At 71.5% G+C, this 56,830-nt stretch carries 54 protein-coding genes and 1 riboswitch (2 of these 55 cut by a window edge); of the genes, 18 read left to right on the top strand and 36 right to left on the bottom strand.

The genetic code is table 11. From position 1 onward, the window contains the following. From PHA84_RS04830 to PHA84_RS04845, 4 genes are all read right to left on the bottom strand, one after another. A protein-coding gene (locus PHA84_RS04830) for an ABC transporter ATP-binding protein (protein WP_270886962.1) crosses the window boundary here: on the bottom strand, positions 1-71 show its 5' portion. Its footprint begins 814 nt before the window's first position; the window shows 71 of its 885 coding nt (coding positions 1-71); the start codon lies at positions 69-71; the stop codon falls past the left edge of the window. An 8-nt stretch (positions 72-79) separates the two neighbouring features. Then, positions 80-652 carry a LemA family protein gene (locus PHA84_RS04835; RefSeq protein ID WP_270886963.1) on the bottom strand — a complete coding sequence of 191 codons (573 nt, stop codon included), beginning with the start codon at positions 650-652 and terminating at the stop codon, positions 80-82. 123 nt (positions 653-775) lie between these two features. Continuing rightward, positions 776-1,330: an orotate phosphoribosyltransferase gene (gene pyrE, locus PHA84_RS04840; RefSeq protein ID WP_270886964.1), complete on the bottom strand. Its 555-nt coding sequence runs from the start codon at positions 1,328-1,330 to the stop codon at positions 776-778. A gap of 109 nt (positions 1,331-1,439) precedes the next feature. Further along, positions 1,440-2,207, bottom strand: coding sequence for an SDR family NAD(P)-dependent oxidoreductase (locus PHA84_RS04845; RefSeq protein ID WP_270886965.1), 768 nt, complete (start codon positions 2,205-2,207; stop codon positions 1,440-1,442). A gap of 37 nt (positions 2,208-2,244) precedes the next feature. Between PHA84_RS04845 and PHA84_RS04850 the strand changes: the two genes are divergently transcribed. Continuing rightward, the gene (locus PHA84_RS04850) at positions 2,245-3,030 is read left to right on the top strand and encodes an exodeoxyribonuclease III (protein ID WP_270886966.1); all 786 of its coding nucleotides are present in this window, start codon (positions 2,245-2,247) and stop codon (positions 3,028-3,030) included. Positions 3,031-3,033: 3 nt separating this feature from the next. Here PHA84_RS04850 and PHA84_RS04855 read toward each other — a convergent pair whose 3' ends face one another. The 3 genes from PHA84_RS04855 to clpB form a co-directional block, all read right to left on the bottom strand. Then, a complete protein-coding gene (locus PHA84_RS04855; RefSeq protein WP_270886967.1) occupies positions 3,034-4,716 on the bottom strand; it encodes an alpha-amylase family protein in 1,683 nt (560 codons plus the stop codon). Between the two features lie 82 nt (positions 4,717-4,798). After that, positions 4,799-5,236, bottom strand: a complete 438-nt coding sequence (locus tag PHA84_RS04860; RefSeq protein WP_270886968.1) for a hypothetical protein — start codon at positions 5,234-5,236, stop codon at positions 4,799-4,801. A 95-nt stretch (positions 5,237-5,331) separates the two neighbouring features. Then, the gene (gene clpB, locus PHA84_RS04865; protein ID WP_270886969.1) at positions 5,332-7,914 is read right to left on the bottom strand and encodes an ATP-dependent chaperone ClpB; all 2,583 of its coding nucleotides are present in this window, start codon (positions 7,912-7,914) and stop codon (positions 5,332-5,334) included. A 128-nt stretch (positions 7,915-8,042) separates the two neighbouring features. Between clpB and PHA84_RS04870 the strand changes: the two genes are divergently transcribed. Next, the gene (locus tag PHA84_RS04870; RefSeq protein WP_270886970.1) at positions 8,043-8,420 is read left to right on the top strand and encodes a nitroreductase family deazaflavin-dependent oxidoreductase; all 378 of its coding nucleotides are present in this window, start codon (positions 8,043-8,045) and stop codon (positions 8,418-8,420) included. A gap of 38 nt (positions 8,421-8,458) precedes the next feature. Here PHA84_RS04870 and PHA84_RS04875 read toward each other — a convergent pair whose 3' ends face one another. Genes PHA84_RS04875 through dnaK form a run of 5 tightly spaced genes read right to left on the bottom strand, consistent with a single transcriptional unit; the run spans position 8,459 to position 12,883 of the window. Further along, positions 8,459-8,734: a ribonuclease E inhibitor RraB gene (locus PHA84_RS04875; RefSeq protein ID WP_270886971.1), complete on the bottom strand. Its 276-nt coding sequence runs from the start codon at positions 8,732-8,734 to the stop codon at positions 8,459-8,461. 23 nt (positions 8,735-8,757) lie between these two features. After that, on the bottom strand, positions 8,758-9,207 hold the full coding sequence (locus tag PHA84_RS04880; protein ID WP_270886972.1) for a heat shock protein transcriptional repressor HspR: 450 nt from the start codon (positions 9,205-9,207) through the stop codon (positions 8,758-8,760). Between the two features lie 6 nt (positions 9,208-9,213). Then, positions 9,214-10,233 (bottom strand): DnaJ C-terminal domain-containing protein, encoded by a 1,020-nt coding sequence (locus PHA84_RS04885; protein WP_270886973.1) that lies wholly within the window; start codon positions 10,231-10,233, stop codon positions 9,214-9,216. Between the two features lie 47 nt (positions 10,234-10,280). Further along, positions 10,281-10,979, bottom strand: coding sequence for a nucleotide exchange factor GrpE (gene grpE / locus PHA84_RS04890; RefSeq protein WP_270886974.1), 699 nt, complete (start codon positions 10,977-10,979; stop codon positions 10,281-10,283). Continuing rightward, complete coding sequence (gene dnaK, locus PHA84_RS04895) at positions 10,976-12,883, bottom strand: molecular chaperone DnaK (RefSeq protein ID WP_270886975.1); 1,908 nt, start codon at positions 12,881-12,883, stop codon at positions 10,976-10,978. The genes grpE and dnaK overlap by 4 nt, the downstream gene beginning before the upstream one ends. 163 nt (positions 12,884-13,046) lie before the next feature. Here dnaK and PHA84_RS04900 point away from each other — a divergent pair, with 163 nt between their 5' ends. Next, a complete protein-coding gene (locus PHA84_RS04900; protein ID WP_270886976.1) occupies positions 13,047-13,688 on the top strand; it encodes a DNA-3-methyladenine glycosylase family protein in 642 nt (213 codons plus the stop codon). Positions 13,689-13,749: 61 nt separating this feature from the next. On the opposite strand, the gene PHA84_RS04905 is transcribed toward PHA84_RS04900, so the two are convergent. From PHA84_RS04905 to PHA84_RS04915, 3 genes are all read right to left on the bottom strand, one after another. After that, on the bottom strand, positions 13,750-15,849 hold the full coding sequence (locus PHA84_RS04905) for an elongation factor G-like protein EF-G2 (protein WP_270886977.1): 2,100 nt from the start codon (positions 15,847-15,849) through the stop codon (positions 13,750-13,752). 65 nt (positions 15,850-15,914) lie between these two features. Further along, entirely contained in the window at positions 15,915-18,119 is a 2,205-nt protein-coding gene (locus PHA84_RS04910) for an ATP-binding cassette domain-containing protein (RefSeq protein WP_270886978.1), read from the bottom strand. A 61-nt stretch (positions 18,120-18,180) separates the two neighbouring features. Beyond that, positions 18,181-18,906, bottom strand: a complete 726-nt coding sequence (locus PHA84_RS04915) for an ECF transporter S component (protein WP_270886979.1) — start codon at positions 18,904-18,906, stop codon at positions 18,181-18,183. A 78-nt stretch (positions 18,907-18,984) separates the two neighbouring features. Next, positions 18,985-19,087, bottom strand: a riboswitch (TPP riboswitch). Between the two features lie 39 nt (positions 19,088-19,126). Here PHA84_RS04915 and PHA84_RS04920 point away from each other — a divergent pair. Beyond that, the gene (locus tag PHA84_RS04920) at positions 19,127-19,435 is read left to right on the top strand and encodes a DUF4235 domain-containing protein (protein ID WP_270886980.1); all 309 of its coding nucleotides are present in this window, start codon (positions 19,127-19,129) and stop codon (positions 19,433-19,435) included. On the opposite strand, the gene hutI is transcribed toward PHA84_RS04920, so the two are convergent. The 3 genes from hutI to PHA84_RS04935 are packed head-to-tail and all read right to left on the bottom strand — an operon-like array spanning position 19,432 to position 23,110. Beyond that, positions 19,432-20,598: an imidazolonepropionase gene (gene hutI / locus PHA84_RS04925; RefSeq protein ID WP_270886981.1), complete on the bottom strand. Its 1,167-nt coding sequence runs from the start codon at positions 20,596-20,598 to the stop codon at positions 19,432-19,434. The genes PHA84_RS04920 and hutI overlap by 4 nt on opposite strands. Further along, positions 20,595-21,920: a formimidoylglutamate deiminase gene (locus PHA84_RS04930; protein WP_270886982.1), complete on the bottom strand. Its 1,326-nt coding sequence runs from the start codon at positions 21,918-21,920 to the stop codon at positions 20,595-20,597. The genes hutI and PHA84_RS04930 overlap by 4 nt, the downstream gene beginning before the upstream one ends. Beyond that, entirely contained in the window at positions 21,917-23,110 is a 1,194-nt protein-coding gene (locus PHA84_RS04935) for an allantoate amidohydrolase (RefSeq protein WP_270887117.1), read from the bottom strand. The genes PHA84_RS04930 and PHA84_RS04935 overlap by 4 nt, the downstream gene beginning before the upstream one ends. Positions 23,111-23,273: 163 nt before the next feature. Here PHA84_RS04935 and PHA84_RS04940 point away from each other — a divergent pair, with 163 nt between their 5' ends. Next, positions 23,274-23,756 (top strand): aminoacyl-tRNA deacylase, encoded by a 483-nt coding sequence (locus PHA84_RS04940; protein WP_270886983.1) that lies wholly within the window; start codon positions 23,274-23,276, stop codon positions 23,754-23,756. 13 nt (positions 23,757-23,769) lie between these two features. Here PHA84_RS04940 and PHA84_RS04945 read toward each other — a convergent pair whose 3' ends face one another. From PHA84_RS04945 to PHA84_RS04975, 7 genes are all read right to left on the bottom strand, one after another. After that, a complete protein-coding gene (locus PHA84_RS04945) occupies positions 23,770-24,213 on the bottom strand; it encodes a pyrimidine dimer DNA glycosylase/endonuclease V (protein WP_270886984.1) in 444 nt (147 codons plus the stop codon). Between the two features lie 115 nt (positions 24,214-24,328). Next, entirely contained in the window at positions 24,329-25,984 is a 1,656-nt protein-coding gene (gene hutU, locus PHA84_RS04950) for a urocanate hydratase (RefSeq protein ID WP_270886985.1), read from the bottom strand. 77 nt (positions 25,985-26,061) lie between these two features. Next, on the bottom strand, positions 26,062-27,627 hold the full coding sequence (gene hutH, locus PHA84_RS04955) for a histidine ammonia-lyase (RefSeq protein ID WP_270886986.1): 1,566 nt from the start codon (positions 27,625-27,627) through the stop codon (positions 26,062-26,064). A 124-nt stretch (positions 27,628-27,751) separates the two neighbouring features. Beyond that, positions 27,752-28,144, bottom strand: coding sequence for a universal stress protein (locus PHA84_RS04960; protein ID WP_270886987.1), 393 nt, complete (start codon positions 28,142-28,144; stop codon positions 27,752-27,754). After that, complete coding sequence (locus PHA84_RS04965) at positions 28,141-29,643, bottom strand: tripartite tricarboxylate transporter permease (protein ID WP_270886988.1); 1,503 nt, start codon at positions 29,641-29,643, stop codon at positions 28,141-28,143. Before PHA84_RS04965 ends, PHA84_RS04960 begins: the two co-directional genes overlap by 4 nt. Further along, a complete protein-coding gene (locus tag PHA84_RS04970) occupies positions 29,643-30,158 on the bottom strand; it encodes a tripartite tricarboxylate transporter TctB family protein (protein WP_270886989.1) in 516 nt (171 codons plus the stop codon). Before PHA84_RS04970 ends, PHA84_RS04965 begins: the two co-directional genes overlap by 1 nt. After that, positions 30,155-31,165 carry a Bug family tripartite tricarboxylate transporter substrate binding protein gene (locus PHA84_RS04975; RefSeq protein WP_270886990.1) on the bottom strand — a complete coding sequence of 337 codons (1,011 nt, stop codon included), beginning with the start codon at positions 31,163-31,165 and terminating at the stop codon, positions 30,155-30,157. Before PHA84_RS04975 ends, PHA84_RS04970 begins: the two co-directional genes overlap by 4 nt. A gap of 117 nt (positions 31,166-31,282) precedes the next feature. On the opposite strand from PHA84_RS04975, the gene PHA84_RS04980 reads away from it, so the two are divergent. The 12 genes from PHA84_RS04980 (at position 31,283) to PHA84_RS05035 (ending at position 43,845) form a co-directional block, all read left to right on the top strand. Beyond that, entirely contained in the window at positions 31,283-32,947 is a 1,665-nt protein-coding gene (locus tag PHA84_RS04980; protein WP_333742212.1) for a sensor histidine kinase, read from the top strand. Further along, complete coding sequence (locus PHA84_RS04985; protein WP_270886991.1) at positions 32,944-33,612, top strand: response regulator; 669 nt, start codon at positions 32,944-32,946, stop codon at positions 33,610-33,612. Before PHA84_RS04980 ends, PHA84_RS04985 begins: the two co-directional genes overlap by 4 nt. A gap of 58 nt (positions 33,613-33,670) precedes the next feature. Then, positions 33,671-34,432, top strand: a complete 762-nt coding sequence (locus PHA84_RS04990) for an IclR family transcriptional regulator (protein ID WP_270886992.1) — start codon at positions 33,671-33,673, stop codon at positions 34,430-34,432. Between the two features lie 29 nt (positions 34,433-34,461). Continuing rightward, a complete protein-coding gene (gene mobA / locus PHA84_RS04995; protein ID WP_270886993.1) occupies positions 34,462-35,055 on the top strand; it encodes a molybdenum cofactor guanylyltransferase in 594 nt (197 codons plus the stop codon). Further along, positions 35,052-36,029, top strand: coding sequence for an NAD(P)H-quinone oxidoreductase (locus PHA84_RS05000; RefSeq protein WP_270886994.1), 978 nt, complete (start codon positions 35,052-35,054; stop codon positions 36,027-36,029). The genes mobA and PHA84_RS05000 overlap by 4 nt, the downstream gene beginning before the upstream one ends. 39 nt (positions 36,030-36,068) lie before the next feature. Next, complete coding sequence (locus PHA84_RS05005; RefSeq protein WP_270886995.1) at positions 36,069-36,431, top strand: DUF1304 domain-containing protein; 363 nt, start codon at positions 36,069-36,071, stop codon at positions 36,429-36,431. A 139-nt stretch (positions 36,432-36,570) separates the two neighbouring features. Beyond that, positions 36,571-37,209, top strand: a complete 639-nt coding sequence (locus PHA84_RS05010; protein ID WP_270886996.1) for a PadR family transcriptional regulator — start codon at positions 36,571-36,573, stop codon at positions 37,207-37,209. Continuing rightward, the gene (locus tag PHA84_RS05015; RefSeq protein WP_442952825.1) at positions 37,206-37,964 is read left to right on the top strand and encodes an ABC transporter ATP-binding protein; all 759 of its coding nucleotides are present in this window, start codon (positions 37,206-37,208) and stop codon (positions 37,962-37,964) included. Before PHA84_RS05010 ends, PHA84_RS05015 begins: the two co-directional genes overlap by 4 nt. A gap of 3 nt (positions 37,965-37,967) precedes the next feature. Beyond that, positions 37,968-40,808 (top strand): FtsX-like permease family protein, encoded by a 2,841-nt coding sequence (locus PHA84_RS05020; protein ID WP_270886997.1) that lies wholly within the window; start codon positions 37,968-37,970, stop codon positions 40,806-40,808. A gap of 59 nt (positions 40,809-40,867) precedes the next feature. Further along, positions 40,868-41,509, top strand: a complete 642-nt coding sequence (locus PHA84_RS05025) for a bacterial proteasome activator family protein (RefSeq protein WP_270886998.1) — start codon at positions 40,868-40,870, stop codon at positions 41,507-41,509. Positions 41,510-41,606: 97 nt separating this feature from the next. Beyond that, positions 41,607-42,119 carry a DUF2306 domain-containing protein gene (locus PHA84_RS05030; protein WP_270886999.1) on the top strand — a complete coding sequence of 171 codons (513 nt, stop codon included), beginning with the start codon at positions 41,607-41,609 and terminating at the stop codon, positions 42,117-42,119. 70 nt (positions 42,120-42,189) lie between these two features. Continuing rightward, the gene (locus PHA84_RS05035; RefSeq protein WP_270887000.1) at positions 42,190-43,845 is read left to right on the top strand and encodes a DUF885 domain-containing protein; all 1,656 of its coding nucleotides are present in this window, start codon (positions 42,190-42,192) and stop codon (positions 43,843-43,845) included. Here PHA84_RS05035 and PHA84_RS05040 read toward each other — a convergent pair. Both PHA84_RS05040 and PHA84_RS05045 read right to left on the bottom strand, forming a co-directional pair. After that, entirely contained in the window at positions 43,842-45,497 is a 1,656-nt protein-coding gene (locus PHA84_RS05040; protein ID WP_270887001.1) for an FAD-binding dehydrogenase, read from the bottom strand. The genes PHA84_RS05035 and PHA84_RS05040 overlap by 4 nt on opposite strands. Positions 45,498-45,506: 9 nt before the next feature. Further along, on the bottom strand, positions 45,507-46,199 hold the full coding sequence (locus PHA84_RS05045; protein ID WP_270887002.1) for an HAD-IA family hydrolase: 693 nt from the start codon (positions 46,197-46,199) through the stop codon (positions 45,507-45,509). Positions 46,200-46,242: 43 nt separating this feature from the next. Between PHA84_RS05045 and PHA84_RS05050 the strand changes: the two genes are divergently transcribed. Next, the gene (locus tag PHA84_RS05050; RefSeq protein WP_270887003.1) at positions 46,243-47,874 is read left to right on the top strand and encodes a metallophosphoesterase family protein; all 1,632 of its coding nucleotides are present in this window, start codon (positions 46,243-46,245) and stop codon (positions 47,872-47,874) included. A gap of 34 nt (positions 47,875-47,908) precedes the next feature. On the opposite strand, the gene PHA84_RS05055 is transcribed toward PHA84_RS05050, so the two are convergent. From PHA84_RS05055 to PHA84_RS05095, 9 genes are all read right to left on the bottom strand, one after another. Further along, entirely contained in the window at positions 47,909-48,805 is an 897-nt protein-coding gene (locus PHA84_RS05055; RefSeq protein ID WP_270887004.1) for a sucrase ferredoxin, read from the bottom strand. Then, a complete protein-coding gene (locus PHA84_RS05060) occupies positions 48,802-50,040 on the bottom strand; it encodes a JmjC domain-containing protein (protein WP_270887005.1) in 1,239 nt (412 codons plus the stop codon). Before PHA84_RS05060 ends, PHA84_RS05055 begins: the two co-directional genes overlap by 4 nt. Continuing rightward, positions 50,041-50,481, bottom strand: coding sequence for a hypothetical protein (locus tag PHA84_RS05065; RefSeq protein ID WP_270887006.1), 441 nt, complete (start codon positions 50,479-50,481; stop codon positions 50,041-50,043). Positions 50,482-50,601: 120 nt separating this feature from the next. Continuing rightward, positions 50,602-51,009, bottom strand: a complete 408-nt coding sequence (locus PHA84_RS05070; protein ID WP_270887007.1) for a YkvA family protein — start codon at positions 51,007-51,009, stop codon at positions 50,602-50,604. 343 nt (positions 51,010-51,352) lie between these two features. Continuing rightward, positions 51,353-52,630, bottom strand: coding sequence for a sugar ABC transporter permease (locus tag PHA84_RS05075; protein WP_270887008.1), 1,278 nt, complete (start codon positions 52,628-52,630; stop codon positions 51,353-51,355). Next, positions 52,627-53,430 (bottom strand): ATP-binding cassette domain-containing protein, encoded by an 804-nt coding sequence (locus tag PHA84_RS05080; protein WP_270887009.1) that lies wholly within the window; start codon positions 53,428-53,430, stop codon positions 52,627-52,629. Before PHA84_RS05080 ends, PHA84_RS05075 begins: the two co-directional genes overlap by 4 nt. A gap of 168 nt (positions 53,431-53,598) precedes the next feature. Further along, positions 53,599-54,705: an ABC transporter substrate-binding protein gene (locus PHA84_RS05085; protein ID WP_270887010.1), complete on the bottom strand. Its 1,107-nt coding sequence runs from the start codon at positions 54,703-54,705 to the stop codon at positions 53,599-53,601. 92 nt (positions 54,706-54,797) lie between these two features. Next, on the bottom strand, positions 54,798-55,994 hold the full coding sequence (locus tag PHA84_RS05090; RefSeq protein ID WP_270887011.1) for an ROK family transcriptional regulator: 1,197 nt from the start codon (positions 55,992-55,994) through the stop codon (positions 54,798-54,800). Positions 55,995-56,019: 25 nt separating this feature from the next. Further along, a protein-coding gene (locus PHA84_RS05095) for a glycoside hydrolase family 3 protein (RefSeq protein WP_270887012.1) crosses the window boundary here: on the bottom strand, positions 56,020-56,830 show its 3' portion. It continues 1,091 nt past the right edge of the window; the window shows 811 of its 1,902 coding nt (coding positions 1,092-1,902); its start codon lies beyond the right edge, outside the window — the gene reads right to left on this strand; its stop codon occupies positions 56,020-56,022.

A 56,830-nucleotide genomic window follows, 5' to 3' on the forward strand; every position in this document is an offset into this window, starting at 1 on the left:
TCGATGCCGTCCAGCGCGGCACGGTCCCCGTACCTCTTGCGCAGCCCGGTCGCCATTATGGGTGCGTCCATGAGCGACGTCAGGGCTCTCGGAAGTCGACCTTGACCGGCTCCCGCTCCCGGCCCTCAGCCTCGAAGTACTCGGCCTGACGGATGCCGAAGAGGTTCGCCACGACGTTGGACGGCACGGTCTCGACCTTGGTGTTGAGCTCACGGACTGTGGCGTTGTAGTACCGCCGTGCCGAGGCGATGCGGTCCTCGGTGGAGGTGAGCTCCTGCTGGAGAGCCATGAAGTTCTGGTTGGCCTTGAGGTCGGGATAGGCCTCGGCCACAGCGATGAGGCGCCCGAGTGCCTGGGACAGCAGACCCTCGCTCTGGGCCTGCTGGGCCGGTGACTGGCCACCAGCCATCGCGGCCGACCGAGCACGCATGACGTCCTCGAGGGTGCCCCGCTCGTGCGCGGCGTAGCCCTTGACCGTCTGCACCAGGTTCCCGATGAGGTCGTGTCTGCGCTTCAGCTCGACGTCGATCTGGCGCCAGGCCTCCTGGACGAGGTTCCGCAGCCTGACCAGACCGTTGTAGACCGCGACCGCCCAGAGCAGGAAGAGCACGACGAGCGCGACGACAGCGCCGATGACGATCCACGTGGTCATGCGCGGGCTCCTGTGCTCTGGTGTGTCCTGGCGGTGCCGGTCCGGCCTTGGTGGTGCACGCGATCCTAGTGGAGCCGACGCGCCGCTCCCCGCTCTCTGTGGCAGCTCGTCGGTGCCACCCCGTCACGCCAGCCCGAGCTCGTCCAGCCCGTAGACGTAGCGGTACTCCAGCCCTGCCTCGGCGAACTTCTCGGCGGCGCCCGTCGCCCGGTCCGCGATGGTTGCCACGGCCACCACCTCGGCCCCCGCCTCGCGCGCTGCCGTGGCCGCTTCCAGCGGAGACGTCCCGGTCGTGGAGGTGTCCTCGACGATGACCACCCGGCGTCCCGAGATCGACGGCCCTTCGATGCGCTGCTGGAGCCCGTGCGCCTTGCCGGCCTTCCGGACGACGAAGGCGTCCTTGCGGTCCCCGGCCGCTGCGCTGGCATGGAGGACGGCGGCGGCGACCGGGTCCGCACCCAGGGTCAGGCCGCCGACGGCGTCGAAGTCGAGGTCCGCCACGAGGTCCCGCATGACCTGGCCCACCAGTGGTGCTGCCTCGCCGTCGAGGGTGATGCGACGGAGGTCGACGTAGTAGTCGGCCTCCCGTCCGGACGAGAGGGTCACCCTGCCGTGGACGATGGCCTTGTCCTTGACGATCTCCAGGAGGCGGGCGCGGGCGGAGGCGGTGTCGGTCACGGTCGGCCAGCCTAGCGAGGGCCGCGGGGTCGCTAGCGGCCCAGGGGGCTCGCCCTGGCCGTCCGGACCACGGAGCGGGCGCCACCTCTGTGCGGTCCGATGCCGGACCTCAGCCCTTGGGTCGGTGAACCGTCCGCGCCCGAGCCCGGACCACCTGGCGGGGGATGAGGCGCAGGGCGGCGACGACGAGCTTGTACTGCCACCCGGGCACGGACACGACCTTGCCGCGCGCCACGTCGTCGAGGCATTCCCGGACGAGGCGGCCACTGTCCAGCCACAGGAACTTCGGCAGGCTCGACATGTTGAGGCCGGCGCGCTGGTGGAACTCCGTTCGGGTGAACCCGGGGCACAGGGCTGTCGCCGTGACCCCGGACCCGGCCAGCTCCGTGGACAGGGCTTCGGTGAGGACCGTGACGAAAGCCTTCTCCGCGGAGTACGGACCCGAGGCGATGAACGAGGCCACCGACGAGACGTTCACGATCGCGCCGTGGCCGCGCCTGCGCATCGCGTTGGCCGCGGCATGCGACAGCACCAGGACGGCACGGGCCAGGACGTCGAAGACCGCCTCCTCCTCGCTGATGTCGTTGTCGAGGAACCGCCTCTTCAACGAGTACCCCGCGTTGTTGACGAGCAGGTCCACGGGGCGCGCCTGGTCGGCGAGCCGCTCCGCCACCTTCCCCGTGTCGGCGCGGTCGGAGAGGTCGGCCACCAGGATCTCGGTGCCCACGCCATACGTCGCGCGGAGCTCGTCGGAGACGTTCTCGAGGCGCGCACGGTCCCGGGCGACCAGCACGACGTCGTGCCCTCGCTCGGCGAGCTGGTGGACGAAGGACAGGCCGATGCCGGCCGTGGCCCCGGTGACGAGGGCGGTGCTCATGCCGTCACTCTAGGCGCGTCCGCATAGGGTTACCCCCGTGCGTATCGCCACCTGGAACGTCAACTCGATCCGCTCGCGCATCGACCGCGTCGAGGCCTGGCTCCAGCGCAGCGACGTGGACGTCCTGGCGATCCAGGAGACGAAGGCGACGGACGCGCAGTTCCCCTTCGAGCGGTTGCAGGCCCTGGGGTACGAGGTGGCGCACCACGGCTTCAACCACTGGAACGGGGTCGCCATCCTCTCTCGCGTGGGGCTGGGCGCGGTGACCCCGGCCTTCGCTGGGGCGCCGGCCTGGGGAGAGCCACCCGTGGTGGAGGCACGGGCGCTGTCGGCGACGTGCGGCGGCATCCACGTGACGTCGGTCTACGTGCCCAACGGCCGCAACATCCGCGACCCGCACATGGAGTACAAGCTCTCCTGGCTGGAGGCCCTGGGGGCGCAGGCCCGGCGATGGGCCGCGGACGGGCAGCAGGCCGTGATCATGGGCGACTGGAACATCGCGCCCCAGGACGACGACGTCTGGTCCATGTCGTACTACCTCGACAAGAGCCATGTCTCGCCAGGAGAGCGTGCGGCCTTCCAGGGCATCCTCGACGCCGGCTACGTCGACGTGGTCCGCCCGCACACCCCGGGACCGGGGACGTACACCTACTGGGACTACACCATGCTCGCCTTCCAGAAGCGGCGCGGCATGCGGATCGACTTCGTCCTCGGGTCGCCGGCCTTCGCCGAGCGGGTGAGCGGAGCAGCCATCGACCGCGAGGAGCGCAAGGGCAAGGGCGCCTCCGACCACGCTCCGGTCGTCGTGCAGCTGGAGGCCTGACCGTCAGGGGAGCCTCGCCGACCCCCGGGGGTGGACCCGGAGCCACCGGTAGCCGTACCCCTGCAGAGCCAGCGACACCCGACCTCCCTCGTCGGTCTGCTCCTGCCCGTCAGCGAGCAGGTCCACCAGCCGGACGTCGGCGTCGGGCAGCACCAGGTCCACGGACACCGGCTCGGCCCCCAGGTTGTGGACGGTCAGGACAGCGGCGTCGTCCCAACGGCTCACGTGGGCAAGCACCTGACGGTACGGCTGCTCCAGGAGCTCCATCTCGCCCCAGCCGAGCTCCGGACACTGGCGGTAGGCCCTGATGAGGGCGTGCATGAAGGTCCACAGCGAGTCCGGGTCGCGCCGCTGCTGTGCCGCGTTGACGTGCTGGGGGCCGTAGCCACCGGGCGTCGGCCGGCTGACGAGACGGCCTGGCCGCGCCGTCGAGAAGCCGCCGTTGAGGCCGTCCGTCCACTGCATCGGGGTCCGTACCGCCATCCGTCCCTCGGCTTCGAGGTCCTCCCCCATCCCGATCTCCTCCCCGTAGAAGATCGTCGGCGTCCCGGGCAGCGAGAACAGGAGGCTGTAGGCCATCCGGACCCGGCGCGGGTCGCCGCCCAGCATCGGCGGCAGCCGGCGCTTGAGGCCCCGACCGTAGATCTGCATCTCGGGCTCCGGTCCGAAGGCGTCGAAGACCTCCTGTCGCTCCTCCTGCGAGAGCTTGTCGAGGGTCAGCTCGTCGTGGTTGCGCACGAAGGTCGCCCACTGGCACAGGGGGTGGATCCGGGGGCGGCTGCGAAGAGCCCGGACCAGCGGACTGACGTCCTCGCGCGCCATCGACAGGTAGAAGGTCTGCATCGCCAGGAAGTCGAACATCATGTGCAGCTCGTTGCCCTCGTCCCCCCCGAAGTACTTCCTCTGGTCCTCGGGCGGGATGTTCACCTCACCGAGCAGGATCGCGTCTCCCTTGCGGCGGTTGAGGAACGCCCGCAGGTCGCGCAGATGCTGATGGGGGTCGGCCGGCACCTCGGGGTGGTCCGCGCTGCCGCCCTTGCTCTCCACGTCGTCGACGAAGAAGGGCACGGCGTCGACGCGGAAGCCGTCGAGGCCGAGCTGGGTCCAGAAACCCATCACCCGCGCGAGCTCGTCCCGCACCTCGCGGTGCGCCGTGTTGAGGTCGGGCTGGTACGAGTAGAAGTGGTGCAGGTACCACTCTCCCGTCCGGTCGTCCTTGGCCCAGATGCTGTCCTCCTTGTCGGGGAACACGACCTGGCCCGAGGTGTCGGGGGGCGGGTCGGAGCGCCAGACGTAGAAGTCACGGTGGTCGTTGGTCGTACTGCGTCGGGCCGCTTTGAACCACGGGTGCTGGTCCGAGGTGTGGTTGATGACCAGGTCGGCGATCACGCGCAGCCCCCGGTCCTTGGCCGTCCGGATGACCTCGACGAGCTGGCCGTGGTCACCGAGGCGCCGGTCGACGCCGTAGAAGTCGACGACGTCGTAGCCGTCGTCGCGGCTGGGGGTCGGGTAGAACGGCATGAGCCACAGGCAGGTGACCCCCAGCTCCGCCAGGTAGTCGATGCGGTCCGCGAGGCCCCTCAGGTCACCGACGCCGTCCCCGTCGGAGTCGTAGAAGGTCTCCACATCGACGCAGTAGATGACGGCCGTCTTCCACCACAGGTCGCTGGTGTCCGTGACGCGCATGGACCTCACCCGACCACAACGACCGCTCCTCGGCCACCGCTGGGGATCCTAGGCCGAGGAGAGCGAGCGGGGTCCTACGCCCTTACCGCACGTCCTCCGGCGTGGCCTCGTGACCGGGGAGACCCTCGGTACGGCGGTCCTGCTTCAGCCCCGACTCGTAGACATGGCGTCGGCCCTGCACCAGCTCGTCCCGGACGGCCTTCTCGAGCCTGCGGAAGTCGGCGTAGTAGCCGTCGTCGAACTCCTCCACGATCTGGAAGGTCCAGTGGCCGGGGATGAGGTTGCGTCCGACGACCTCCTGCTCCAGCTGGTCCGCGAGCTCGCGATGACCAGCGTCGCGGAGCAGCGCGCACGCCTCCCCCAGGGCAAAGTCCGCGATGCCCACGAGGCGATGCACGCCGTACAGCCTGCCCCGCAGCTCCTCCACGGCTTCGAACGCCTCGCTCACCTTGGCCACCGCGCGCACGGTCGCGTCGGTCACGCCCTCGGGACGCCGGTCCAGCTCTGCTTGTCCACCCATGGGCCTTATGCCATCACGAGGCGCGTCCCGCCGCGACGCGAAAGTGCGCCGTCCCGGGACGGGACGGCGCACTTTCGGGTGGCTTTCTCGTCGCCTCAGGCAACCCGCTCCGCGCTGCGCACCACCAGATGGTCCGCGAGCTCGTCCCGGTCGATGAGGACCGTGTCGCCGTCGCGCACCTCTCCGGAGAGGACGGCAGTGGCGAGTCGGTCGCCTATCTCCTTCTGCACCAAGCGGCGCAGCGGGCGGGCGCCGTACGCGGGGTCGTAGCCGGTGATGGCGAGCCACTCCCGCGCCGCCTCCGTCACCTCCAGAGTGATCCGGCGGTCGAGCAGCCGGCCGGCGAGCTCACGCACCTGCAGCTCCACGATGCTGGCCAGCTCCTCCGAAGTGAGGGCGTCGAAGATGACGACCTCGTCCAGCCGGTTGAGGAACTCCGGCTTGAAGCTCGCCCTGACGACTCCCATCACCGCCTCACGCTTCGCCGACTCCTCCATCGTCGGGTCGACGAGAAACTGGCTGCCGAGGTTGCTCGTCATCACGAGCATGACGTTGCGGAAGTCGACGGTCCGACCCTGGCCGTCGGTGAGCCGCCCGTCGTCGAGCACCTGGAGCAGGATGTCGAACGTCTCGGGGTGGGCCTTCTCGACCTCGTCCAGAAGCACCACCGAGTACGGCCGGCGTCGGACGGCCTCTGTCAGCTGGCCGCCCTCCTCGTAGCCGACGTAGCCGGGCGGCGCTCCGATGAGGCGCGCGACGGCGTGGCGCTCGGAGTACTCGCTCATGTCGATCCGGACCATGGCCCGCTCGTCGTCGAAGAGGAAGTCGGCGAGCGCCTTGGCGAGCTCCGTCTTCCCGACGCCGGTGGGGCCGAGGAAGAGGAAGGAGCCGGTCGGCCGGTTCGGGTCCGACAGCCCGGCGCGGGAGCGCCGTACGGCGTCGGACACCGCCCGGACCGCGGCGGTCTGCCCGATGAGCCGGGAGCCGATGATGGACTCCATTGACAGCAGCTTCTCGGTCTCCCCCTGGAGCAGCCGGCCGGCCGGGATGCCGGTCCACGCCGAGATCACCTCCGCGATGTCGTCCGCGCCGACGCGCTCCTTGACCATGAGGTCGGCCTCGTGACGGGTCACCTCGGCCTCCGTCGCCTCCGCGAGCTGCGCCTCCAGGTCGCGGATCTCGCCGTACTCGATCCGGCTCGCGGTCTCGAAGTCGTACTCGCGGCGCGCCTTCTCCAGCCGCGTGCGCGCCTCGTCGATGCGGGTCTTGAGGTCGCCGACCCGGTTGAGCCCCGACTTCTCGGCCTCCCAGCGGGCGTTGAGGGCGGCCAGCTCCTCCGACTTGTTGGCCAGGTCCTCGCGGAGCCGGGACAGACGCTCCACGGACGCCTCGTCTGTCTCGCGCTCCAGGTGCAGCTCCTCCATCTTGAGCCGGTCGACGGCACGGCGGAGCTCGTCGATCTCGACCGGGCTGGAGTCGATCTCCATGCGCAGCCGCGACGCCGCCTCGTCGACAAGGTCGATCGCCTTGTCGGGGAGCTGGCGGCCGCTGATGTAGCGGTCGGACAGGGACGCCGCCGCGACCAGCGCGGCATCCTCGATCTCCACCTTGTGGTGAGCCTCGTAGCGCTCCTTGAGGCCTCGCAGGATCGCGATGGTGTCCTCGACCGACGGCTCGCCGACGAACACCTGCTGGAACCGCCGCTCGAGTGCGGGGTCCTTCTCGATGTGCTGGCGGTACTCGTCGAGCGTGGTGGCACCGACCATACGGAGCTCGCCGCGTGCCAGGAGGGGCTTGAGCATGTTGCCGGCGTCCATGGCGCCCTCGCCGGTGGCGCCGGCACCGACGACGGTGTGCAGCTCGTCGATGAAGGTGACGATCTGGCCGTTGCTCTCCTTGATCTCCTCGAGGACCGCCTTGAGGCGCTCCTCGAACTCACCGCGGTACTTGGCACCGGCGACCATGGCACTGAGGTCGAGGCTGACCAGCCGCTTGTCGCGCAAGGACTCCGGGACGTCACCGTCGACGATGCGCTGGGCCAGACCCTCCACCACGGCGGTCTTGCCGACGCCGGGCTCGCCGATGAGGACGGGGTTGTTCTTGGTACGCCGTGACAGCACCTGTACGACCCGCCGGATCTCCGCGTCACGGCCGATGACGGGGTCGAGCTTGCCGTCGCGAGCCGCCTGGGTGAGGTCGGTGCCGTACTTGGCGAGCGCCTCCGAGGTCGCCTCGGGGTTCTCGGTGGTGACCTTGTGACCACCACGGAGCACGGGGATCTGCGCCTCGACGGCTTTGGCGTCGACCTTCACCTTGACGGCGTTCTTCTCCAGCAGCGCCAGGAGCAGCACGTCCGTTGACAGGAAGGTGTCACCCATGGCCTGCATGAGCGTGGTGGCGTGCTGTAGCACAGCCAGCGCCTGCTGGCCGAGGCCTGGCGTGGCGACTGACGTGCCGGCGGTGCGGGGGAGGGTGGACAGGGCCTGCCGAGCGGCCGTCGCGAAGGCGGCCGTCGTGGTACCCCCAGCGGTGAGCAGAGCATCCGTCGTGGTGTCCGGCTGCTCGGTCAGGGCAAGGGCGAGGTGGGCGGGCGTGATCTCGGGGTGGCCGTTGCTCTGCGCCTCACGTTGGGCCAGGGCCAGGGCCTCTCCCACCTTGGCAGTGGGCTTGAGCTCCATGGGGTGTGATCTCCTGCGGTCGAGGGGATGGGGTTCACTGGGGACAACCGCGACAAAGTTGAGCGTATTCCGCTCAACCTTGTGCTGCAAGCTCGTCGGCCGGCGGCAGGACGGCATACGGTGGGGCCATGCCGATCCCTCGAGCGGTCGGCCGGCTCAACAAGGTGGCGCTGAACCACCTCACCCGGCCGCTGCTGCGCCACCTCCCGGGCTTCGCGGTGATCCACCACCGTGGACGTCGCTCGGGCCGCGAGTTCCAGACGCCCGTGAACCTCTTCCCCAAGCCCGGCGGGTACGTCGTCGCCCTGACGTACGGTCCAGAGACCGACTGGGTGAGGAACGTGCTCGCCGCCGGGGAGTGCGTCGTCGAGACTCGCGGGACGCTCGTGCGGTGTGGGCAGCCACGGGTCTACCGCGACCCCGAGCGGCACCACATCCGGGCGTTCGAGCGCGCGGTGCTCGGGGCGATCCAGGTGGAGTACTTCCTGGAGCTGCGCCGGGTCTGACAGCGCGGGGGGAAACCCCCGCCGACCGACAGCCCCAGTCAGAGGACCGGGGGCGCGGGCTCGGGGTCGTACCAGCCACCTCGCTCCCGCGCCAGCGCGCTGAACCGCTCGCGAAGACCCCCTTCGACAGGGCCGGACTCGTCGGCGACCATCGGCTCGACCACGTGCACCCCCCACTCGTGGGCCTCGGAGTCGTCCTCTCCCGCGAGAGCCTCCCGGATGACGCGGACCTCGGTGAAACCCTCCTCGGCCAGCTCCGCCGCGACGTCCTCCGCAGTCGCACGGTCGGGGAAGACCAACAGGTGCTCACTCATGACGCGAGTATGCAGCCAACACCTCAGGAGGTGGGCCGCCAGACCACGAGGGCCTGGTTGCGCGTCGAGCGAGGACGTTCCCCTGCGCGCAGCGCGATGACATCCCCCGTGGGCCCGACGGCGAACACGCGCGGAACCGCCCCGCCGCCCGCCGAGGCCCGAGCCCGCTCGAGCTCTCGGTGCAGCTCCTGGACTCGCCCCTGCAGCGCCGAGACCTGGTTCTCCAGCTCGAGGATCCGCTGGATGCCCGCGAGGCTGACCCCCTGCTGGGAGAGGCGCTGCACCTCACGGAGCAGCGCGACGTCCCGTCCTGAGTAGCGACGGCCCCCACCGCGGGTGCGGGAGGGCGTCACCAGGCCCAGGCGGTCGTACTGCCGCAGGGTCTGGGCGTGCATGCCGGCGAGCGTCGCCGCCACGGAGATCACGTACGTCGGCGCGTCGTCCTCGGCAGCGCCTCCGAGCGCTTCTGACACCGGTCGTCACCTCCTGGAGTTGGCGAACAGCTCGGCTCGCGGGTCGTGTCCCCGGTCCTCGTCCCGCAAGGTCTCGACCGCTGCCTTCGCCTCGTCCGAGAGTCTCTGCGGCACCACCACGCTCACCCGGACGAGCAGGTCGCCCGGCTTGTCCTTCTTCGGTACGCCGCGGCCCTTGAGCCGCAGCACCCTCCCGCTGGGAGTCCCGGCCGGGATGCGGACCTTGACGGGCTCACCGTCGAGCGTGGGGACCGAGACCGTGGCGCCGAGCGCCGCCTCAGCGAAGGTCACGGGCAGGTCGACGGTGAGGTTGTCGCCGTCACGACCGAACACCGGGTGCTGCTCGACGCTGACCGTCAGGATGAGGTCGCCCGCCGGCGCGCCTGCCTCTCCGGGCTGGCCCTTCCCACGGAGCCGGATCTTCTGGCCGTCCTTGACGCCCGCCGGGATGCGCGTGGTGATCTGCCCGCCACCGTTGGTGCCCAGAGTCACCGTGGCACCTTCCACCGCGTCGCGGAACGACAGGGTGGTCCGGGCGCTGAGGTCGGCCCCGCGACGGGGCCCGGTCGGGGCGCGGAACCCCGTGCCGCCGTAGCCCGAACCGCCCCCGCCGAACATGCCTCCGAGGAGGTCCTCGAGGTCCGGCTGGGCGGAGCCGCCCGTGGAGTACCGGACCCGTGGGCCTCCTGCACTCCCGCCGCCCCCGCCGCCGCCGAACATCGTGGAGAAGATGTCCTCGAAGCCGCCCGCGGCACCACCGGGCCCGCCTGCCGTGAAGCGGGCTCCGCCGCGTGCCATCTGGCGCACGGCGTCGTACTCCCGCCTCTGCTCGGGGTCGGAGAGGACGGAGTGCGCCTCGCCGATCTCCTTGAACCGTTGCTCCGCTGAGCTGTCCCCGGCGTTCTGGTCAGGGTGGTACTTGCGAGCCAGCTTGCGGTAGGCCTTCTTGATCGCCGCGTCGTCGGCGTCCTGGGGGACGCCGAGGATCGCGTAGAAGTCCTTCTCGAACCAGTCCTGGCTAGCCATGTCGACGTCCTCCCTTCAGCTGTCCTCTGGCCGCGATGATGGTGGGGTCACTCGGGATCCGCCACGGCGACCCGCGCCGCGCGCAGGATCCGCTCACCAGCCCGGTACCCCGGCTGGAGCACCTGTACGACGGTGGTGGAGCCGGTCGAGGCCACCGACTCGTCCTGTGGCCACGCCGTGTGCATCAACGCCTCGTGCAACGAGGGGTCGAACTCCTCCCCGACGGCGCCGTACCTCTCGAGGCCGAACTTGCCCAGGGTGGTCTCCAGCTTGTCGGCGATCGCCGCGAACGGGCCGCCCTCGAGGTCGCCATGCTCGCGAGCCGCGTGGATGTCGTCCAGGACCGGGAGCAGCGCCTCCACGACGGACTGCGCAGCACGCTCCTGCACCACGGCGCGGTCGCGGTCCACCCGCCGCTTGTAGTTGACGTACTCGGCCTGCAGCCGCTGCAGGTCGGCGAGCCGCTCGGCGGCCAGTGCCGTGTCGTCCGCGACGGGGGAGGCCTCAGCGAGGGGCGAAGCGTCGTCGGCAGGCGCCGCTGCACCCGCGGCAGCGGGCGGCGCGCCCGCGGCCGAACCGTCTCCGCTGGGCTCCTGCGCGGCCACGGCCTCCTGCTCGGCCTGGACCTGGTCGGCTCCGGTGTCGGGGTCCTGCGAAGGTGTCTGCGCCTCGGCAGTGGTGGGCACGGTGCTGTCCGCGCCCACCACCTCCTCGGCATCCTGCGAAGCGACGTTGCGCTCGGTCACTTCTTCTCCTCGTCGTCCTCGACGACCTCGGCGTCGACGACGTCGTCCGGGGCCGAGCCGGAGGCCGATCCGGAGGCTCCGGGGCCACCGGCCGTGCCGGAGCCGTCAGCCGAGGCACCGCCCTGCTCCGCCTCGCTGGCCGCGGCATACATCGCCGTGCCCAGCTTCTGCGACTCCTGCGACAGCGTGGCGCTCTTGGTCGAGATGTCCTCTGCGGTGGCACCGGACTCGGGCTTGAGGGCCCCCTTCAGGTCGGCCAGCGCGGCATCGACCTCACCGCGGCCGTCGGCCGGCAGCTTGTCCGCGTTGTCGGCAAGGAACTTCTCGGTCGAGTAGACGAGCTGCTCGGCCGTGTTGCGCGCCTCGGTCTCCTCGCGCCGCTTGCGGTCCTCCTCGGCGTGCTCCTCGGCCTCCCGAACCATGCGCTCGATGTCCTCCTTGGGGAGCGCGGACCCGCCCGAGATGGTGATCTTCTGCTCCTGGCCGGTGCCCCGGTCCTTGGCGGACACGTTCACGATGCCGTTGGCGTCGATGTCGAAGGTGACCTCGATCTGCGGCACGCCCCGCGGGGCGGGCGCGATCCCGGTGAGCTCGAACGTACCGAGCTGCTTGTTGTGCTGAGCGATCTCGCGCTCACCCTGGAACACCTGGATCAGCACGCTGGGCTGGTTGTCCTCCGCCGTCGAGAAGACCTCGGAACGCTTGGTCGGGATCGCCGTGTTGCGCTCGATGAGCTTGGTGAACAGACCACCCTTGGTCTCGATGCCCAGGCTCAGCGGCGTGACGTCGATGAGCAGCACGTCCTTGCGCTCGCCCTTGAGGACACCGGCCTGGAGCGAGGCCCCCACAGCGACGACCTCGTCGGGGTTGACGCCCTTGTTGGGCTCCTTGCCGCCGGTGAGCTCCTTGACCAGGGCCGAGACGGCGGGCATGCGGGTCGAGCCACCGACGAGGACCACGTGGTCGATGTCGGACAGCGAGATGCCGGCGTCCTTGATGACGTTCTGGAACGGCTGGCGGGTCCGGTCGAGCAGGTCCTTGGTCATCTGCTCGAACTGCGCCCGGCTGATCGTCTCCTCGAGGTGGATCGGGCCGTTCTCCGACATGGAGAGGTACTGCAGGCTCACGTTGGTCGACGTGGAGCTGGAGAGCTCCTTCTTGGCCTGCTCGGCGGCGTCACGCAGCCGCTGCATCGCGATCTTGTCCTTGGCGAGGTCCACCCCTGAGGTGTTCCGGACGGTGCTCAGCAGGTGGTTGACGATGCGCTCGTCCCAGTCGTCCCCACCGAGCTGGTTGTCACCGGAGGTGGCCTTCACCTGGATCGTGGAGAAGCCGTCCTCGGGGTCCTTTCCCACCTCGAGCAGCGAGACGTCGAAGGTGCCGCCACCGAGGTCGAAGACGAGGATCAGCTCGTCCTCCTTGCCCTTGTCGAGGCCGTACGCCAGCGCCGCGGCGGTGGGCTCGTTGATGATGCGCAGGACGTTCAGGCCCGCGATCTCGCCGGCCTCCTTGGTGGCCTGGCGCTCGTGGTCGTCGAAGTACGCCGGCACGGTGATGACCGCGTCGGTGACGTTCTCGCCGAGGTAGGACTCCGCGTCGCGCTTGAGCTTCTGCAGGATGCGCGCGCTGATCTCCTGGGCGGTGTAGCGCTTGCCGTCGATCTCCGGGGACTTCCAGTCGGTCCCGATGTGGCGCTTCACGGAGCGGATGGTGCGTTCGACGTTGGTGACGGCCTGGCGCTTCGCGATCTCGCCGACCAGCACCTCGCCCCCCTTGGAGAAGGCGACGACGGACGGGGTGGTGCGACCCCCCTCCGCGTTGGCGATGATGGTGGGCTCGCCGCCCTCGAGGACGGCGACAGCCGAGTTGGTGGTACCGAGGTCGATGCCGACCGCACGTGCCATGGTGATCTCTCCTGTGCTGCTGGGGTTGAGTTGTCTCGACTCAAGTTAGGACGCCGTACGCCGCGTGGCAAATCCGGCACGTCGAACTTGAGTTCATCAGGCTCAACTTTCGGCGCCCGCGGATTGTTCCCAGCACCAGGCACGAGAGCGGCGAGGAGGTCGGGTGGACGAAGCCACGTTCGCGGCTACCGCCGACGAGCTGGTGAGGCGCGACGCGGACCTGGCCCGCGTGGTCGAGGAGCACGGCATGCCGGAGCTCTGGCTGCGCCCGGCCGGCTTCCCGACCCTCGTCCTGTTCATCCTCGAGCAGCAGGTCTCTCTCGCCTCCGCGGCGGCGGCCTACCGGAGGGTCGTGAGGCGAACGGGCCACCTGACGCCCGCGACGCTGCTGGCCACGTCCGCGGCGGAGCTGCGCAGCGACGGCGTCTCGCGTCAGAAGGACCGGTACCTGCGGGCTCTGGCCACTGCCGTCCAGTCTGGGGCCGTGGACCTGCCCGGGCTCGCAGAGCTCGACGACCCGACGGTTCGGGCGACCCTGACGACCCTGCCCGGCATCGGTCGGTGGACCGCCGACGTCTACCTGCTGGCGTGCCTGGGGCGTCCTGACGTGTGGCCGGTCGGCGACCGGGCGCTGCAGGTGGCCGTCGCGGAGACGCTGGGAATGGCGGCCGCGCCGACCCGGCATGAGCTGCTCGACCTTGGCGAGCGCTGGCGTCCCTACCGCTCGACCGCTGCACGCCTGCTCTGGCATGGGTACCTGGCCCGGCGCGGTCGGACCGAGCACCCCATGGCGACACCCGACTGACCCAGCCTCGTCGAGACAGCTCTGTGCTTCTGCGCTCGCCCTAGGCCGGCACTGGCGCAGGTCAGGCAGGGCCGGCCGCGAGCTCGCGCGCGAGCGCGGGCGGCATGTAGTCGTACCGGACGAACGAGCGGCTGAAGGTGCCCGTGCCATGCGAGACCGAGCGCAGCTCGACGGGGTACCTGGACAGCTCGTGGGCCGGCACCTCCGCCTGGATCACGGTCCGGCCCGGCACCTCGGCCGGCTCGGTCCCGTGCACCTGCCCGCGCCGACCGCGCAGGTCGGCCAGCACGCTGCCCACCGCCTCGTCCGGCACCTCGATGCGGACCGAGTCCACCGGCTCCAGCATCGCCACGGTGGCGTCGTTGGCCGCCTCGCGCAGGGCGATTCCGGCAGCGGTCTGGAAGGCCATGTCCGAGGAGTCCACTGAGTGCGCCTTGCCGTCGACGAGCGTGACCCGCACGTCGACGACCGGGTACCCGGCCAGCACGCCCTTCTCGAGCTGGGTGCGCACCCCCTTCTCCACGGACGGGATGAACTGCCGGGGCACGGCACCGCCCACGACCTTGTCGACGAACTCGACCCCAGCGCCGCGGTTGAGCGGCTCGATCTCCAGGTGGCACACGGCGTACTGGCCGTGGCCACCGGACTGCTTCACCAGCCTGCCCTGGACCTTCGTCGGCCGGACGAACGTCTCACGGAGCGAGGTGCGCACGGGCTCGACCTCCACGGCCACGTGGTACCGCGACGACAGCGCCTCGATCAGCTGGTCCACGTGGGCGGGGCCCATCGCCCAGAGCACGAGCTGGTGTGTCTCGGCGTTGTGCTCCAGGCGCATCGTGACGTCCTCGGCCACGAGACGCTGGAGGGCATGCGCGAGCTTGTCCTCGTCCCCCTTGGACTTCGCATGGACGGCGACGGGCAGCAACGGGTTCGGCAGCGCCCAGGGCTCCACGAGGGCGGGGCGGTCCTTGTGGGAGAGCGTGTCGGACGTCTCGGCCGCAGACAGCTTGCTCACCAGGACGATGTCCCCGGCGATGGCGGCCGTGGTCGGCCTGGTGTCGTCTCCGACGGGTACGGCAAGGGGCCCCACCCGCTCGTCGTCGGAGTCGTGGTCGGCGTGCTCCTCCACCAGGTGGCTCGCGAAGTGCTGGAGGTGCCCGGACACGTGCACCGGCTCGTCCGGACGCAGGGTCCCGGAGAACACCCGGACCAGGGACAGCCGCCCCACGAAGGGGTCGGTCGTCGTCCGGACGACCTCGGCCACCAACGGGCCGTCCGGGTCACAGGTCACCGGCCCGAAGCCGGCGCCGGCAGGGGTGTAGACGGTGGGGATCGCGGCGGAGGCCGGCGACGGGAAGCCGTGTTCGCACAGCTCGAGCAGGGCCTCGACGCCCACGCCCGACGGCGCGTGCGTGGGGAGGATGGGGAAGAACCTGGCCGTCGCGATGGCCGTACGCAGGTCCTCGGAGACCGTGTCCGTGTCCACCTCCTCGCCGCCGAGGTAGCGCTCGAGGAGCGACTCGTCCTCCGACTCCTCGATGACCGACTCGATGAGGTCACCCCGCTGGGCGTCGATCAGCTCGGCCTCGTCCGGGGTGGCCTCCCGGTCTGCCGCACCGTCCCCCTCGCGGTGGTCGGTGACGCTCCGGCGGAGCAGGTTGAGGAGCCCGACCACGGCGCCGTCCACGACGAGCGGCAGGGCAAGCGGCTCGGCGTCACCGAAGGCGCGCTGGCACGCGGTCACGGTCGCCTCGAAGTCGGCCCGGGCCTGCTCGAGGTGGGTGACGGCCACGGCTCGCGGCATACCAACCGCGTCGCACTCGCGCCACAGCAGCCGGGTCCGCTCGTCGACGCCGTCAGCGGCCGACACGACGAAGAGGGCCGCGTCGGCGGCACGTAGACCTGCCCGGACATCTCCGACGAAGTCCGGCTGCCCAGGGGTGTCGACGAGGTTCACCGTGACGGCTCCCGTGGGCAGCGCCGCGGCAGCCAGGACCACCGTCGGCGGCGGGGCTCCCTCACGCGAACGACGGCCCGGAACCCGGGCCGCCGTGAGCGCTTCGAAGAGCGCGGTCTTGCCTGCGCCGCTCGCTCCGACCATCACCACGTTGCGGATCTCCTCCGGCGAGGAGGGCCGGCCCGCGTCACTGACCCGGTTCATGGGGTCACCTTCCTCCGGGGTCGCGCCCGGCACAAGGGGAAGGGCGCAACGCCTGTTCATCCCTCCTACCGCCAGGGTCTCCATGGCCACGCGCTCCACTGCCAGGCGAGCACCAGGGGGCACAGGGCGGCGAGCAGGAGGACCGTGTCGGCGGCTCGCCAACGGGCGGGGGCGGCCCACGTCCGGCGCTGGGCAGTGGCGAACCCCCGGGCGTCCATCGCGACGGCGAGGGCCGCCGCGGCCTGGAGCGACCGGACCAGCATCCCTACCGTCAGCGCCGAGAGCTGCGCCAGGACCGACCTCGGCGAGCGCGCCGTGGCACCCACCCCTCGAACCCTCCTTGCCCGACCGATCTCGGCCCAGACGTCGCCGAACGTGTGGACGCGCTGAAGGGCCGCCGCGAGGGCGACCACTGGCCGAGCGGGCAGGTGGACGAGCTGGGCGAGGTGGTCCCCGAGAGCGTCGGCGTCGACGTACTGGACGAGCACCGCGGACGGGAAGACGATGACCAGCACCCGAAGGCAACCGGTGGCTGCCAGCGAGACCTGGTGACCACCGAGCAGCCACGTGGACCACGCCACGGAGCCGCCGCCCAGCAGTCCGGGCACCATCCGCGCGGCCACTGCCCTGACCCGTCCACGAGGTGCGGGCCCGCGGCCGGGCGCCGCGAGGCCCAACAGTGCGAGCAGCATCTGCAGGGCCAGCAGCGCCAGGCTGGCCTGCCAGTGCGGCGACACGACACCGGCGGGGATGGCCAGAGCGGAGGCGGCGAGCAGCGACAGGGGTCCACACCGAGCGACGAGGGGACGCCGATGGACCGCGCGGGCCGGCGGCTGGGAGGGCCGGGTCAACGCGGTGGCGCGGTCCGCCCGCGCGATGACGGCCTCGTCGTGCGTGGTGAGGACCACTGCCACGTCGGCGTCACGGAGCCCCTCCACCAGTCCCATCACCGCCGCCCAGGTGAGCCGGTCCAGGCCCACCGTCGCCTCGTCGGCGAGCAGCACCGCCGGCTGGTGGACGACCGCCGACGCCATCGCGAGCCGACGCTGCTCGCCGCCGGACAGGTGCCGCGGGTCGACCTGCTGCAGGTGGTCCAGACCGAGGACGACGAGCAGCCGGTGCGCCCGCTCGCGCGCCTCGGACTCCACGAGCCCCAAGGCTCGAGAGGTGGTCATCACCTCGTCCAGGACCGTGTGGGCGACAAGGGTCGAGCTGGCCCACTGCGGCACCCAGGCCAGCGAGGTGGCGAGCTCCACAGTGTCCCAGTCCCGCGGGTTCCGGCTCCCGTCGCGGTGACCGGCGAGCAGGTGGGGGTGGGCGCGGACCGTCCCGTCGTCGGTGTCGAGGAGCCCCGCCAGAGCGAGCATGAGCGTCGACTTGCCGGAGCCGCTGGGGCCGACGAGCGCGTGGACCTGGCCTGTCCGGGCCTGGAGCCACTGCGACTGCACCGCGACGGTCGTGCTGGTGGACCCGTCGAGCCGCGGCACTCGCCGGGTCACCGTCACGTCCGCGGCGTCCAGGGCGACGACGTTGGCCCCGAGCCGTCCGGCAGTGAAGAGACCCGGCGGTATGGCGCCGGGCCGGGGGTCCTCGTACCCCGGTACCCAGATCCCCTGGGCCAGCAGGGCGTCACCCTGAGCGGCGAGGACGTCCTGCGGTGGACCATCTGCGACGAGCCGCCCACCGGCGTCGAGGACGACAAGCCGGTCCGCGAACGGCAACCAGGGCCCGAGGTGGTGCTCCACGACCACTGTGCTGAGCCGGCGCGAGGTGGCCAGCTCCTCGACGCTGGCGCGCACGGACGCAGCGTTCTCCGGGTCCAGCATGGCGGTGGGCTCGTCGAGGAGCAGGAGGGACGGCTCCAGCGCCAGGGCGCCGGCCAGGGCCAGCCGTTGCTGCTCACCCCCGGACAGCGCATGCGTCGGCGTGTCCTGCGGCATGGTGAGACGCACCGCTGCAAGTGCCGCGGCGACCCGCGGCGGCATCTGGTCTGGCGGGAGACCGATGTTCTCCAGGCCGAAGGCGACGTCGCGGCCGACGGTGGCAGAGACGACGCCGGCACCGGGCTCCTGCAGGACCAGCCCGACGGTGCCGGCCCGAGCGCACGGGTCGGCACCGTCCACGAGCACCCTGCCTGCCCGCTCGCCCGAGTCGGCGACCTCGAGGAGCCCGGCAAGGCCGCGCAGCAGCGTGGACTTCCCCGACCCGCTGGGGCCGACGAGCAGGACTCGCTGTCCCGGTGGCAGGTCCAGGTCCAGGCCCGCGAGCACCGGCTCACGGCGTCCGTAAGGGCGCCAGGTCAGCCCGCGGACCTCGACCCGGCCGGGGCGCTCAGACAGCGCGTTGCTCCCGCACTTCCTGTCCCGGAGGGAACGCGTTGAGGGCGCCGGCCCGGGCCAGCCCCCGGGTGAGCAGCCAGCCCAGCCCGCCGGCGACCACGGCGCCGGACACGGTCAGGATGGCTCCGTACGCGAGCTTGTAGCCCATGCCCCAGTCGGTCCAGTAGGTCCCCCACTCGTAGACGGCCTCCAACGGTGCGGCGAGGGCGCCGGCGAGCAGCGCAGCCCCCACCCCGAACACCGCATAGCCGAGGAGGAGGAACGCCAGCTCCGCTCCTAGGCCCTGGAGGACGCCCGAGACGAGCGTGGCCGTGCCCCACTTCGTGCCAGGAAGCATCGAGACCAGGGCGGCCACGACCTCGCACCCCAACGCTGCCCCCGGCCGCCGGATGACGAGGCCGCCGATGACGCCCGCCACGAGCCACGGTGCGCCCGTGACCCCTTGCAGGGGCGGGAACACGGCCTCGAGGCCGGTGGCGGGGGCGGCGTACGCGAGGCCCCAGGCCCAGTACGCGACGCCGAAGGCGGCGCCGAGGAAGGCGGTGGTGAGAAGGTCGACGGTCCGCCACTGCCAGAGGGGGGCCGCGGCGCGGATGCTGCGCCGACGGCTCCGAGGGGCAGGGGACGAGCCGCCCGTCCTGGCTGGCGTCCTGGCGGGGCTTGACGCCGGCAGGCCGGCGTCGGTGACCGCGTCGGAGCGGTCCTCTGTGGTGCTCATGATGTTCCTCCCGTGGGATCCGATGGATACCTCGGGGAAGCCTCTGCCGGACGGGCACCTGCGTGCGTCGCCCGACAGGTGCCTGAGATCTCGACTCCCTACGCCGGTGCGAACCGGATCAGGTGTGAGGGTCTGCGGTCGCCCGCACTCTCAGCGCTCACGCGCTCCCCTGTCGTTACCCTGCGAACATTACTCCACGCTGTGGCAGGGTGGGAGCGACGTGCAGCGCGACTTCTGGAGGGTGATCGGCATGGGGCCACTGGTCTGGCGAGTTCTCGGTACGGGGTCGGCGATCCTGGCCAGCATCGTCGCCAACAAGGTGGTGACCCAGCTCTGGAAGAGGGCCGGTAGGGACGAGATCGTGGACCCCCGGGACCCGCGCACCCCGTGGAAGGACGCCTTGGCCTTCGCGGCGCTCACCGGCCTGGCAGCCGGGGCGGCGAGGGTCGCGGCCACGCGCAAGGCCGCGGCCTACTACGAGAAGTCGGCCGGGCACCTGCCCAAGCAGATGCAGAAGGGCGGCGCCTAGGTCGTCTCCAGCGCGCGGGCGATCGGCACGCCGGCGCGGTAGGACAGGTGCACGTGTGACGGCGCGTCGAGGACCGTCAGGTCTGCGACCCCGCCTACCCCGATGCGGCCGAGGTCCTGGCGGCGCAACGCCTTCGCGGCACCTGCCGTGGCGGCGTAGACCGCCTGGCCCGGCGTCATCCCCATCTCGCGTACCGCGAGCGCGATGACGAACGGCATGGACGAGGAGTAGCAGGTGCCGGGGTTGCAGTCGGTGGCCAAGGCCACCGAGACCCCTGCGCGCAGGAGGGCGGCCGCGTCCGGGTAGGGCGAGCGGGTGGAGAACTCCACCCCGGGCAGCAGCGTGGCGACGGTCGTGTCGGAGGCGTCGACGAGGGCGTCGACGTCGGACTGCGAGAGGAAGGTGCAGTGGTCCACGCTGGCCGCGCCGAGCTCGACGGCGAGCTGAACGCCGGGGCCGAGTCCGAGCTGGTTGCCGTGCACGCGAAGCTCCAGCCCGGCGGCCCTGCCCGCCAGGAGGACCTCTCGGGACTCCTGCGCCGTGAAGGCGTGGCTGGAGTGCGGCTCGCAGAAGACGTCGACCCACCGGGCGTACGGAGCCGCGGCCTCGAGCATGGGCCCCCTGACGAGGTCGAGATAGGCGGACCGGTCGTCGGCATACTCAGGCGGTACGACGTGCGCGCCCAAGAACGTCGTCTCGGGCGTCACCTCTTGCGCGAGGCGCAGGGCGCGGGCCTCGTCCTCGACCGTGAGCCCGTAGCCGCTCTTGATCTCCACGGTGGTCGTGCCCTGGGCGCGCATCTCGGCGACCCTGGCGGCAAGGAGCGCGCGCAGCTCGTCGTCCGAGGCCTTGCGGGTGGCCGCCACGGAGACGCCGATGCCGCCCCCGTCGTACGGCGTGCCCGCCATCCGCGCGGCGAACTCCTGGCCCCGGTCGCCTGCGAAGACCAGGTGCGAGTGGGAGTCGACGAAGCCGGGCAACAGGGTCCCGCCGTCGAGGTCGACGCGACGGTCGGTGGCCGGAGGGGCGCTGCTGCCGCCGAGCCAGGCGACGACCCCGTCGTCCACGACGAGCGAGGCGTCGCGGCGCAGGCCCAAGCCGTCGACGCCAGTGCCGTCGCAGGTGACGAGCTCGGCGATGCCGGTCACCAGGATGCTGCTCACTGGTGGTCCCGCACGTCCGAGAGCGCCTTGGTGAGCAGGGCGGCCACATCGCCCAGGACGTGACGGCCCTCCTCGACGACGGAGCGGCCACCGACGACGACCTGTGAGACGTCGGCGCGGGTGGCGCAGTACAGGATCTGGCCGGCCTTGCAGCCCGCGGTGTTCACGGTGTCGGTGCGCACGAGGACGAAGTCGGCGCGTTGCCCGTCGGCGATCTGACCGGCGTCGTGCCAGTGCAGGCTCCGGTAGCCCTCGACGGACGCGGTCGCGAGCAGCTCCTCGGGAGTGAACCGGCCGCGCTCGTTGCTCTGCAGTCGCTCGTGCATCTCCAGGCCCCGCAGCTCCTCGAACGGGTCGATGACGGCGTGCTGGTCGGAGCCGAGGGAGAGTCGTGCGCCTGCCTCGACCAGGCGGCGCGCCGGCCCGATCCCGTCGGCCAGGTCGCGCTCGGTGGTGGGGCAGAAGCACGCCGTTGCTCTCGCCGCACCGAGCAGCTCGACGTCGTGGTCGGTGAGGTGGGTGGCGTGGACCGCGCTGAAGCGGGGCGTGAGGAGACCGGCTTCGGCGAGGAGCTCGGCCGGGGTGGCGCCGTAGTACATCTGGGTGGCGAGGTTCTCCCCCGGCTGCTCGCTGACGTGAGCGTGGACGACCCGACCGCGGGTCACCTCGGCCATCGCCGCGAGCTGCTCGCGCGGGACCGCGCGCACGGAGTGGACCGCGGCGCCGATCCGGGTCGTCTCGTCCGGGGCGAGGGCCGCCACCCGTGCCGCCCAGGTGTCGACGTCGCCGTCGGTGAACCTGCGCTGCACGTCGTCGAGCGGGACGTGGCCCTCGCCGGTGAGTCCTCCCGCGAGGTAGCAGGTGTCCAGCAGGGTGAGCCGGATCCCCGCCTCGCGCGCGGCTTCCATGAGGGCCTGCCCCATGGCGTTGGCGTCGCCGTAACGATGGCCCGTCCGGTCGTGGTGGAGGTAGTGGAACTCGCCCACGGCGGTCGTCCCGGACAGGGCCATCTCCGCGTACACCGCGCGCGCCAGCGCCAGATAGGTGTCCGGGGTGAGGTGGCGGGTCACGGCATACATCTGCTGGCGCCACGTCCAGAAGTTGCCACCGTCCCCGTGCGTGCGCCCGCGCAGCGCGCGGTGGAAGGCATGGCTGTGGGCGTTGGCCAGCCCGGGGAGCAGGACGCCGCGCAGGCGCTGGTCGCCGTCCGCCGGGCGGGCGCGTCGCTGGACCGCGGTGAAGCGTCCGTCGACGACTCCGAACCGCACGTCGGCTGCCAGCCCTGTCGGCAGCCAGGCGTGCTCCGCCCAGTAGGTCGTCACGCCGGCGCCCCCGCGAGGTCCTCCAGCACCGCGCCCAACGCGGCGACCCCCTCCAGGCAGTCGGACAGCTCCGCGAACTCCAGAGGGGAGTGCGAGACCCCCGTGGGGTTGCGGACGAAGAGCATCGCGGTGCGGATGCCGGCGTTCGCGAGGATGCCCGCGTCGTGGCCGGCGCCGGTGCCCAACATCGGTACTCCGCCGAGCCGGTCGCGCACGCGGTCGCTCAGGGCCGGGTCGAAGGGGGTCGAGGGCGTCCACGACTCCTCGGTGACGTGACCTCCCGCCTGCTCCACCATCGAGCGGACGTCCGCAACCGCACGACGGACCGCACGCGGGCTGGCTCCCCGGGCGTCGAGCCACCCGGTGACCGCGCTGGGGATCGCGTTCACCCCTCCCGGTGTGACCTCGACCTTCCCGATGGTCGCTACACAGCCGTGGCTGATGGCGGCTTCCCGGGCGGCCAGCACGGCCCCCGCGTAGCCGAGCATCGCGTCCTGGCGGTCCTCCAGCCGGGTCGTGCCCGCATGGTTCGCCTCACCCGGGAAGTCGAGCCGCCACCTGCCGTGCGGCCAGATGTCGGTCGCGACGGCGACCGGGTTCTCGAGGTCGACCAGGCCCCGGCCCTGTTCGACATGCAGCTCGACGAAGGCACCGATGCGCCCCAGCGTCTCGTCGTCTCGGCCGAGGTGGCGGGCGTCCCGGCCTGCTGCCTCCAGGGCCTCCGCCATCGTCACGCCGTCCGCGTCCGTGAGGCCGCGCGCACGGTCGGCCGTCATGGCTCCGGTGATCACCCGGGAACCGGCGCACGCCACACCGAAGCGAGCGCCCTCCTCGTCGACGAAGTTGACGATGCCGATGGGACGCGCCGGCTGGAACCCGTTGTCGCGCAGCACGTCCAGCGCAGCGAACGCGCTGACCACGCCGAGCGGACCGTCGAACGCGCCACCATCGGGAACGCTGTCCAGGTGCGAGCCGGTGACGACGCCCTTGTCCCCTCGGCGTGCGGCGTCGTCCGGCTCTCCCCACCAGGCCCACTGGTTGCCCATCCGGTCGTCGGTGACGTCCAGTCCTCGTGCGGTGCACTCACCCGCGAACCACTCGCGCAGGTCGTGGTCGGTCCGGGTCCAGGCGAACCGCCGGTAGCCGCCGGAGTGAGCGCTGCGGCCCACCGGCTGGAGGTCAGCCCACATCGACTCGAAGCTCACGATGTCCTCTCCTGCGACGGTTGCCGATCCACCGGTGTGACCATTCCACACCCCGAGAGCGGCCCGCAGGCGTTGGCGACGACCTTGTGTCTGGAATAGGAGACGATGGCGGCGCGCCGGGGATCGCCCTGCCGCCTACGCTGACTCCATGAGCGACGCCGAGAGCAGGGCCACCGCGGCACTCGTGGCGAGCGGTCTGGAGCACACGGTCACACGACACGGGCGAGTGCGCTCACTCGAGGAGGCGGCGGCGGCCCGAGGGGTCGCTCCCGCGCACATCATCAAGACCCTCGTCGTCCGCAGGGCGGAGGACGACTACCTGTTCGTCCTCGTCCCCGGCGACCGCGAGATCAGCTGGCCGAAGCTGCGCAGCCATCTCGGGGTCAACCGGATGTCGATGCCCGACGCTGAGACCGCCAAGGAGGTCACCGGCTACGAACGCGGGACCATCACTCCGTTCGGCTCGACGACGTCCTTGCCGGTCGTCGCGGACGCCACCATCCTCGGGCGGCAGGTGTCGATCGGGGCGGGAGCGCATGGCGTGGCCGCGACTGCGATGGCGGACGACATCGTGACCGTCCTCGACGCCGAGGTGGCAGACGTGACAGACCCGGCCGCGCTATCGGGCTGAGCGGCCCGGCCCACTACCTGCCCCTGTCCGTCACGACCTCCCAGGGCGCCACTGGTCCCGCCACCACGACGAACAGCGGATGCGGCTCGACGTCGATGACGTGGCCAAGCCCCTCGAGCCACTGGGGGCTTCGGGCCTGGAGCTTGCGCACGAGGTGCTGCCACTCGTGAGCGAGCTGCCCCGACGCCAAAGGCATCCGTTCTCCGAGGCCCATAGCCTCGACCTTCGAGGCGTCGTACCGGTAGCCGCGGCGTTCGGCTTCGCGAAGCAGCGCGGACAGGTAGTCCCCGACCGCGCGCGAGGGGTCGGCCACCTCTCGGAACCGGTGCAGCTGTGGGTGGTGCCGATAGCCTTTCGTGCGCCCCGCCAGCACGGCTTGGGCGAGCAGGCCTTCCCGCCAGGCGGCGGTCAGCCCCTGCCGGTCCAGATACCGGGGGTGCAGGGACCACAGGCGCATGGCGCCATACTGCCGTGACTGGTGCACGCCCGCCGGCTGGGCACCGCCGGAGGCCCGGCGCGCTCGCGCACCGACCCGCCTCCCCAGCCCGAGGCGGCCATCCGGATGGGGGGACTCAGCTCTCCTGCATCGGGATCCGCACCCCGTGCTCGCGTGCAGTGCGCTCGGCGATGTCGTAGCCCGCGTCGACGTGGCGGATGACCCCCATCGCGGGGTCGTTCGTGAGCACCCGCGCGAGCTTCTGGGCAGCGAGCTCGGTGCCGTCGGCCAGCGACACCTGACCGGCGTGGAGGGAGCGACCGATGCCGACCCCGCCACCGTGGTGGATGGAGACCCACGACGCGCCCGAGGAGGTGTTGACCAGCGCGTTCAGCAGCGGCCAGTCGGCGATGGCGTCCGACCCGTCGAGCATGGACTCCGTCTCGCGGTAGGGGCTCGCGACGGAGCCGGTGTCGAGGTGGTCGCGCCCGATGACGATCGGAGCCGCGACGGCACCGGTCCGGACCAGCTCGTTGAAGGCCAGACCCGCCTTGTCCCGCTCCCCCTGGCCGAGCCAGCAGATGCGAGCCGGCAGTCCCTGGAAGGCGATCCGCTCCTGCGCGCCCCTGATCCACTTGTGCAGCCGGTCGTTGTCGGGGAACAGCTCGAGGACGGCCTGGTCCGTCGCGGCGATGTCGCGCGGGTCACCCGACAGGGCCGCCCAGCGGAAGGGGCCCTTGCCCTCGCAGAACAGCGGACGGATGTAGGCCGGGACGAACCCCGGGAACTCGAAGGCCCGGTCGTAGCCGCCCTGGCGCGCCTCGTCGCGGATGGAGTTGCCGTAGTCGAAGACCTCGGCGCCGGCGTCCTGGAACTCCACCATCGCCTGCACGTGCCTGGCCATCGACTCGCGCGCCCGGTCGGTGAACTCCTCGGGCTTCTTCTCCGCGTACTCGTGCCAGTCCCCGAGGTCGATGCCTTCGGGAAGGTACGAGAGGGGGTCGTGCGCGGACGTCTGGTCGGTGACGATGTCGATCGGCACACCGCGGCGCAGCAGCTCGGGGAAGATCTCGGCGGCGTTGCCCACCACCCCGACCGACCAGGCGCGGCGCTCGTTCTTGGCGGCCACCGCCTTCTCGATCGCCTCGTCCAGGTCGGCAGCGACGTCGTCGAGGTACCGGTGCTCGACCCGACGCCGCAGCCTCGACTCGTCCACGTCGACGATCAGGCAGGCGCCTTCGTTCATGGTCACCGCCAACGGCTGCGCTCCCCCCATACCGCCGCAGCCGCCGGTGAGGGTGAGGGTGCCCGCCAACGTGCCGCCGAAGCGCTTCTCCGCGACCGCCGCGAACGTCTCGTAGGTGCCCTGGACGATGCCCTGCGTACCGATGTAGATCCACGAGCCGGCCGTCATCTGGCCGTACATCGTGAGGCCGAGGTGCTCCAACCGGCGGAACTCGGGCCAGGTGGCCCAGTCACCGACGAGGTTGGAGTTGGCGATGAGCACCCGGGGCGCCCACTCGTGCGTCTGCATGACGCCCACCGGGCGTCCGCTCTGGACGAGCATCGTCTCGTCCTGCTTGAGCTTCGTCAGGGTGCGGACCATCGCGTCGAAGGACTTCCAGTCCCGGGCGGCGCGACCCGTGCCGCCGTAGACCACGAGGTCGTCAGGGCGTTCGGCGTTCTCGGGGTCGAGGTTGTTCATGAGCATCCGCAGCGGAGCCTCGGCACCCCAGTGCTGAGCCGTGAGCGTGGTGCCGCGAGGGGCGCGGACGGGGCGAGCGCCTTCCATTTTCGTCGTCCTTCCTGGGTGGGGGTACTGGGGTGGGGCGGGTGGTGGGTCGGGGTTGGTGCGGTATGGCGGGTGGGTCAGCTGAGGGGGCCGGTGACGGACTCCGCGGCGGCGACGACTGCCCCGGAGGCGACCAGCTGGACAGCTGTCTCGATCTCGGGTGCCAGGAACCGGTCCGGTCCGGGTGCCGGCGCTCCCGCCTCGCGCAGCGCCCTTACGACGGCAGCCGTCGCGGGGGCGGGCTCCAGCGGTGCCCGCAGCTCCAGGGCCCGAGCTGCGGTGAGGAGCTCGACGGCCAGGACTCGGGTGAGGCCGTCGACCGACCGGCGAAGCTTCCGAGCGGCGGACCAGCCCATCGAGACGTGGTCCTCCTGCATCGCGCTCGAGGGGATGGAGTCCACTGAGGCGGGTGCTGCCAGCCGCTTGAGCTCCGAGACGATCGCCGCCTGGGTGTACTGCGCGATCATGTGGCCGCTGTCCACGCCGGGGTCGTCGGCCAGGAACGCGTTGAGCCCGTGGTTGCGGGAGGCGTCGAGGAAGCGGTCGGTACGACGCTCGCTGATGGAGGCCAGGTCGGCCGCGACGATCGCGAGGAAGTCGAGCACATACGCCACCGGGGCGCCGTGGAAGTTGCCGTTGGACTCCACCCGGCCGTCGAGGGTGACGACCGGGTTGTCCACCGCCGAGGCGAGCTCATAGCCGGCCACCCGGGCGGCGTACTCCACGGTGTCCCGGACGGCGCCGGCCACCTGCGGCGAGCAGCGCAGCGAGTAGGCGTCCTGGACGCGGGTGCAGGCCTGCGGGTCGCGATGGCTCTCACGAATCCCGCTGTCCCGCATGAGCGAGCGCAGGTTCTTCGCCGACAGCGCCTGGCCCGGCTGGGGCCGCAGGTCGTGCAGGTCGGCCTGGAAGACGTCGTCGGTGCCAAGCTGCCCTTCCACGCTCATGGCAGCGGTGATGTCGGCGACGGTGAGCAGCCGGCGCAGGTCCGTGATGGCGAGGACGAGCTGCCCGAGCATCCCGTCGGTGCCGTTGATGAGGGCCAGACCCTCCTTCTCACGCAGCTCGACCGGGGTGATCCCCGCCGCGGCGTACGCCTGGGCCGTCGGCATGCGCTCTCCGCTCGCGTCCCGGACGACGCCCTCGCCCATCAGCGCCAGAGCACAGTGCGACAGGGGCGCGAGGTCGCCGGAGCAGCCGAGTGAGCCGTACTCGTGGACGACGGGAGTGATGCCGGCGTTCAGGGTCGCCAGATAGGTCAGCAGCGTCTCCTCGCGGATGCCCGTCCGGCCGGTGGCGAGGGTGGAGATGCGCAGGAGCATGAGCGCCCGCACGACCTCGCGCTCGACCTCCGGTCCGGACCCGGCCGCGTGCGAGCGCACGAGCGAGCGTTGCAGCTGCGCCCGCAGCTCGACCGGGATGTGTCGGGTCGCCAGGGCACCGAAGCCGGTGGACACGCCGTAGTGCGGCTGGTCGTCGTCGGCGAGGGCCTCGACCACCGAGCGGCTACGGCGCACCTCGGTGAGTGCGTCCGCGGCCAGCTCGACGTGGGAGTCGTGCCGGGCCACGGCCACGACGTCGTCGAAGCTGAGCGCGCCGACGCCTACGGTGACGGTTCGCGCGGTGAGGGCGGTGGTGGTCATGCCTCCATTGCAGCGGACGTATGCCGCCCGCGTGAGTCGCGCGGGCGGCATACCGTCTCAGATGGGAGACAGGCGGAAGGCCCGCCTCCAGCCGCCGAGCGTAGCCGTCCCGGTCGTCGGAACCTCAGGCCGGCTTGACGGCCAGGACCGGGCACGCTGCGTCCAGGAGGATGCGCTGCGCGCTCGAGCCGAGCAGGAGCTTGCCCACCGGCGAGCGGTGTCGGAGCCCGATCACGATGACCGAGGCGTCCACCTCGCCGGCGACCTCGAGCAGCACCTCCGAAGGGTCGTTGCCCTCCTCGATCCGGCGCACCTCGGACGTCAGCCCGAGCTCGTCGAGGTCACGCCGGACCCTGGCGAGCTCACCCTCACCCGCTCGGTGCGCGTCCGCCAGTACGTCGTCGCGCGACATGTTGACGACGAGCAGCGGCTCCTCGCGCCGCCGCGCCTCCGCCACCCCGGCCGTCAGGGCCGCCTCACCGAACGGGTTCGGGACGAACCCCACGAGCACAGTCATGCTGCTGCCTCCGATCGACGGGTGCGGACGAGCGCCTTGGCCAGGAGTGGCCAGACCAGGACGAGGACGACGACGCCGTACGCCACCCACGACACCGGCCCGCCCAGGAGGCCCGACAGGTCCCCGCCCGACAGCTGCAGCGACTGTCGCCCGGTCCGCTCGGCGAGCCGGCCGAGGATGACGCCGACGATGAGCGGCAGGACGGGAAGCCCGAACCGGCGCATCGCGAACCCCAGGAGCCCGAGGGCCAGCAGGAGGAAGAGGTCGAACGGTTGGGCGTTCACCGCGTATGCACCCATCGACGCGAAGAAGAGGATGCCCGCATAGAGGTACGGCCGGGGGATCTGGAGCAGCTTCGCCCACGCCGGCGCCAGCGGAAGGTTGAGCACCAGCAGCAGGGTGTTGCCGATGAAGAGGCTCGCGATGAGGGCCCAGACGAGCCTGGGCTCCTTCGTCAGCAGCAGTGGGCCGGGCTCGATGCCGTACCCCTGGAGGGCGGCCAGCATGATCGCCGCCGTGGCGTTGGTCGGCAGGCCGAGCGCGAGCATCGGCACGAGGGTGCCCGCGGCGGAGGCGTTGTTCGCGGCCTCCGGACCGGCGACGCCTTCGATGGCGCCCTTGCCGAACTCCTCCGGATGCTTGGAGAGCTTCTTCTCCGTCATGTACGACAGCACCGTGGGGATCTCGGCGCCGCCGGCCGGGATGGCGCCGAAGGGGAACCCCAGCACGGTGCCGCGCAGCCAGGGCTTCCACGACCGTCGCCAGTCGCTGCGGCCCATCCACGGCTGTCCCACCGGGATGACCTCGGCTGCCTTGTGCCGTAGGTGCGCTGCCACCCACAGTGCCTCTCCCACGGCGAAGATGCCCACGGCCACCACCACGACGTCGATGCCGTCGGCGAGCTGCGGGATGCCCATGGTGAGCCGCTGCTGGCCGGTGACGAAGTCGATGCCGACGATGCTGATCGTGAGCCCGACGAGCAGCGCGGCGAACCCGCGAAGCCTGGACGACCCCAGGACCGCGGTCACACCGGTGAACGCCACGAGGATGATCGCGAAGTACTCCGGAGCTCCCAGGCTGATGGCGAACTTCACGACCTGCGGCATGACGAGGACGATCAGCATGGTGCCGATGGTGCCCGCGATGAACGACCCGATCGCCGAGGTCGCGAGCGCCTGAGCGGCGCGTCCGGCCTTGGCCATCTTGTTGCCCTCGATGGCAGTGACGACCGAGGACGACTCACCGGGGGTGTTGAGCAGGATGGAGGTGGTCGAGCCGCCGTACATGCCGCCGTAGAAGATGCCGGCGAACAGGATCATCGCCTGGGTGGGGTGCATCCCGTAGGTGATGGGCAGCAGGAGCGCGACCGTCATCGCGGGACCGATGCCGGGAAGTACGCCCACGCCCGTGCCGACAGTCACGCCGAGGAGCGCCAGCGCGAGGTTGAGCGGCGTCAGGACGTCGCCGAAGCCGGTGAGCAGGTGGTTGAGGTTGTCCATCAGAGAATCCCCTGGAGGATGCCGGCCGGGAGGTTGACTCCCAGGCCGATGGCGAAGGCGTAGAACGTCGCCAGGGAGAGGGCGATGCCGATGGCCAGGCCGCGGAGGTGGTGGCGGTTCCCGAGGGCGAAGGCGCTGCCCCAGAAGAGGACCGAGCCGCTGATGACCCAGCCGAGCGGCTGGATGAGCAGCGCGTTCAGGACGAACGCGGCGGCCAGCATGACGATGGTCTTCCAGTCCGCTCGGGTGGAGAGGTCGACGTCCTCGCCGGCCTCCTCCTCCCCGCGGCCGCCGCGGGCGACATCCACGGCGTACAGCACCGCGACCACGACCAGGAGCACGCCGAGCAGGATGGGGACCGGGCGGGGACCGATGGGGTCGTTGCTGCTCGACGCCGCGCCGATGCGGCTCGCGTCGACCAGGACGAACACGCCCAGAAGGCCGAGGGCCGTGCACAGCCCGAACTGTGCGCGGTCCCTCACCCCCGTCATGACGCTGGGACGGTGGTCGGTCATGCCAGACCGAGCTGCTTGAGGATCGTCGCGACGTCGGAGTCCTGCTGCTTCAGGAACGCGCCGAACTCGTCGCCGGTCTGGAAGGCGTCGGTCCAGCCGCGCTTCTTCTCCTCGTCCTTCCAGGCCTGCGAGTCGTGCATCTTCGTCAGGGCGTCGATCCACTGCTTGCTGTCGGCCTCGGAGATGCCGGGAGGCCCGACGATGCCACGCCAGTTGGTGAAGACGAGGTCGATCCCGCTGCTCTTGAGGGTGGGGACGTCCTTGAGGGCCTCGATGGGCTGCTCGCTCGTCACGGCCAGGACCCGGACCTCGCCGGCCTCCACCTGGTCGAGGAACTCGCCGAACCCGCTGGCACCGAACGCGATCTTGTTGCCGAGCAGGGCCGGAAGGAGCTCGCCGCCACCGTCGTAGGTCACGTAGTTGACGGTCTTCGGGTCGATGCCCACGGCCTTCGCGAGCTGCATCGGCAGGAGGTGGTCGGGACCGCCCGGCGAGGAGCCACCACCGACGGGGAACTTCTTCGGGTTGGCCTTCCACGCCTTCACGAGCGCGTTGATGTCCTTGTACGGCGAGTCCTTGGGTACGACGATCGCACCCGCCTCCTCGATGAGCTTGGCGATGGGCGTCGTCTGGTTGAGGGTCGCCTTGCTCTTCTGGGTGTATGCGGCGCCGACGACGCCCAGCCCCATCTGCATGGCCAGCTTGCCGTTGGACTTCTCGTTGACGATGCGCTGGAGGCCGACCGTGCCACCGGCTCCGGGGAGGTTGAAGACCTGGATGCTGCCGGTGATCTTCTGGGACTCCATCACCTTGGCGGCGGTCCTGGCGGTGGTGTCGTAGCCACCACCCGGGGCGTTGGGGACCATCAGCTGCAGTCCGTTGGCCGGCTTGCCGCCACCGGAGGAGGACGAGCCGGTGCCGGCCTTGTCGGCGGTCGCGCCACAGGCGCTGAGGGCCAGGGCCGTGACGGCGACGGCGCCGAGCAGGACGGTGGGGCGGGTTCTCATCGTTGAGACCTTTCGTGATTGGGAGGACACTGCGCTTGCGGGACCAGCGCGCCATGATCGTGTCTGCTCCGTTGCCGATCCGTCCCCCTTCTGTCCGCAGTGAAGGTTGAGTTCATAGTGGTCTCACGTGCCCGGCGTCCTACGCTGGCCGGCCAGATGCTGGTCCTGCAGCTCGCGGTGATCCTCGTCGTCCTCCTGCTGGTCGGCGCACTGTCGCTCGCGCAGTCGTCGGCCACGTTCACCCGCGTGGAGGGGCGCCGCGTCTCTGCGCTCGCCGAGCAGCTGGGCAGCAACCCCCTGGTCCGCGACAGCCTGGCGACGCCGGAGAGCCGCACGGGGCTCGCCACTCTCGGACAGGGCTTCGTCACGCAGTCCAGGGTAGGGACCGTCACCTTCGCCGATGCCGACGAGCACGTCCGGACGTCGACCGACCCGTCCCTCGACGACACGCGGATCCCGCTGCCGCGCAAGGCGGTTGCCGATGGTGCCAGCTGGTCGGGCACGCTCGAGATCGGCGGCCAACGACAGCTCGTCTCGCAGGTACCGGTGTTCAGCGTCGCGCCGGGTCACGTCGGCGAGCACGTCGGCACCGTGATGATCTCGGAGGCGTTCCCGTCGTCCTGGGAGCGTCTGCAGGGAGCCTCGTCGTACCTGCTCACCTACCTCGGCACCGCGCTCGCCGTGGGCCTGCTGGGCTCCTGGCTGCTCGCCCGCCGGATCAAGCGGCAGACCCTCGGGATGGAGCCCCGCGAGATCGCCGGCCTCGCCGAGCACCGCGAGGCCATGCTCTACGGCATCGCCGAGGGCGTCATCGCCCTGGACCCGCAACGCCGGATCACCCTGGTCAACGAGGTGGCGCGCCGCCTTCTCGACCTGCCGGAACACTCGATCGGGATGAGCCTGGCCGACCTGCGCATCCGCGGTCGCCTGTACGACGTGCTCGCCGGCGACCAGGACGCCCCAGCCGGCGACCTCGGTGACACCCGCGGCACCGAGGCTTCGGACCAGCACGACCAGGTGGTCGTCCGGCGTGGACGAGTCCTGGTGATGAACCGGATGCGGGTGGACAAGGACGGTCGGCACCTCGGCACCGTCACCACCCTCCGGGACCGGACCGCCCTGGCGGACCTCGAGCGGGAGATCGGCTCGTTCCGCAGCACCACCCAGCTGCTCCGCGCGCAGGGGCACGAGTTCGCCAACCAGCTGCACACGATCAGCGGCCTGATCCAGATCGGTGAGTACGACGAGGTCGTCCGGTACGTCGACGCGGTGAGCCGGCGACGGCACTCCCTCGACCTCAGCGTGAACAGCCGGGTGCGGGACGCTGCCGTGGCAGCCCTGCTCATGGCCAAGGCGTCCCTGGCCGCGGAGCGGCGCGTCGACCTTCGGATCAGCGAGGACTCGGCGCTCGACCGCCTTCAGCCGGAGGACTCTGCGGACGTCGCCACGGTGGTGGGCAACCTCGTGGACAACGCCATCGACGCCGCCTCGGGCAGCGCTGGGTCCTGGGTCGAGATCGGGATCAGCCACGACACGACCACGGTGCGGATCACCGTGCGGGACTCGGGCCCCGGGGTGCCCGAGGCCTTCGCGGCTGAGGTGTTCGACCACGGGGTGACGACGAAGACGGGGAGCGAGGGCGCGCACGGGATCGGGCTGGCGCTGAGCCGTCTGGTGTGCCAGCGCCGCGGCGGCGAGATCGGGTTCGAGAACACTGCCGACGGAGCATCCTTCACCGCGCAGCTCACCGTCGAGCCCGTCCCGGCTGTCGTCTCGCCGTGATCCGCGTCCTCATCGTCGACGACGACTTCATGGTGGCCAGGGTGCATACGGGGTTCGTCGCCCGCGTCGAGGGGTTCGAGGTCGTCGGAACGGCCCACACAGGAGCGGAGGCCGTCACGACAGCCCTCCGGACCACTCCAGACCTGGTGCTGCTCGACCTGTACCTGCCCGACCGCTTCGGCCTCGACGTCCTGTCCGACCTGCGCCGGTCGGGCAGCGACAGCGACGTCATCGTCATCACGGCCGCCAAGGAGGTCGACGCCGTCCGGGGGGCGCTACGCCAAGGGGTGGTCGACTACGTCCTCAAGCCGTTCGGCTTCCCGGACCTTCGCGAGCGGCTCGAGCGGTATGCCGCCCAGCGGGACCTGCTGCACGGCGGCGAGGTGACCGGCCAGGACGACATCGACCGGGTGCTCGCCCGCAGCGGCGCGGTAGGCACCAGCACCCTGCCCAAGGGGTTGAGCCCCGAGACCGTCACCTTGGTCAGCGCCGCGCTGCGAGAGGCGTCCGGCACGCTCTCCGCCTCGGAGGCGGCCGAGCGGGTCGGGATCTCGCGGGTGAGCGCCCGGCGGTACCTCGAGTACTTCGTGAGCACCGGCCGCGCTGCGGTGACTCTGAAGTACGGCACGACCGGTCGCCCGGAGCGGCGCTACCGCCGGGCCTGACCTCCTGCCTCCACGCCTGCGCTGCCCGGATACGTCTCGGGACTGAGACACTCGCCGTGTGGCCAACGCACCCGCCGCGCGGCATACCCTCGAGCTGCTGACCCTCCTGGCCCGGCACACCGAGCCTCTGCCCGCCGGCTCCATCGCCCGAGAGCTGGGGCTTCCGCGCTCCAGCACCTACCACCTGCTGGCGGTCCTGCGGGACCACGGCTTCGTGACGCACCTGGAGGAGGAACGCCGCTACGGGCTGGGCGTGGCGGCCTTCGAGCTCGGCTCGGCGTACCAGCGCCAGGCGCCCCTGCAGCGGATCGCCCGGCCCCTGCTCGGACGGCTGGTGGACCAGACGACCCACAACGCGCATCTCGCCGTGCTGCACGGGCGTGACGTGCTCTACGTGATCGAGGAGCGAGCCCCCGGTCGCCCGCTCCTGGTCACGGATGTCGGCGTGAGGCTCCCCGCCCCGCTGACGGCCAGTGGCCTCGCCATGCTCGCCGAGCTCCCACCCGCCCAGCTCCGAGCCCTGTTCCCGCACCGCGACACCCTGGTGCAGCGCGACGGGCAGGGTCCCACCACGGTGAGCGAGCTGCGGCGGGAGCTGACGACGGTACGCAGCCGCGGGTACGCACTCGAGGACGACTCGGTCAGCGAAGGTCTGTCGTCAGTCGCGCGGGCGGTGCTCGACCACACCGGCCACCCGGTGGCGGGAGTCGCGCTGACCTTCCCCCGCGACACGGTGGACGCCGCCGAGCGGGCCGCCCTGGTCACCGCCGTCAGCCGGGTGGCCGCGGCGCTGACCGCCCGGATCGGCGGTGTGCGTTGACCGCCGCGCGGGATGCCGAAACCCGGGCCGTGGGCCACGCGTCGGTGGGTCCCGTCCCGGACAGCAGGCCGGCCGCCGTGGTGCTGTGCGGGGGCCAGGGACGGCGGTTCGGCGGCGACAAGACGAGCGCGGACCTGGCCGGTCGGCCCATCCTCGACCACCTGCTGGACGACCTACCCGCCAACTGGGACGTGCTCTGTGTCGGGCAGCGGCGGCCGACGGGCCGCGAGGTCCGCTGGTGCCGCGAGGAGCCCCCGGGCGGAGGACCGGTCGCCGCGCTCGCTGCCGCACTGCCTTCGGTCAGCTCGCCGGTGGTCGTGCTGCTCGCGGGTGACATGCCGTACGCCGGGACCGCTGCCGCCATGCTTGCCGACCGGCTGGCCGAGCTGGACGGCGTGGAGGCGGTGGTCGGCACGGACGGTGACCACAGGCTCCAGCCGCTGCTCGGGGCCTACCGGGCCGAGGCCCTGCGACGAGCGCTCCCCGGGTCGCCGGCGGGTACGCCGCTCATGCGGCTGATGGACCGGCTGGTGGTCGTCACCGACCCTGTGGGCGACCAGGCGGGCCTCGACGTCGACACTCCGGACGACCTGGAACAGGCCCGCCATAGGCTCGGAGGATGAAGGCCATCACCATCCCCGCCCCAGGCGACGCCTCGGCGCTCGTCCTCGCCGACGTCCCAGACCCCGAGCCGGCCGACGGAGAGGTACGGATCCGGGTGGCCGCCGCCGGCGTCAACCGGGCCGACGTCATGCAGCGGCAGGGCCACTACCCACCGCCTCCCGGGGCGTCGGAGTACCCCGGCCTGGAGGTCAGCGGCACGATCGACGCCGTCGGCCCCGGCGTCGCCGGGTGGGCGGCCGGTGACGAGGTGTGCGCGCTGCTCTCGGGTGGTGGCTACGCCGAGCTGGTCTGCCTCCCCTCCGGGCAGGTGCTGCCGGTGCCTGCCGGTGTCTCCCTCACCGACGCCGCGGCGCTGCCCGAGGTCGTGTGCACGGTGTGGTCGAACGTGTTCATGACGGCGAACCTGCTTCCGGGCCAGACCCTGCTCGTCCACGGCGGGTCCTCCGGCATCGGGACCATGGCCGTCCAGCTGGCCCGCGAGGTCGGTGCGCGGGTCGCGGTCACCGCCGGCACCGCGGACAAGCTGGAAGCCTGTCGTCGCCTCGGCGCCGACGTCCTCGTCAACTACCGCGAACAGGACTTCGTCGAGCAGGTGAAGGAGGCCACCGGCGGCGCGGGGGCCGACGTGGTCCTCGACAACATGGGCGCGAAGTACCTGACGCGGAACCTCGAGGCCCTGGCAGTGAACGGCCGGCTCGTGGTCATCGGGCTACAGGGCGGCGTCAAGGCCGAGCTCGACCTCGGGCAGCTGCTGCGCAAGCGTGCCGCCGTCATCGCGACGTCGCTGCGCGCTCGTCCTTCGGCCGAGAAGGCATCGATCGTGACAGCGGTGCGCGAGCACGTCTGGCCCCTGCTCGACGCGGGTCGGGTCCATCCGGTCGTCCACGGATCCTTTCCGCTGGCTGAGGCGGCGCAGGCCCACCGAGCCTTGGAGGCCAGCGGCCACATCGGGAAGCTGCTGCTGACCCTCTGACGCGCCCGCGACAGGCGCGACTCTGCCACGCTGACGCCCATGAACGCTGCCGCCGCCTTTCTGGTCGCCCTGGTCGCGCTGATCCACGTCTACATCGTCGTGCTGGAGATGGCGCTGTGGACGGCGCCACGAGGGCGCGCGGCGTTCGGCCTGGAGCCCGAGTTCGCCGAGGCCACGAAGACCCTCGCGGCCAACCAGGGCCTGTACAACGGGTTCCTCGCGGCGGGGCTGCTCTGGGGCCTCCTGGGCCCGGAGCACCTGCGGTTCGCGTTCCGGGTGTTCTTCCTCGGTTGCGTGGTGGTCGCGGGACTCTACGGCGCGGCCACTGCCAACCGCAGGATCCTGGTCGTGCAGGCCCTGCCGGCCGCCATCGCCCTAGTGGTCGCGGTTCTGGCCGGCTGAGCCCACGCCGCACCGCGCGGTTGCTCGCTGGGCTGTGGCGGGAGCACCCGCCCTTGACGGGCGGACACATACTGAGTATACCTCTCTCACCAGGGTTGATACCCGGTATAGGTCCGGGTTGCGGAAGACGGGGGCGGGGATGTCGGTCAAGAGAGGGCTGTTGGCGCTGCTGGCCCAGCGGCCCATGTATGGCGCCCAGCTGCGGGCGGAGTTCGAGGCAAGGACCGGCGGCAGCTGGCCGCTCAACGTCGGACAGGTCTACACGACGCTGGCGAGGCTGGAGCGCGACGGTCTCGTGGAGGCGGTCGGCGAGGACGCCGAGGGTCGGATCAGCTACCGGCTCACGCGCTCAGGGGAGGCGGAGGTCGCCCGCTGGTGGACCTCCCCGGTCGACCGGCAGGCCACGCCCCGTGACGAGCTGGTCATCAAGCTCGCGCTGGCCGTCACCGTCGAGGGCGTCGACGTCCACCGGGTCGTGCAGGCCCAGCGCACGGCCACACTGCGGCACCTGCAGGACCTGACGCGGCTGAAGCACCGCGCCGCCGCAGGTCACGAGCCCGCCGCGTCCGGTCACGACGCGGATCTCGCCTGGCTGCTCGTCCTGGAGAACCTCGTCTACGCCGGGGAGGCCGAAGTCAGATGGCTCGACCACGTCGAGGCAAGCCTGGCGCGGGAGGCGGGACGGTCCCGAGCTGGCGGAGGCGCCATACCGGCCACGCCCGCGCACGGGCCCGCCACCGAGGCCGGCTCCACGGCAGCGAAGGGAGCGGCACGGTGAGGCCCGGCACCTGTGCGCAGCCGGCGCACGTCGGCGGCGAGGCCATCCTCCGCATCGAGAACGTGACCCGGGTGCACGGTTCGGACACCACGGCCGTCCGGGCGCTCGCCGGGGTCAGCCTGGACGTGCACGCGGGCGAGCTGGTCGCGGTCATGGGACCCAGCGGCTCAGGCAAGTCCACTCTCCTCAACCTGGCCGGTGGACTGGACTCGGCCACCAGCGGGCGGGTCATGGTCGAGGGCGAAGACCTCGCGCAGCTGAAGGGCGATGCCCTGGCGCGGCTGCGCCGCCGTCGCGTCGGGTTCGTCTTCCAGGACTTCAACCTCATCCCTGCCCTGACCGCCGCCGAGAACGTGGGACTGCCCCTCGAGCTGGACGGGCAGCGCGTCGCAGCCTCCCGCCGACAGGCCCTGGACGCGCTGACGCTCGTCGGCGTACGAGAGCTCGCCGACCGCTATCCCGACGCGATGTCCGGCGGCCAGCAGCAACGCGTAGCCATCGCCCGGGCGCTCGTGGGCGACCGCCGGCTGGTGCTCGCGGACGAGCCCACCGGCGCACTGGACTCGCACACGGGCGAGGAGGTGCTTCGGGTCCTGCGGGAGCGCTGCGACGCCGGAGCGGCCGGCCTGCTCGTGACGCATGAAGCCAGACACGCGGCGTGGGCCGACCGCGTGGTGTTCCTGCGCGACGGAGTCGTCGTGGACAGCACCGGCACGGCGGCGACTGCCGAAGCCCTCCTCGAGCCTACGAGCTGACCCATGGCCACCCTGACTCGATCCAAGGCCCCCACCGGGACCCGGCGACGCCCCGGAAGCGGGCGCGACGCCGGCTCGAGGCCCTCCCGCTGGCGAGCGTCGTGGCGCGTCGCCCTGCGGATGGCGACGCGCGATGCGCGGCGCTACCGCGGACGCAGCCTGCTCGTGCTGTCCATGGTAGCCATCCCCGTGGCGCTGCTCGTCGGGTCGCTCACGTTCGTCACCTCGTCCACGGTCACCGGTGTGGAGCGCCTTCCGACCTCCCTCGGCCGTGCGGCGGCCCTGCTGCAGGGCCCCGCCGGGGAGGTGGTGTCGCAGACCGCGGACCCAGAGGAGGGCTGGGCGACCAGCGGCGACGACCAGCCACCGAAGGCGGTCCCGGTCCCCGGGCTGGACGACAGTGCGAGCCTGGCGTCCTCCGCGAACGTCGCCGCGGTGCAGCGCCTCACCGGTGGAAAGGTGGTACCCGTGGGGAGCCAGCAGGTGCGCCGGGTTCTCTCGGACGGGCGCACCCGCGCGGTGCAGGTCACGACGTACGACACCCGGGTGGACCTCGCGAGCAAGGCGGTCCTCGTCTCGGGTCGATGGCCGACCGCAGACGCAGAGATCGTCGCCACCCCGTACGGGCTCAGCCGCGGGATGCCTCGCAGGGGAGCAACCACGCTGAGGTTCGGCGACCAGTCGCGAGCGGTGCGGGTGGTCGGGGTCGCGAACGTGTTCAACGACTGGGGTGGCCAGCCCGACGCGGTGTCCAGCAGACCGGTGGTCGACGCGCCGGTGGACTGGGAGTACCTGCTGCTGCGCGACGACGGCATGCCGTACTCCGAGGTCAAGATGCTCAACCGCTACGGCTTCCGCGTCACCAGCGCCGCGGCGCTGCGCCACCCCCCGGGCAAGGCCGAGCTTCCGCCCGCCATGGTGGAGATGTCGGACTACCAGGCACGGGACCTGCGCACGCTGCTCGTGGCCGGCGGCATCCTCCTCCTGGTCGTCACGACGCTGCTGGTGGCGCCCGCCTTCGCGGTCAGCGCCTCGCGCCAGCGACGCACCTTGGCCCTGGCCGCTAGCAACGGTGCAGAGACCCGGCAGCTGCGACGCAAGGTGCTCGCTCAGGCCCTCGTCCTCGGAGCGCTGTCCGCGGTGACGTCCGCGCTGCTCGCCGTCGCGGCAGTCCGCGTCGTGATGTGGGCGCTGGTCCAGCGCCGACCCTGGACGACGTTCAGGTACTTCGAGGTCCCGTGGTGGGCCGTGGCCGCGGTCGCCGCGATGGCCGTGCTGAGTGCGCTCGTCGCCGCCGCGATTCCGGCTCGGCGCCTCGGACGGCTCGACATCGTGGGAGTCATGCGAGGGCAGAACGTCTCGCCTCGGCTCAACCGGCTGCTTCCCATGGCCGGACTCGTCCTCGCCGGCGCGGGCGGCATCGTGCTGGTCCGGGCCGTGGCCGCCCAGCAGCGGACGGTGACCATCGCCGCGGCGTCCTTCGCCCTGGTGCTGGGTGCTCTGCTCCTCGTGCCCCTGATCCTCGTCGTCGCTGGGCGGCTGTCCCGGCCACTGCCCTTCGCGGCGCGGATGGCGTCGCGCGACGCCGCACGGCACCGGACCCGCTCCGTGCCCACCGTGGCCGCCATCATGGCAGGGACGATCGCCCTCACGACCTTCAGCATCGGGCTGGCGAGCGACACCGAGCAGCAGCGCCGCGACTACCGGCCACAGCTCCTGACCGGCGAGGGCCTGGTCGACCTTCACGGGCAGCTCGGCGGCCCGGCAGAGCGCGGGACCCCTGCCCTGGACGGGGCTCAGCAGACGGTGCGCAGGCTCGCCCCCGGCCTGCTCTCCTCCCGGCTGGGCGAGCTCGTCGCTCCTTCGGACCCGGGGACGGGGAACGCAGCGTCGCGCTTCGTCACCCTGCTGAGGGACGGCTGTCCGGTGCCTCGCGCGGTCCTCGACTCGAAGCTCGACGCCTCCGGGCAGCCGGTGTGCCAGCTCGTGAGCACGAACGGCGCGCGCGCCCTGGCCGTCCTCCCCGCGGAGGAGATCGCGCGGCTCGCGGGACTTCCCGCCGAGCGCGCGGAGGCGTTCACGCGGGGGGCGGTGCTCGTGCGCTCTGCGGCCCTCGTCTCGGGCGGGTCCGTAACGGTGGCCTCTGGCAGCGTGACGTTCAGGCCGAGTGACGGCAGCGTGCAGGACCTCCGGACGGAGCGGCGTGACCTGCTCCCAGCAGTCCTGGGCTCCCTGGCGCTGCGCTCCGGCCAGTTCGGGGCGGCCGTGACGCCCGAGACCGCGGCCCGGTATGGGTGGCCCGTCACCGTCACCAGCCTGCTCCTGCACAACCCCGACGGAGCGGTCAGCCGAGCAGACGAGAAGGCGCTGTCGGAACAGCTGGGCGACGACGCCTCCGTGTATGTCGAGCGCGGCTTCCAGCGGGACGATGCCCTCGTCATGCGGATCATGTTCGCGGCCTTCGCCCTGCTGCTGGTGGTGGTGACCCTCATCTCGACCGCTTTGGCGCTCGCCGAGCAGCAGGGCGACCTCGGCACGCTCGCCGCCGTCGGGGCCACTCGCGGCACGCGACGGCGCCTGGCTGCCGCCCAGTCCGCGACCGTGGCGCTCATCGGGGTGGGCCTCGGCGTGGCCGTCGGGCTCGCGCCCGGGATCGCGGTGAGCTACCCGCTTACGGCGTCGTCCTTCGACCCGGAGACCGGACGTCAGCTGGCCCCCCACCCTGTGACGGTGGTCCCGTGGCTCCCTCTGGCCTTGGTCATGGTGGCGGTGCCCGTGGTGGCGGCTGTCCTCTCGGCGTCAGCCGTTCGCCGAGGACCTGCCCTGACGCGGCGCGCGGACTAGGTCGGTCGGGCCGACACGGTCGCGCTGAACCGGCGAGCCACGTGGGGCAGGATGGGCACATGAGCCAGCAGCCATACGACCAGGGACAGCACCGCCGCCCTTCCGGGCAGGACGAGACGGCCCCCGAGGGCCGCCAGGGGCGCCAGGACAACGGCGACCAGCAACGGGTCGTCGTCGTGACCCAGGACGGTATGGGTGTGGCCGAGAACGCGGACCAGGACGGTCCCACGAACCCGGCCGACCTGGTAGAGCAGCCGGCCAAGGTCATGCGCATCGGCTCCATGATCAAGCAGCTGCTCGAGGAGGTCCGCAACGCGCCCCTCGACGAGGCCGGTCGGGCACGGCTGGCGGAGATCCACCGGCGGTCCATCAAGGAGCTGGAGGACGGGCTGGCGCCTGAGCTGATCGAGGAGCTCGAGCGGATCGCGCTGCCCTTCGACGAGAGCCAGGCGCCGACGAACGCCGAGCTCAGGATCGCCCAGGCGCAGCTCGTCGGGTGGCTGGAGGGCCTGTTCCACGGGATCCAGACGGCCCTCTTCGCTCAGCAGATGGCAGCTCAGCAGCAGCTGCAGCAGATCCGCCGAGCCCTGCCCCCGGGCCACATGGCCGCCGGACACGACGGCGGGCCACAGGGGATGCCCGGCGGCCCCGGTCTGCGGCCAGACGGTCCGGACAGCGGTCCGACGGGTCAGTACCTCTGACCTCGCCCCGCACCTGCGGGCGCTGCGTCCGCCCTTGCATCCGAGACTCTCCGGCCGTACGTTGGATATCAGTACTATCTAACGTGCGGAGGCAGTGGTGGACCACTCCTGGAACGGGCTGATCGCCATGCATGCCGTGGCGGCCAGCCTCGCGCTGGTGTTCGGCGGCGTCAACGTCGTGCGCCGTCGACGGGGGGACCCTGCGCACCGCGCCATCGGCCGGGTCTGGCTGGCATGCATGTACTTCACGGCGTTCAGCTCGTTCTGGATCCAACAGCTGCGCCCGGGTGGCTTCTCGTGGATCCACGGGCTCAGCGCCTTCACCATCGTGACCCTGTCGCTGGGGCTCTGGAACGCGCGTCGGGGCAACATCCGGGCACACGCCGGCAACATGGTGGGCACCTACCTCGGGCTCTGGGGAGCCCTGGTGGGTGTGGTGGCGGTGCCCAGCCGCCTGGTGCCCCAGGCCTTCCAGCATGGCTGGCTGCCCATGACGGCTCTGACTCTGGGAGTCATCGCCGTCGGACTGGCGGTGGTGGCAGCGATCATCCGGCTACTAGGTCAGGCAGGGGTCCCCGCCCGCACGGGGTCGTCCGTAGCAGCGACCTGACCCAGCGGCGACCACCAGGCGGAGGCCGCGGCCCCTCCTGCGTCGGCACCACCGGCTAGCGTTCGACGTCATGGGCGACGACGCAGTGGCGCAGCTTGCGCAGGACTACTACGACTACACGATGCAGGTCAGCCCCTCCTGGGCCCACCTGCTGGGTGACTACCGCTTCGCGGACCGCTACGAGGACGCCTCACGCGCCGCGGAGGACGAGCAGATCGCGGCCTCCCGGCGCTTCGCGGAGCGCGCGGTCGCCCTGGCGGACGAGGGCCTGGACCTCCAGGACCGTGTCACCCGCGACGTCGTCGCGTTCCAGGCGCAGAGTGCGGCGGACATCGCCGAGTCGCGGCTTGCCGAGTTCTCGGTCAACCCCGTCTTCGGCACTCAGGTCGACCTCGCCATCACGGTCCCTAACCTCGCCCTGCCTGACGCCGACGTCGCCGAGGCGATGGTCGTCAAGCTGCACGCGGTCGGTCAGCACTTCCGGGACCTGGCACAGCGCCACCGCGAGGGGGTCCGGTCCGGCCGCACCCCGGCGGCGTTCGCGGTAGAGCTGACGCTCCCCCAGCTCGACGGCTGGCTGGCCACGCCGCTCGAGGAGGACCCGCTCCTGCAGACCGCACAGCCTCCGGCGGGGCTCGACGTCGACGCCTGGCGCGGCAGGCTGAGCGAGGCGATCGCCTCCTCCGTGCGGCCGGGAGTGCAGGAGTTCCGCGACGTGCTCGGTACTGAGGTGATGCCCCGCGTCCGGCCGGACGAGCACTGCGGCCTCGCCTGGCTGTCGGACGGGGAACAGACCTACGCGACGTCGCTCGCTGCCAACACGACCACCTCCCTGTCGGCGCGCCAGATCCACGACCTGGGGCTCGAGCAGATCGAGAAGCTCGAGGAGGAGTACCGCGAGCTGGGCGCTGCCGTCCTCGGCACCGACGACGTGCCGACGATCTACGAGCGGCTCCGCAGCGACCCCGAGCTCCGACACCACGACGCGAGCGAGATCCTGACCGCCTGCGAGACGGCGTTCGCCCGGTCGCGCGAGGCGATGCCGGCGTGGTTCGACCGGCTGCCCAAGGCGGAGTGCGTCATCAAGACCACCGAGCAGGGCGCCCTCGGGTTCTACTACCCGCCTGCCGAGGACGGGTCGCGGGGCGGCATCTTCTACGTCAACGTGTCGGACCCCACTGCGTGGGGGCGGTTCGAGATCGAGGCTCTGTCTTACCACGAGGGCATTCCCGGACATCACCTCCAGCTCGCGATCGCCTCGGAGCTCACCGACCTGCCGGCCCTCCGGCGTCACACGATCCTCAACGCCTACGCCGAGGGCTGGGGCCTCTACACCGAGCGGCTGGCCGACGAGATGGGCCTGTACTCCTCGCCGCTGGACCGCCTCGGAATGTTGACGATGGACTCCATGCGGGCGTGCCGGCTCGTGGTGGACACGGGGATGCACGCGCTCGGCTGGGGCCGGCAGCAGGCCATCGACTACATGACGGCCAACTGCCCCATGTCCCTGGCGAGCGTGACCGCGGAGATCAACCGGTATGCCGTCTGGCCGGGACAGGCGTGCGGGTACATGGTGGGCAGGCTGGAGCTGCTCCGCATCCGGCAGGAGGCCAGGGACAGGCAGGGCGACCGCTTCGACATCAAGGCGTTCCACAACGCGGTCCTGGACGGTGGCAGCCTTCCGCTGACGGTGCTGGACGACGTGGTGAGGGCTCGGCTGAGCTAGCCGGTCGCCGCAGCGGCGGCCCGGCCGGTGGTGCGCCCGGAGAACAGGCACCCGCCGAGGAAGGTGCCCTCCAGGGACCGGTAGCCGTGCATCCCGCCGCCGCCGAACCCCGCCGCCTCCCCGGCCGCATACAGCCCGGGCACCGGGTCTCCCGAGGTCGACAGGACGCGACCGTGCAGGTCGGTCTCGAGCCCCCCGAGCGTCTTGCGGGTCAGGATGTTCAGCCGCACCGCGACCAGCGGTCCTGCCTCCGGGTCGAGGATGCGGTGCGGGGCTGCGGTGCGGACCAGCCGGTCACCCCAGTACCTTCGGGCCCCGCGCAGGAACGTCACCTGGGCGTCCTTGCTGAACTCGTTCTCCAGCTGGCGGTCGCGCTCGACGATCTGTCGCTCCAGATGTACGACGTCCAGCGGCGCCTGGGGAGTCAGCACGTTCATCTTCGTGACGAGCTCGGCCAGGGAGCCGGCGGAGACGAAGTCGGCGCCGTGGTCGAGGAAGGCCCGCACCGGAGCCGGCATGTCGGCCCTGGCCCGGACGAGCACGTCACGGACCGACCTGCCGGTCAGGTCGGGGTTCTGCTCGGAGCCGGAGAGCGCGAACTCCTTGCCCAGGATCCTGGCGGTGAGGACGAACCAGCTGTGGTCGTGCCCTGTCCGTCTCAGGTGCGCCAACGTCCCGAGGGTGTCGAAGCCGGGGAAGAGCGGCGGCGGGAGGCGGTCACCGTTGCCGTCGAACCACAGCGAGCTCGGGCCGGGCAGGATCCGGATGGCGTGGCGCGGCCACACCGGGTCCCAGTTCTCGACGCCCTCGACGTAGTGCCACATACGGTCCCGGTTCACCAGGCGCCCGCCCGCCTCCTGGGTGATCTGCAGCATCCGCCCGTCCACATAGGCCGGCACCCCGGTGAGCAGGTGCTTCGGCGCCGCTCCCAGCCGTGCGGGCCAGTGGGCTCGCACGAGGTCGTGGTTGGCGCCGATCCCCCCACTGGTCACCAGGACCGCCTGCGCCGCGAGCTCGAACTCCCCGGCGGGCTCGCGGTTGGTGGGACGTCCGCGTTCGCTGTCGTCGTCGGCCAGCACCGTGCCCCGGACACCGACGACGCCGTCGCCCTCCTTCATGAGCTCGTCGACCCGATGACGGTGGCGCAGCTCCACCCGTCCGGCAGCGACGTGCGCCTCGACCCGTGCGACGAACGGTGCCAGGACACCTGGGCCGGTGCCCCAGGTGACGTGGAAGCGCGGCACCGAGTTCCCGTGGCCGGACGCGGAGCCGTCACCTCTCTCCGCCCAGCCCACGACGGGGAAGAACCTCAGGCCCTGCTCGTGCAGCCAGGCGCGCTTCTCGCCCGCCGCGAAGTCGACGTACGCCTGTGCCCAGCGCACCGGCCAACGGTCCTCGTCATCGAGCCGGTCGAACCCTGCCGAGCCCATCCAGTCCTGGAGGGCGAGCTCCACCGAGTCCTTCACCCCCATCCGACGCTGCTCCGGGCTGTCGACGAGGAACAGGCCCCCGAACGACCAGTGCGCCTGGCCACCGAGGTTCGCCGCGCTCTCCTGCTCGACCACCACGACGCGCCGTCCGGCGTCCGCGAGCTCGGCCGTCGCCACGAGCCCCGCGAGCCCAGCCCCCACGACGACCGCGTCTGCATGCATGCGCCCAACCTACGGGCCGGTAACCTGCTCCGTCAGGTGAACCCGGCCCTGCCGCACCACGAACCGAACGTCGGCCAGGGTGTCGACCACGCCGTCCGCGATGAGGTCGGCGGCGGCGGTCGTGGTGCTCACCGCGACCGTGGCGCAGCCGGCCGCCCGAGCGGCCTCCAGCCCGCCCGGGGCGTCCTCCACCACCAGGCAGTCCGACGCCGGCACCCCCAGGCGCGCGGCGGCGAGCAGGAACGGTTCCGGATGCGGCTTCCCCCGGCTCACGTCCGTCGCCGTCACGACCACTCGGGGCGCGGGCAGCCGCGTGGCCCGGATCCGCGCCTCCGCGAGAGGGCGAGTGCACGAGGTCGCGATGGCGCACAGGTCACGCCCCTGCGGACCCGCCTCGCTCAGGGCGGCGAGCGCGTCCGCGGCTCCTGGCAGGAGCGTGATCCCCGCGGTGTCTGCCAGCTCGATGGCTTCGATGCGCTCGACCGCGGCGTCGACCCGCTCGGGGGCGAGCAGCGCGGCAGCCACCCCACGGGCCGGTACGCCGTGGAAGCCGGCGAGCCGGTGCGGGTCCACATCCTCCTCGGCGGCCCAGCGGAGCCAGCTCCGCACCACCACAGGGATGGAGTCGATGAGGGTGCCGTCCATGTCGAACAGCACCGCCGCGAAGTGACGGTCCTGGAGCGCACCAAGGATTCGGGGCATACCGCTCAGCGTAGGCAGCCGCCTCGCCGGTTACGGTGAGTGGGTGAGCGCACCCGCCCCGAGCCCACGACGCGGGCGCGCCCTGCCTCGCTGGCCGGTGCGGGTCGTCGCGCTCGTGGTGCTGTTCGTGGGCTGCGTCGCCGGGGGGGTGGCGGCCACCACGGTGTTCCCGACGACGGTCGACACCCTCAACTACCGCGCCGCCCTTCGTCTTTCGCTCCATCCCGGGGACCGCTCGAGCATTCGCAGCCCCACGGTGTTCGGTGACATCCGGCTGGGCTTCGCCGCGCCGGTACCAGCCCCTGGAGTGCTGGCAGACGTCCAGGTGAAGGAGCACATCACGGATCTGCTGGCCCGTCCGAACATCTCGGTGCGCTCGCTGCAGCCTGGTCCTCTGGAAGTGGAGAAGGCCACCCGCGCCGCAGCAACGGGGCTGGCCGTGCGCTTCGCCGTCGGCGCCCTGACGGTCGCAGTCCTGGCGGTCGGTGCCTACGCGGCCTGGGCCCACGGCCCGCCGCGTCCCCGCCGGGTGCTCGCCGCCACGGGCTGCTGGGCTCTGGCGTGCGTGCTGACCTTCGCCGGGATCGGCATCGGGTACCGTCCCGAGCGCCTCGACCGGTTCACCACGACGGGAATCCTGGGTGCGGTACAGCGGAACGCCGACCTGCTCGCAGGGGTGGAGACGCGTGCCGAACAGACGACGCCGTACCTCAAGAACCTTCTGGCCCTCTCTGCCGCGCTGCAGGACAAGTACGCGCCGCAGGCCCTGTCCCGGCCTGTCGCTGCACGGGTGCTGCTGGTCTCGGACATCCACGGTGGCAACCAGTACGCGCTGATGAGGACCATCGTCGCGCAGGAGCACATCGACCTGGTGATCGACGCCGGCGACCTGGTGAACTTCGGGAGCGTCGCCGAGGCGGAGGCCGCCGGCATCTTCAGCGGCATACGGTCCCTCGGCGTGCCGTACCTCTTCGTCAGGGGAAACCACGACGCCCGCGACGCGACCGACACCGCGCTCCTGACTCGGCTGGCCAAGGTGCGCAACGTCGTTCTGCTGCAAGGAGACGCGGACAGCTATACCGTCCAGAGCGTCGCGGGGATCCGGATCGCGGGCTTCAACGACCCACGCTGGTTCGGTGACGACAACAAGGACAACGCGGCGAAGCAGAAGGCTCCGGCCGCCCGGTTCGAGGCAGCGATGGCGGACCTGCCGGCGCCGGACGTCGTGGTGTCCCACGAGCCGGGCGCCGTCTCGGCGCTGTCTCGCGCCGGGGTCAAGGTGCATGGTCACCTGCACGCCGACCGGCTCGAGGAGAACACCATCGGTGTCGGCACCTTCACCGGTGGAGGCCCGTTCAGCCACTTCCTGGCGGGCGGCCAGGGCGAGGAGCTCACCGGACAGCCGTCCTCCTTCGACGTGGCCGCCTTCGGCGAGGACTGCCGGTTGGCGTCGTTGACTCGTTACCAGTTCCGCAACGTCATCGAGGGACGTCCCGCCTACGACGATGTCACCCTGATCAACGGGGGCCGGATCGAGAGCGCCGCACCGGCACCCGCTCCGGCCCCGGGAACCGGCGAGACGGGCACTGCGACCACCACCGGGTCCCCGCGCCCGCGGGTGTGCTCCCCGACCATGGGTCTGACGACGGAACACGTGTCGGCGCCGGCGGGCTGAGGAGGGCTGAAGGCCGGTTGCCGCAGCGGCTGGGTCAGGGGCGCCTGACGAGAGCCGCCTCGTAGGCGTAGGCGGCCGTTGCGGTCCCGGCCCGACAGGTGAGCACCGCCTCCTGGCGCCGCCGGCGGGTCACGGCGACGTCGATGGACGTGGGCAGCGGGCTCGCTCCGGCAAGCGTCACGAGCCAGCTCTCCGGTCCCGTGCGCACGGTGCTGCGACCGCGCAGCGACCCCGGCCCCACGGTGCCGTAGGCCTCCAGCGCTGCTCCGATGGCGGCCTGGATCACAGGTGGCTCCGTACTCACGCCGCGGAAGTGCTCGGCCGCCAGCGTGCCCAGCAGGTGACGCTGCACGACGTCGACCGCACTCTCGGGGTCAAGGCTGCCGTAACACGTCCCGTCCGGGACGACGAGCAGGTTCGCGGCGAACCGGTCGCCGCCGACATGCGTGCACTCCCAGGTCGACTGCGGCCACCGCGCCGCAAGGGCGCGGGCAACCGGCCGGCCACGGACTGCACAACAGACGTCGTGCAGCCCGTGGGTACATACGAGCAGCACGTCCTGCGCCGGCCGATCCGGCTGCTGCACAGGTCCACGACGCATCGCCTCAGCCGCTCGGGAGAGGTCGTCGGCCGCGCTCCACGTTCCCCACTCCTGGCCGCCGTAGTGGTCCACGACCGCCCAGCTCTGCGGTCCGGAGCCGGTGCGCCGCCGCCCCGGCCGGCGGATGAGCAGGACCCGGCCCGCCACCGAGGCAGCAGCTCGCCGTAGCTCCGTCGCGACCGCACCGCGAAGCTCGCCGCTGTGGAGCGCCTGCACCGCCCAAGGGCCGGCGTACTCCACCAGGAGCCATCGGGAAGCGGGCGCAGCGGTGCCGGCGAGCGGGTCGTCCCGCCGCCGGGCCAGCGTCGCGCAGTACGGCCAGCTGCTCATACCGGCACGGCGATGCCCTGCTCCATCAGCCTGCGCGCGAGGGCCAGACCAAGGTCTGCGGCGCTGGTCCGTCGACTGGCGAGGAACTGCTCCACCAGAGCCTGCTCGGCCGGCTCGACCGACAGCCGGCCCGCCCGGGTGGTCAGCACGGCGACACCGTCGCTGCCCTCCCATCGCGCTGCGAGGTGGTCCCTCGGGCGGAGCTCGTCCTGGGGACCGAGGCGCTCGACCGCCGCGCGCTGGGCGAGCGGTCGCAGGGGCGCGGCAGGCTGCGCCCCCCGTGCTGTGGCCGCCAGGGCGGAGGCCAGCTCCGCGACATCGAGGTCGTCGATGGCCTTGTGCAGAGCCGCCCTCACCAGGTCGACCTCAGCGGGGTGAGCACGCGGGTCCACCGCGTCGGTGGCCAGCGGCAGAGAGCAGCGCACCTGCGGGTCCTGCGCCGCCCTCGCCAGCGCCAGACGCAGCACGTGCTGCCCGACGGTATGCCGGGTCCACGGGTGGACACCGACGGTGAGGTGGATGCTGACGCCACCCAGCGCCGTCGCGGAGTGCAGGTAGCCGCGGGGCAGGTAGAGGCAGTCACCGGGTCGCAGGGTGGTCTCGAGCAGCGGGGCACCCTCGGCCGCCTCCTGCACCGCGGCGCGCCGGTCCGTCCACGGCTGGTTTCGCAGTGGGAGCGGGTGGACCGGTGGCCGGACGCGCCACTGCTTCTCTCCCTCGACCTGGAGAACGAACACGTCATGGACGTCGTAGTGGTCGCTGAAGCCGGTGCTCTCCGGAGGAGTCACATAGGCGTTGACCTGCGTGGGGTGTCCGAGCTCGGCGGCCAGTTCCTGGGATAGCCGTAGGACCGGAGCCCAGACCCGGTGCAGTCCCTGGAGGACGAGAGTCGCACCGGCTCGGAACTGGGCGAAGAGCGCGTCGTCACTGACCTGGTCGGAGATGGTCGCACCGACGCCAGCACCTCGGGTGAAGGTCCGTTCGGGCAGGGTGGTGCCGGCCTTCGCCACCCTGAGGAAGGGAGTCCGCAGACCGCGGGCCGACACCAGCTCGTCCACGGCGACGGCGGAGAAGAGGTCGGCGAAGTCCCGGGGCAGCCCCGCGGCGCGCGACAGCAACGGCTCGCGGCCCCAGTAGCGTCCGGCGAAGATCTCTGGAGGGGTCGAGACGAGCCGTCCCAGCGCAGGGTGCCCGCTCGGTGGCGACGACACCCTGCTCGACGCCGGAGCGGTCATCTACAGGCCGCGGTCGACTTCGTCCTCGCCACCGCCACCGGCACCGCCGCCAACGGCACCGCCGCCAACGGCACCGTCGGAGCCGCTTCCCAGAGAGTCGGTGCCTGCGCCGCCGTCCGCACCACCGTCAGCACCGCCGTCCTGCCCACCGCCGTCCTGCCCACCGGCGTCCGCGCCCCCGTCGGCCAGACCCTCAGCATCGCCCAGACCACCGTCGCCCAGACCACCGTCGCCCTGGCCACCGTCGCCTAGCCCGGCGTCATCCATACCGCCGGCGCCCAGTCCGCCCTCGCCTACGCCGGCGCCCGCCGCACCACCGTCGGCACCACCGTCCGCGCCACCGTCCGCGCCACCGTCGCCGCCGCCTTCACCGAGGCCCTGCTCGGCGCCTTCCAGGTCGTCCTGGCCCATCCCGGTCGAGTCCATCGGGGATTCGCTCATGGCACTACTCCCTTCAGTTCTGAGGTCTGCGACGCCACCAGGCGCCGCGAGCCATTCCTATTCCACAACGGCAGCCGCCGCCACCGGAGCAGACCTGGACGGGCGACACCCCGTTTCCGGTCACGCCACAGACGGCAGCCCGCACACGCGGCATAGCGCAGCGAACCCGTCGGCCGTCCCGCGCCAGTGCCGCCGCAGCTCCGGAACGCCGACCGCACGAGCCACGGAGCGCAGCGTCCAGATGACGACGATCACGTCGTCGGCGTACCCGATGACCGGCAGGAAGTCGGGCACCAGGTCGAAGGGCATCGCGAGGTAGCCGAGCAGCAGACCCAGCCGCACCCGCACGCCCCGGGGCTGGCCGGCGTCCTGGGCGACGTCCCGCAACAGGCGCAGCACGTCGGGGAGCAGGCGGATGGACTCCGTGAGCAGCGAGCCTCGGGGCCGCAGGACGGCGAGCGCGAGCAGCAGGGCCACCCAGGTCACGACCAGAGCGGCCAGCACACCGATGACGAGGTCGCGCCACACCGCGTCAGTCTGTCATCCCCGTGCGGTGGTTCCGGCGAGTGCCGGAACCGTGCGGGTCACCGCCCTGCCTGTCAGCGCGCAGTCGGACGGTGCCGAACGCCCGCGTCACACTCTGCGACCCCGCGCGTCTGAGTGGTGTCGGGCGCACGAAACGGCCCGAGTGCCCCGGTCCGTCTGCCCCGTCGGTCGGATCGGGAGTCGCACGGCTCGAGCCCCGGGTCGGCCGCATCCATCCGGCCCGGGGCCCGGGTCGTGCAGGCGGTGGTCCGGCCCATACCGAGGGGACGCGACGGGCCGGTCCACCGCTGCCCCACCCGATGCGGGTGGGAGCGCCTGTTGGGACTCAGGCGCGGCCGTGTGCCGCCCGGCTCCGCCGGCTCAGCGAGTCGACGATCACGGCCAGCAGCAGGACGCCGCCGGTGATCATGTACCGCTCGGGCGAGCCGAGGTTCACCAGGCTGAGCCCGTTGGAGATGGACTGGATGACGAGGATGCCGAGCAGAGCGGAGTACGCGGTGCCGCGCCCGCCGAAGAGGCTGGTGCCGCCGATGACTGCGGCGGCGATCGCGTTGAGGTTGACGTCCCCGCCGCCACTGCTCTGGTTGGCCGCCGCCAGCCGGCCCGCGGCCAGCAGCCCACCGAGCGCCGCCAGGGTCGAGGTGAAGACGAAGACGGTCACGTAGATCCGGCGCACGTTGATACCGGCCCGTCGAGCCGCCTCGACGTTGCCTCCGATGGCCAGCACCGAGCGGCCCCAGCGAGTGCGACGGATGACGAAGTCGAAGACGACGACGAGGGCGACGAAGAGCAGGAACATGTAGGAGACGCCACGGTCGCGGTTCAGGACGTACACAGGCACGGCAAGCAGGATGAGCAGGGTGACGGCGCGCAAGGCCAGGGTCGTCAGCGGAGTGGTGGACAGGCCTGCCGCGGTACGCCGCTGGTTCGCACGCAGCCGTGCCGCGACGTAGACGGCGACGACGAGCACCACCAGCACGTACGCGGGAGACCTGATGAAGCTGGCCTGGGCGAACTTCACCAGACCGGAGTCGAACGGGATGTTGATCGACCCCTCCTGGCCCAGGACCTTGAGCTGCAGGCCGAGGAAGCCCAGCAGCCCCGCGAGCGTGATGACGAAGCTCGGCACGCCGAACCGCGTGTAGAGCAGGCCGTACAGCGCGCCGATGGCAGCTCCCGCGGCGAGAGCAGCCAGGATGGCCAGCGGCAGCGCCCACCCGTGGCTCACGAACCCGACGGCGAGGATCGCGGCGGACAGACCGCTGATCGACCCCACGGACAGGTCGATCTCGCCGAGCAGCAGGACGAGCACGATGCCGAGCGCGATCGTGCCGGTGGCGGCGCTCTGCTGGGTGAGGTTGACCAGGTTACGGCTGGAGAGGAAGGCGGAGTTCTGGGACTGGAAGACCGCCCAGATGACGACGAGCCCGACGACGACGGGCAGAGAGCCGAGGTCGCCACTGCGAAGCCGGGACAGGAAGGCCCGCAGGAAGCCGCCGAACCCCTGCGAGGCGATGAGCCGCTCGTCCTGGAGGTCGGCTGGCAGCGCGGCCGTCGCGTCAGCCGGCTGCGCCTCGGTCGTGGGGGTGCTGGACTCGGTCATGACTGCTCCTCACGCATCTCGCGGCGGGCGGCCCGCTGTGAGACGGCGTTCGTCGTCGCGCCGGTGATGGCGGCGATGATCTCCTGGCTGGTGGTCTGGCTCACGGTGAACGTGCCGTTGTTCCGGCCGAGCCGAAGGACGGTGACCCGGTCGGCGACCGCCATCACGTCCGACATGTTGTGGCTGATGAGGATGACGCCGAGCCCGTTCTCGCGCAGGCGCTCCACGAGGTTGAGGACCTCGGCCGTCTGCGCGACGCCCAGAGCGGCTGTCGGCTCGTCGAGCATGACGACCTTCGGCGAGCCGAGCAGGGACCGCGCGATGGCCACCGTCTGGCGCTGGCCGCCGGACAGGCTCGCCACGGGGATGCGGACCGAGGGGATCTTGGCACTCAGCTGACGCAGCAGGCGCCAGGACTCCTGCTCCATGGCTACCTCGTCGAGCGCCCGGCCGATGTAGAGCTCGCGACCGAGGAAGAGGTTGGCCACCACGTCGAGGTTGTCGCACAGTGCCAGGTCCTGGAAGACCGTGGCGATCCCAAGGTGCTGAGCCTCGGCAGGGCTGGTGACCGTGGTCTGCGTCCCGTCGAACGAGAGGACCCCCTCGTCCGGGGTGTAGACGCCCGCGATCGTCTTCACGAGGGTCGACTTGCCCGCCCCGTTGTCACCGACCAGCGCCACTACCTCGCCCGCGTGGACGTCGAACTCGATGTCCTTGAGGGCCTGCACCGCGCCGAAGCGCTTCGAGACTCCGGTGAGCGACAGCACGGCTGTCGTGGGGGGCGAGAGGGTGGCACTCATGTCAGTCCTTCAGCGGTCGGGGCCGGGATGGCGGTGGCCTGGTGCGGTGCAGCCGGCACCGGCGGGGGTCCGCGACATCCTCCGGCCGGGAGCAGACCGGGCGTATGCCGCGGGTGCCCGCGGGTGGAAGCGGTGCTCGGCTCCCACCCGCGGGCGTGGCGGGGTGGGTCAGCTCAAGCCTGCCTTGGCGCAGGCGGCGGCGAAAGTGCCCGAGCAGAGGTCGGTGATCTTGTAGACGCTGTCCTTGAGGATCGTGTCCTTGACCTTGTCCTTGGTGACCGCGATGGGGTCGAGGATGGTCGCCGGGACACCCTCCACGGTCGTGGTCGAGGCCGGCTTCTGCTTGTTCGCCAGGGCGAGGGCACCCTTGGCCGCGGCCTCGGCCTCCGGCGGGACGGGCTTGTAGATGGTCATCGCCTGGTCCCCGGCCAGGATGCGCTGGATCGCGGCGAGCTCGGAGTCCTGTCCCGTCACAGGGGGCAGCGGCTTGACACCGCCGGCCTTGAGGGCGGCGATGGCGCCGCCCGCCGTGCCGTCGTTGGCGGCATACACGCCGACGAGCGAGCCCTTGACCGCGGAGATCTGGCCCTCCATCCAGGCCTGGGCCTTGTCGGGGCTCCAGTCCGGGGTGTCGTACTCCGCCGCGACCTTGTAGCCGCTGGAGTCGATGACGCTGTGCGCGCCCTTCTTGAAGCTGGCCGCGTTCGGGTCGGTCGGCGAGCCGTTGATCATGACGATGTCACCGGACGTCTTGCCGTTCTTCTTGATCGTGTCGACGAGGGTCTGGGCCTGAAGCTTGCCGACCGTCTCGTTGTCGAAGGAGACGTAGTAGTCCACCCCGGCGATGAAGCGGTCGTAGGCCACGACCGGCACGCCCTGGCTCTTGGCGCTCGCGGCGATGGCAGCTGCCGCCTTGCCGTCGACCGGGTCGAGGACGAGCACGTTGGCACCCTGGGTGAGCGCGGCCTCGGCCTGCTGCTGCTGCTTGCTCGCGTCCTGGTCGGCGTTGCTGTAGATCACTGAGCAGGAGGCGCAGTCCTTCTTGATGGCGGCCTCGAAGAGCGGACGGTCGAAGGTCTCGTAGCGGGTGGTCTTGGACTCGGGCAGCAGGAGGGCGACCTTCTTGGCGTCGCTCTTGCCGCCGCCACCGGAGGAGGACGACGAGCTGCTGCCGGACGACGATGAGCCGCTGTCGCCGCCGCAGGCGGCGAGCGTGGCAAGGCCCAGGCCGGCGACGAGGACGGCGCCGGCGAGACGAGCGGAACGGGTGGGCATTACTGAACTCCCTTGGTCAGGCGCCGGCATCCACTGTGGTGCGGTCGTCCTCCGAGTTAATCGTGAGGCCTCGTTGCCGTCAAGACTTGAATTCAAGAAATAGACGATGCGGCGGCCAGAACGCTCTCCGTAGCCGGCAACAGGGCGGCCGCGGCCACCAGCGCGCCCACGACGTCCGCATCTGTGTCGAGCTCGCTGTGCCGCACGCTCACCGACGCCGCGGCGCTCGGGATCGCGCACCGCTCCAGCGACGCCCGCATCGGTCTGGTGATGATCGAGCCGACCTTCGCGAGCTGGCCTCCGAGCACGATGACCTCGGGGTTCACCAGGTTCACCAGCCCGGCGACCGCGACTCCAAGATGGCGACCGGCGTCCTCGAGCACCCGACGGCACCCGGGGTCCCCGTCGAGCGCCCTGGTGATGACGTCCCGAAGGCTCAGGGGGCCGTGCGAGCCGGCCAGGGCGTCGAGCAGGCCGCGCGCTCCGATGTAGGTCTCGAGGCAGCCCCGGTTGCCGCACCGGCACACCGGCCCGTTCTCGTCGATGGTGAGGTGACCGATCTCCCCGGCGGTCCCAGCCGCGCCGCGGAACACCTCTCCGTCGAGGATCAGGCCGGCGCCGACTCCGTAGGACAGCTTGATGTACACGCCGTGCTGGATCCCCTGCAGCACACCGCATCTCAGCTCTCCGAGCGCCGCCAGGTTGGCGGTGTTGTCCACCGCCACCGGGGCGTTCAGCCGGCCGTGCATCTCGTCGGCCACGGCCACCCCCCGCCACCCCGGCAGGATGCTCTCGCTGCCGACCTGCCCCGAGACCCGGTCCACCGGGGCGGGGATGCCGACCCCCACCGCCCGGACGTCCCGCATGGTCTTCCCCGCCTTCTCCACGAGGTCGAGCAGCAGTCGGACCGCGCGGTCCATCCCCTCGTCGGCAGCGTGGTCCGCCGGCAGCGGCATCCGTTGGCGTCCCACGATGTCGCGTGGACCGGTGCCCAGCGCGACGCGGACGTCCCGGTCGCCGAAGGCGATGCCCGCCAGGAGGGTGTTCCCGGTCGCGAGCGACACCATGACGGCCCGTCGGCCGTTCCGGATGCTCGGAGCCAGCTCCAGGGCACCCGCCGTGTCGAGCTCCTTGACCATGTTCGAGACCGTGGCCGGACTGAGACCGGTGATGCCGGCGATCTCCACCTGCGTCATGGCACCCTGCTCGCGCAGGGCTTCGAGGACCCGCAGGCGGTTGGCTTCACGCAGGGAGGCCTGCGATCCGGGAGCCGCCTGCGATGGGTTCACGGCTTAAACATAAGGGGTGGACCGGTCAAGCGGTAGGTGCGTGCCCCAGCCCATGCCCGAACGCGAACAGCGGGTCGTCGTAGCCCGGGACGTCCTCGCCGTGCCGGCGGACCTGCTCCATCGAGCGCGGCAGGTCGAACGGGAGGCGTCCCTGCGGCGGGATGACGCCAGTCAGCGCGTCGAGCAGGGCAGCGTCGCTGGTGCCGTAGCTGCCTACCACGGCGCTGGCGACGGGGAGCAGCGGAGTGATGACGGCGGGTCGGTCCAGCACGACGTCCACCACGAGCGGACACTGCGCCGCGATGCGGCCGAGCCTGGCGACGAGGCCCGGGGGGAAGTCGAGGGACCCCTGGTGGAACCACGACTCCAGGAACAGGTCGGAGCGCGGCTCGTAGGGCGCCGCCAGCCGCACCACGGCGACGTCGGCCTCCTCAGGCCGCCCCACCGGGGTGCCGACAGCTCGCACGGCGTCCTCGGCGAGGTTCTCGGCGTACACCCGAAGCCCACGAGCGAGCGGCAACAGCGTGCCGTCGCCGTTGCCGCCCGGACCCGCCCCGTTCTCGAGCACCGCGTTCCGGGACATCGCGTTCCGGGGCATCGCGTTCTGCAGGACCGTCACGGATCGCGCCTGCGCGGCATACCCGGCGTCACGGAAGTCCGAACGGCCGACGGTGACGGCTGCCTCGTCCTCGTCGACATAGGGGTCGTCGAAGAGGCCCAGCCGGAACTTCACGGTGAGCAGCCGCCTGGCCGAGACGTCGATCCGCTCCTCGGTGACCCGGCCCTGTTTGACCAGGTCGAGCAGGAGGTCCACGCACTCCTCACCGCCGAACTGG

The sequence above is a fragment of the Pedococcus sp. 5OH_020 genome (assembly GCF_027812955.1).
In the GTDB taxonomy this organism is placed as follows: domain Bacteria; phylum Actinomycetota; class Actinomycetes; order Actinomycetales; family Dermatophilaceae; genus Pedococcus.

Coding starts and splice junctions, on each gene's coding strand:
- PHA84_RS05060 (WP_270887005.1), bottom strand. CDS start 50,040: ATGACCGCTCCGGCGTCGAGCAGGGTGTCGTCGCCACCGAGCGGGCAC.
- PHA84_RS04960 (WP_270886987.1), bottom strand. CDS start 28,144: ATGACTGTGCTCGTGGGGTTCGTCCCGAACCCGTTCGGTGAGGCGGCC.
- PHA84_RS05085 (WP_270887010.1), bottom strand. CDS start 54,705: ATGCCCACCCGTTCCGCTCGTCTCGCCGGCGCCGTCCTCGTCGCCGGC.
- PHA84_RS04870 (WP_270886970.1), top strand. CDS start 8,043: ATGCCGATCCCTCGAGCGGTCGGCCGGCTCAACAAGGTGGCGCTGAAC.
- PHA84_RS04855 (WP_270886967.1), bottom strand. CDS start 4,716: ATGCGCGTCACGGACACCAGCGACCTGTGGTGGAAGACGGCCGTCATC.
- PHA84_RS05005 (WP_270886995.1), top strand. CDS start 36,069: ATGAACGCTGCCGCCGCCTTTCTGGTCGCCCTGGTCGCGCTGATCCAC.
- PHA84_RS04835 (WP_270886963.1), bottom strand. CDS start 652: ATGACCACGTGGATCGTCATCGGCGCTGTCGTCGCGCTCGTCGTGCTC.
- PHA84_RS05065 (WP_270887006.1), bottom strand. CDS start 50,481: ATGAGCGAATCCCCGATGGACTCGACCGGGATGGGCCAGGACGACCTG.
- PHA84_RS05055 (WP_270887004.1), bottom strand. CDS start 48,805: ATGAGCAGCTGGCCGTACTGCGCGACGCTGGCCCGGCGGCGGGACGAC.
- PHA84_RS05025 (WP_270886998.1), top strand. CDS start 40,868: ATGAGCCAGCAGCCATACGACCAGGGACAGCACCGCCGCCCTTCCGGG.
- PHA84_RS04845 (WP_270886965.1), bottom strand. CDS start 2,207: ATGAGCACCGCCCTCGTCACCGGGGCCACGGCCGGCATCGGCCTGTCC.
- PHA84_RS05045 (WP_270887002.1), bottom strand. CDS start 46,199: ATGCCCCGAATCCTTGGTGCGCTCCAGGACCGTCACTTCGCGGCGGTG.
- PHA84_RS05010 (WP_270886996.1), top strand. CDS start 36,571: ATGTCGGTCAAGAGAGGGCTGTTGGCGCTGCTGGCCCAGCGGCCCATG.
- PHA84_RS05035 (WP_270887000.1), top strand. CDS start 42,190: ATGGGCGACGACGCAGTGGCGCAGCTTGCGCAGGACTACTACGACTAC.
- PHA84_RS05000 (WP_270886994.1), top strand. CDS start 35,052: ATGAAGGCCATCACCATCCCCGCCCCAGGCGACGCCTCGGCGCTCGTC.
- PHA84_RS04915 (WP_270886979.1), bottom strand. CDS start 18,906: ATGAGCACCACAGAGGACCGCTCCGACGCGGTCACCGACGCCGGCCTG.
- PHA84_RS04940 (WP_270886983.1), top strand. CDS start 23,274: ATGAGCGACGCCGAGAGCAGGGCCACCGCGGCACTCGTGGCGAGCGGT.
- PHA84_RS04860 (WP_270886968.1), bottom strand. CDS start 5,236: ATGGGTGGACAAGCAGAGCTGGACCGGCGTCCCGAGGGCGTGACCGAC.
- hutU (WP_270886985.1), bottom strand. CDS start 25,984: ATGGAAGGCGCTCGCCCCGTCCGCGCCCCTCGCGGCACCACGCTCACG.
- PHA84_RS04885 (WP_270886973.1), bottom strand. CDS start 10,233: ATGGCTAGCCAGGACTGGTTCGAGAAGGACTTCTACGCGATCCTCGGC.
- PHA84_RS04975 (WP_270886990.1), bottom strand. CDS start 31,165: ATGAGAACCCGCCCCACCGTCCTGCTCGGCGCCGTCGCCGTCACGGCC.
- PHA84_RS04875 (WP_270886971.1), bottom strand. CDS start 8,734: ATGAGTGAGCACCTGTTGGTCTTCCCCGACCGTGCGACTGCGGAGGAC.
- PHA84_RS05020 (WP_270886997.1), top strand. CDS start 37,968: ATGGCCACCCTGACTCGATCCAAGGCCCCCACCGGGACCCGGCGACGC.
- dnaK (WP_270886975.1), bottom strand. CDS start 12,883: ATGGCACGTGCGGTCGGCATCGACCTCGGTACCACCAACTCGGCTGTC.
- PHA84_RS04935 (WP_270887117.1), bottom strand. CDS start 23,110: ATGTGGGCTGACCTCCAGCCGGTGGGCCGCAGCGCTCACTCCGGCGGC.
- PHA84_RS04905 (WP_270886977.1), bottom strand. CDS start 15,849: ATGAACCGGGTCAGTGACGCGGGCCGGCCCTCCTCGCCGGAGGAGATC.
- PHA84_RS04945 (WP_270886984.1), bottom strand. CDS start 24,213: ATGCGCCTGTGGTCCCTGCACCCCCGGTATCTGGACCGGCAGGGGCTG.
- PHA84_RS04965 (WP_270886988.1), bottom strand. CDS start 29,643: ATGGACAACCTCAACCACCTGCTCACCGGCTTCGGCGACGTCCTGACG.
- PHA84_RS05080 (WP_270887009.1), bottom strand. CDS start 53,430: ATGAGTGCCACCCTCTCGCCCCCCACGACAGCCGTGCTGTCGCTCACC.
- clpB (WP_270886969.1), bottom strand. CDS start 7,914: ATGGAGCTCAAGCCCACTGCCAAGGTGGGAGAGGCCCTGGCCCTGGCC.
- hutH (WP_270886986.1), bottom strand. CDS start 27,627: ATGACCACCACCGCCCTCACCGCGCGAACCGTCACCGTAGGCGTCGGC.
- PHA84_RS05075 (WP_270887008.1), bottom strand. CDS start 52,630: ATGACCGAGTCCAGCACCCCCACGACCGAGGCGCAGCCGGCTGACGCG.
- PHA84_RS05040 (WP_270887001.1), bottom strand. CDS start 45,497: ATGCATGCAGACGCGGTCGTCGTGGGGGCTGGGCTCGCGGGGCTCGTG.
- PHA84_RS04970 (WP_270886989.1), bottom strand. CDS start 30,158: ATGACCGACCACCGTCCCAGCGTCATGACGGGGGTGAGGGACCGCGCA.